This is a genomic window from Variovorax sp. PDC80 (genome assembly GCF_900115375.1).
Classification (GTDB): Bacteria; Pseudomonadota; Gammaproteobacteria; order Burkholderiales; family Burkholderiaceae_C; genus Variovorax.
Genome location: NZ_FOWG01000027.1, coordinates 1 through 46818 on the forward strand (window position 1 = coordinate 1; position 46818 = coordinate 46818).

34 protein-coding genes are annotated in these 46818 nt (G+C 71.5%); 22 read left to right on the top strand and 12 right to left on the bottom strand.

What is annotated here, in order from left to right; translation table 11 throughout:
• Positions 1-615 precede the first annotated feature (615 nt).
• Positions 616-2133, top strand: a complete 1518-nt coding sequence (locus tag BM109_RS40120) for a hypothetical protein (RefSeq protein WP_208513606.1) — start codon at positions 616-618, stop codon at positions 2131-2133.
• Positions 2134-2180: 47 nt separating this feature from the next.
• Positions 2181-2378, top strand: coding sequence for a hypothetical protein (locus BM109_RS40125; protein ID WP_057594440.1), 198 nt, complete (start codon positions 2181-2183; stop codon positions 2376-2378).
• A 46-nt stretch (positions 2379-2424) separates the two neighbouring features.
• Here BM109_RS40125 and BM109_RS40130 read toward each other — a convergent pair whose 3' ends face one another.
• A complete protein-coding gene (locus BM109_RS40130) occupies positions 2425-3117 on the bottom strand; it encodes a GntR family transcriptional regulator (protein WP_093355984.1) in 693 nt (230 codons plus the stop codon).
• 324 nt (positions 3118-3441) lie between these two features.
• On the opposite strand from BM109_RS40130, the gene BM109_RS40135 reads away from it, so the two are divergent.
• From BM109_RS40135 to BM109_RS40145, 3 genes are read left to right on the top strand one after another with little or no spacing between them, the layout of a single operon-like run.
• Positions 3442-4233, top strand: coding sequence for a LamB/YcsF family protein (locus tag BM109_RS40135; protein WP_093355986.1), 792 nt, complete (start codon positions 3442-3444; stop codon positions 4231-4233).
• Entirely contained in the window at positions 4233-5837 is a 1605-nt protein-coding gene (locus BM109_RS40140) for a 5-oxoprolinase subunit B/C family protein (RefSeq protein ID WP_093355989.1), read from the top strand. Before BM109_RS40135 ends, BM109_RS40140 begins: the two co-directional genes overlap by 1 nt.
• On the top strand, positions 5834-7561 hold the full coding sequence (locus BM109_RS40145) for an acetyl/propionyl/methylcrotonyl-CoA carboxylase subunit alpha (protein ID WP_093355991.1): 1728 nt from the start codon (positions 5834-5836) through the stop codon (positions 7559-7561). The genes BM109_RS40140 and BM109_RS40145 overlap by 4 nt, the downstream gene beginning before the upstream one ends.
• Positions 7562-7565: 4 nt before the next feature.
• On the opposite strand, the gene BM109_RS40150 is transcribed toward BM109_RS40145, so the two are convergent.
• Positions 7566-8825, bottom strand: a complete 1260-nt coding sequence (locus BM109_RS40150) for a branched-chain amino acid ABC transporter substrate-binding protein (RefSeq protein ID WP_093355993.1) — start codon at positions 8823-8825, stop codon at positions 7566-7568.
• A 23-nt stretch (positions 8826-8848) separates the two neighbouring features.
• Positions 8849-9520, bottom strand: coding sequence for a TetR/AcrR family transcriptional regulator (locus tag BM109_RS40155; protein WP_371269620.1), 672 nt, complete (start codon positions 9518-9520; stop codon positions 8849-8851).
• Positions 9521-9698: 178 nt separating this feature from the next.
• On the opposite strand from BM109_RS40155, the gene BM109_RS40160 reads away from it, so the two are divergent.
• From BM109_RS40160 to BM109_RS40175, 4 genes are all read left to right on the top strand, one after another.
• Positions 9699-11345 carry an AMP-binding protein gene (locus BM109_RS40160; RefSeq protein WP_256223117.1) on the top strand — a complete coding sequence of 549 codons (1647 nt, stop codon included), beginning with the start codon at positions 9699-9701 and terminating at the stop codon, positions 11343-11345.
• 10 nt (positions 11346-11355) lie between these two features.
• A complete protein-coding gene (locus tag BM109_RS40165; RefSeq protein ID WP_093355999.1) occupies positions 11356-14652 on the top strand; it encodes a carboxyl transferase domain-containing protein in 3297 nt (1098 codons plus the stop codon).
• A 71-nt stretch (positions 14653-14723) separates the two neighbouring features.
• The gene (locus BM109_RS40170) at positions 14724-16046 is read left to right on the top strand and encodes a GDSL-type esterase/lipase family protein (protein ID WP_256223118.1); all 1323 of its coding nucleotides are present in this window, start codon (positions 14724-14726) and stop codon (positions 16044-16046) included.
• Between the two features lie 143 nt (positions 16047-16189).
• Positions 16190-16567, top strand: a complete 378-nt coding sequence (locus tag BM109_RS40175; protein ID WP_093356007.1) for a YXWGXW repeat-containing protein — start codon at positions 16190-16192, stop codon at positions 16565-16567.
• Between the two features lie 79 nt (positions 16568-16646).
• Here the strand turns inward: BM109_RS40175 and purU are convergent, their stop codons facing one another.
• Positions 16647-17501, bottom strand: coding sequence for a formyltetrahydrofolate deformylase (gene purU, locus BM109_RS40180; RefSeq protein WP_057594448.1), 855 nt, complete (start codon positions 17499-17501; stop codon positions 16647-16649).
• 132 nt (positions 17502-17633) lie between these two features.
• Here purU and BM109_RS40185 point away from each other — a divergent pair, with 132 nt between their 5' ends.
• The 4 genes from BM109_RS40185 (at position 17634) to BM109_RS40200 (ending at position 26851) form a co-directional block, all read left to right on the top strand.
• The gene (locus BM109_RS40185) at positions 17634-18968 is read left to right on the top strand and encodes an omega-aminotransferase AptA (RefSeq protein WP_093356010.1); all 1335 of its coding nucleotides are present in this window, start codon (positions 17634-17636) and stop codon (positions 18966-18968) included.
• 257 nt (positions 18969-19225) lie between these two features.
• Positions 19226-19813: a hypothetical protein gene (locus tag BM109_RS40190; RefSeq protein ID WP_256223119.1), complete on the top strand. Its 588-nt coding sequence runs from the start codon at positions 19226-19228 to the stop codon at positions 19811-19813.
• Between the two features lie 11 nt (positions 19814-19824).
• Complete coding sequence (locus tag BM109_RS40195) at positions 19825-21420, top strand: CsgG/HfaB family protein (protein WP_093356015.1); 1596 nt, start codon at positions 19825-19827, stop codon at positions 21418-21420.
• Between the two features lie 103 nt (positions 21421-21523).
• Positions 21524-26851: a beta strand repeat-containing protein gene (locus BM109_RS40200; protein ID WP_093356019.1), complete on the top strand. Its 5328-nt coding sequence runs from the start codon at positions 21524-21526 to the stop codon at positions 26849-26851.
• A 93-nt stretch (positions 26852-26944) separates the two neighbouring features.
• Here BM109_RS40200 and BM109_RS40205 read toward each other — a convergent pair whose 3' ends face one another.
• The gene (locus BM109_RS40205) at positions 26945-27796 is read right to left on the bottom strand and encodes a ChaN family lipoprotein (RefSeq protein ID WP_093356021.1); all 852 of its coding nucleotides are present in this window, start codon (positions 27794-27796) and stop codon (positions 26945-26947) included.
• A 71-nt stretch (positions 27797-27867) separates the two neighbouring features.
• Between BM109_RS40205 and BM109_RS40210 the strand changes: the two genes are divergently transcribed.
• A complete protein-coding gene (locus BM109_RS40210; protein WP_093356025.1) occupies positions 27868-28923 on the top strand; it encodes an AbrB family transcriptional regulator in 1056 nt (351 codons plus the stop codon).
• A 54-nt stretch (positions 28924-28977) separates the two neighbouring features.
• On the opposite strand, the gene BM109_RS40215 is transcribed toward BM109_RS40210, so the two are convergent.
• Together BM109_RS40215 and BM109_RS40220 are read right to left on the bottom strand one after the other, a co-directional pair.
• On the bottom strand, positions 28978-29256 hold the full coding sequence (locus BM109_RS40215; RefSeq protein ID WP_057597632.1) for a BTH_I0359 family protein: 279 nt from the start codon (positions 29254-29256) through the stop codon (positions 28978-28980).
• Between the two features lie 117 nt (positions 29257-29373).
• Positions 29374-30567: a DUF3108 domain-containing protein gene (locus BM109_RS40220; protein ID WP_093356027.1), complete on the bottom strand. Its 1194-nt coding sequence runs from the start codon at positions 30565-30567 to the stop codon at positions 29374-29376.
• Positions 30568-30699: 132 nt separating this feature from the next.
• Between BM109_RS40220 and BM109_RS40225 the strand changes: the two genes are divergently transcribed.
• A complete protein-coding gene (locus BM109_RS40225) occupies positions 30700-31797 on the top strand; it encodes a fumarylacetoacetate hydrolase family protein (protein ID WP_256223120.1) in 1098 nt (365 codons plus the stop codon).
• 10 nt (positions 31798-31807) lie between these two features.
• Here BM109_RS40225 and BM109_RS40230 read toward each other — a convergent pair whose 3' ends face one another.
• The gene (locus tag BM109_RS40230; protein WP_093356030.1) at positions 31808-32593 is read right to left on the bottom strand and encodes a response regulator transcription factor; all 786 of its coding nucleotides are present in this window, start codon (positions 32591-32593) and stop codon (positions 31808-31810) included.
• 88 nt (positions 32594-32681) lie between these two features.
• Here BM109_RS40230 and BM109_RS40235 point away from each other — a divergent pair, with 88 nt between their 5' ends.
• The 3 genes from BM109_RS40235 to BM109_RS40245 are packed head-to-tail and all read left to right on the top strand — an operon-like array spanning position 32682 to position 35696.
• Entirely contained in the window at positions 32682-34484 is a 1803-nt protein-coding gene (locus BM109_RS40235) for an FAD-dependent monooxygenase (protein ID WP_093356032.1), read from the top strand.
• Complete coding sequence (locus BM109_RS40240; protein WP_057597424.1) at positions 34481-34702, top strand: hypothetical protein; 222 nt, start codon at positions 34481-34483, stop codon at positions 34700-34702. Before BM109_RS40235 ends, BM109_RS40240 begins: the two co-directional genes overlap by 4 nt.
• Positions 34703-34721: 19 nt before the next feature.
• Entirely contained in the window at positions 34722-35696 is a 975-nt protein-coding gene (locus BM109_RS40245; RefSeq protein WP_093356057.1) for a Bug family tripartite tricarboxylate transporter substrate binding protein, read from the top strand.
• A gap of 19 nt (positions 35697-35715) precedes the next feature.
• On the opposite strand, the gene BM109_RS40250 is transcribed toward BM109_RS40245, so the two are convergent.
• The gene (locus BM109_RS40250) at positions 35716-36924 is read right to left on the bottom strand and encodes a toxin-antitoxin system YwqK family antitoxin (RefSeq protein WP_143129348.1); all 1209 of its coding nucleotides are present in this window, start codon (positions 36922-36924) and stop codon (positions 35716-35718) included.
• A complete protein-coding gene (locus BM109_RS40255; protein WP_093356034.1) occupies positions 36921-37334 on the bottom strand; it encodes a VOC family protein in 414 nt (137 codons plus the stop codon). Before BM109_RS40255 ends, BM109_RS40250 begins: the two co-directional genes overlap by 4 nt.
• A 135-nt stretch (positions 37335-37469) precedes the next feature.
• On the opposite strand from BM109_RS40255, the gene BM109_RS40260 reads away from it, so the two are divergent.
• The 4 genes from BM109_RS40260 (at position 37470) to BM109_RS40275 (ending at position 42495) form a co-directional block, all read left to right on the top strand.
• Positions 37470-38741 (top strand): TraB/GumN family protein, encoded by a 1272-nt coding sequence (locus BM109_RS40260; RefSeq protein ID WP_093356037.1) that lies wholly within the window; start codon positions 37470-37472, stop codon positions 38739-38741.
• 11 nt (positions 38742-38752) lie between these two features.
• Positions 38753-39124, top strand: a complete 372-nt coding sequence (locus BM109_RS40265) for a DUF2946 family protein (protein WP_093356039.1) — start codon at positions 38753-38755, stop codon at positions 39122-39124.
• 117 nt (positions 39125-39241) lie between these two features.
• Positions 39242-41545, top strand: a complete 2304-nt coding sequence (locus BM109_RS40270) for a TonB-dependent receptor (protein ID WP_093356061.1) — start codon at positions 39242-39244, stop codon at positions 41543-41545.
• Between the two features lie 44 nt (positions 41546-41589).
• A complete protein-coding gene (locus BM109_RS40275) occupies positions 41590-42495 on the top strand; it encodes a copper chaperone PCu(A)C domain-containing protein (protein WP_093356042.1) in 906 nt (301 codons plus the stop codon).
• A gap of 30 nt (positions 42496-42525) precedes the next feature.
• On the opposite strand, the gene BM109_RS40280 is transcribed toward BM109_RS40275, so the two are convergent.
• Positions 42526-44301, bottom strand: a complete 1776-nt coding sequence (locus BM109_RS40280) for a phospholipase D family protein (RefSeq protein WP_093356046.1) — start codon at positions 44299-44301, stop codon at positions 42526-42528.
• Positions 44302-44394: 93 nt separating this feature from the next.
• Entirely contained in the window at positions 44395-46311 is a 1917-nt protein-coding gene (locus BM109_RS40285; protein WP_093356049.1) for an ATP-binding cassette domain-containing protein, read from the bottom strand.
• Between the last annotated feature and the right edge of the window lie 507 nt (positions 46312-46818).

The window sequence follows — 46818 nt, forward strand, 5'->3', positions numbered from 1 at the left end:
GTACATCGCGCGCGTGACGCTGCCGATGTTCTTCCTGATGGTGGCCGCGGTGCTGCTCATCTACTTCGTGCCGCAGCTCGTGACCTGGCTGCCGCTGCAGATGACGCCCTGATCGGCTGACGCACGCCATGCACCGTTCCTCGCAACCGCGCACCGGCCACAGGCGACCGCGCGTCGCGCAACTGCACGCGGCGGAGCGCGCGCCGCCCGCGTTCCCCGCGTCCTGATTCCTCGCGCTCCGCGACGAGCACCCGCCCCCGGGGCGGCGTGCGGGACGCGCTCGTCCCGTGCCCCCCAAAAAAAACAAGTGCAACGCAAAAGGGAGTCTGTTTCACGTACCGCCGCGCGGTGCGGCCAGGCCGGAGGGATTGCCATCGAGAAAGCCATCGACGACCCATCGCAGAACGACCAGGGAATGAGAAGGCGCCGCAGTGCGCCATGCCCGGACAGTTTTCAGAAGGAAATCGAATCATGTTGACACGACACAGAATGAAGCTTTCGGCCGTTTCGGTCCTCGTTGCAGCCGTGGTTGCCGCATGCGGCGGTGGTGGAGGAGGGGACAGCGTCGTCTCCATCGTTCCGCCCGGCACGGGCAATCCGCCGCCCCCCAACACCATGGCCAAATGCAGCTGGGATGCCAGTGCCAAGCTGGCCTACGAAGAGCGCCGGCTCGCGACGCCGCTGCCCTACAGCACCGCCTCGGTGGTGGGCATCGACGAGCGGCCGCTGGCCGACCGCATCGTGAAGGACACGGGGTTCGACCAGTTCGCGCCGAACTTCTCGGCCAAGCTGTGCGGCAGCGATGGCCGCACCAGCGTCGCCGGCTACGACGCCGCGGTGACGCTCGTCAAGTCGGAGGGCGCGGCCCTGTGGCGCGCGGCCGTCGACCGGGTGCAGGGCCGTCGTGCCTCGCCCGCGGGCAGCCAGTTGCCCAACAGCGACGACCGGATGCTGTACTGGGCGCGCGTGCAGATGACCAAGGTGCTGCGCCAGTGGGCGCCCGAGTTCGCGCTCTCGGATGCGCAGAAGGCCTCGCTGCAGTGGGAGTTCGAGCGCGCCTCGCGCGGCCAGTACGACATCGAACTGCCCGAAGGCAATGCACCGAGTGGCGGCAAGTACCGCCGCATGATCGTGAGCGGCTTCGATACCTTCACGCTCGGCGCGCTGGGCACGCCCAACACCGGCCTGCGCAACGGCAACCCCTCGGGCGCCACGGCGCTCGAGATGGACGGCCGCGAGATCACGCTCGACGACGGCAGCGTGCTGCACGTGGAGAGCTACGTGCTGCCGGTGAGCTACGACCCGTTCCACGCGGGCATGCAGGAGGACACGCTGGGTCCGTGGTTCAAGGCCGGGCCGAAGCGCGTCGATGCCTCGATCACCATGAGCCAGGGCAGCGCCAACGTCTTCAACCTCGAGCAATGGAACGCCCGCTACCACGGTCCCTCGGCGGGCAACGACGGCATCATCTATTGCCCGGTCGGCAACAGGCTGCCGAAGTACGTGCTGCCGATCGGCACCATCACCGTGCCGAACACCGCGCCGATCTCGATGCCGGGCTCGGGCTGCGACACCAACCCGCAGTCCCGCTGGCTGGGCTACGACGCCATCAGCGCCTGGCTCAAGGAAGCACCGCCGCAGTTCACCACCTCGTCGCTGCCGATCGCCGCGATGGTGACCGGCAAGACGGGCGCCGGCGTTGCGCGTCCGCCGGGTGCCACGAGCGAGGGCACCGACGGCTTCGACGTGACCTGGCACACCAACTACGCGTACTTCGCGGACTGCGACAACGAGGCGGGTACCTCCGTGGCTTCGAACGGCGTGATGAACGCCATGCCCGACCCCTCGCTGGTGAAGGCGCCGCCAGCCACCGCCTGCGCGCAGTCCGGCGGCGGCGGCAATTACCTGTCGAACGAGAGCGCCTATCGCAACACGCTACTGCGCGATACCTTCAAGCTCGACATCCCGGCGGGCCACATCCACGTGCCGGTGATGACGAACTTCTTCACCGCCGCCACCGGCGGGGTGCCCGACGACAACGCCATGACCGACGCCCGTTTCGAGGCCTATCGCACGGCGATCGTCGCTCAGACGAAGAAGCTGCTGGTGGTGATCGGCAACAACCTCAAGTGACGGGGCACGGCATTCGCTTATCTTCACGAACACACGAAAGCATCACCATGAAACTCAAGCTCACCCTCGCCGCCGCCTCGCTGCTGCTGGCCGGCCTCGCCATGGCGCAGCCCAGCGAGTACTACCTCTGGAAGAACAACAGCACGGGCAAGACCGTCTGCGAGCCCGACATGCCCGCCGACAAGTGGACCAAGCAGTCGGGCCCCTACGAGGACCCGAACTGCAAGATCCGTCTGCCGGGCTGAGGCCGGCACCGCCGCGCCGCGCTTTGTGGCGCGGCGCGCGTCGGACCTAGACGCTCCAGCCCGAGTCGTTGATGTGCCGCGCGTATACCGCGAGCACGATGCGTTCGGAATGCACCAGGTAGTCGTTGAGCGCCGCGGCGGCGCGGGCGAATTCGCCGGCCTCCGCGAGCTCGAGGATGCTGGTGTTCATCTCGACGTAGGGCGCATGCAGGAACTCGGCGTCGCGCAGCAGGCCGAAGGCCAGCCGCAGTTCGGCCAGCACCGAACCGAAGAGCTGGTTGAGCCGCTCGCTGTCGGCGAGTTCGACCACGGCCATGTGGAAGGCCATGTTCGCCGTGCCCACGCCGAGCCAGTCGCCGCCGTCGCGGCAGGTCTTCGCGATCTCGACCGCCTCGCGCATCTTCTTCTTCGCGGGATGGCGCGGGTAGGCCTGCGCGAGCGCCTGGCACTCGATCAGGCGGCGCACGCGGTAGATGTCGATGATCGACGCGATGCTCGGGATGACCACGAACACGCCACGGTTCGGCGCGTGCTTCACGAGGCCGTCCTTGGCGAGCATGCGGAACACCTCGCGCAGCGTGTTGCGCGAGATGCCGAGGCTCTCGCTCAGCGACTGCTCGGACAGGCGTTCGCCGGGCATGAACTCGCCCTGCGTGATCTTCTGCCGCAAGGCTTCGGCCATGCGCTCGCTCAAGGCCTGGGCAGGGGGAGTCAGCGGTTCGGAAGCGGCGGAGGTCATGCGGATGGGGGATTTCAGGGGTGAGGGGTTGTAGCAGATTCCGTTCCTCGCGCCGCGGTGCTCGGTGCATGGAATCAGGGTTTGCCCCTGTGAGTCGGCATGCATATTGCTCAACCGATTGATTGAATTGTTCAACAATCAAATAAACTTCGTTCCAACAAAACGGCCAGATTCGAGTCGATCCCATGTTCTTCATGCGCCTTCCGAAGCCCTCCCTCCCGCGCCCGGCCCGGCGTGCCCTTCTGTCGGGCACCGCAGCGTGAGCGCCGCGCCGGGCCGCCCCAAGCAAGCTCGCACCGCGGTGCGAAGCACGAAGGTATTCCAATGACCGCGCTGGATCTCAACAGCGACCTGGGCGAGAGCTTCGGCGCCTGGCGCATGGGCGACGACGCGGCGATGCTCGGCATCGTGAGCAGCGCCAACGTGGCCTGCGGCTTCCATGCCGGCGACGCGGCCGGCATCCTCGAGACGCTGCGCCATGCCAAGGCCCATGGCGTGGCGGTCGGTGCCCATGTGTCCTATCCCGATCTCGCGGGCTTCGGCCGCCGCGCGATGGCGATGGGCAGCGCCGAGCTCGTGGCCGACGTGATCTACCAGATCGGCGCGCTGCAGGGCCTGGCCCGCGCCGCGGGCACGTCGGTGCGCTACGTCAAGCCGCACGGCGCGCTCTACAACGCGATCGCGCACGACGAGCGGCAGGCGCGCGACGTGATCGCCGCCATCCGCGCGATCGACGACCGGCTGTGGCTGGTCGGCCTCGCTGGTTCGCCGCTGCTCGGCTGGGCGCGCGCGAGCGGGCTGCGCACGGTCTCCGAGGCCTATGCGGACCGTGCCTATCGCGCCGACGGCACGCTGGTGCCGCGCAGCGAGCCGGGCGCGGTGCTGCACGACGCGCAGGCGGTGGCGCAGCGCATGCTGCGGCTGGCCACGCACGGCGAGGTCGAGGCCATCGACGGCAGCACGCTGCGCCTGCAGGCCGATTCGGTCTGCGTGCATGGCGACAGCCCCGGCGCGGTGGCGATGGCGCGCGAGGTGCGCGCCGCCTTCGAGCGCGCGGGCGTCGCGGTGCGGGCCTTCGCGCGCGAGGACGACGAGCCGGCGGGAGCGCCGCGATGATGCGTTTCCTGCCGGTCAACCTCGACGCGCTGCTGGTCGAGCTCGACGACCTCGCGCAGACGCTCGCGCTGCTGGCCTCGCTGCAGGCCGAGCCGATCGAGGGCATCGAGGAACTGGTGCCGGCCGCGCGCACGATCCTGGTCCGCTTCCGCCCCGGCGCGGCCACGCACGAGGCGCTCGTGCGGCGCATCGGCGAGCGCCGCCTCGACGGCACGGTCGAGCGCGCGGGCCGGCGCATCGAGATCCCGGTCGACTACGACGGCGAGGACCTCGACGAGGTCGCGCGGCACCTGGGCCTCGCGCGCGAGGAGGTGATCCGCCGCCACACCGGCCACGATTACACCGTGGCCTTCACCGGCTTCGCGCCGGGCTTCGCCTACCTGAGCGGCGGCCACCCGAGCCTCGACGTGCCGCGCCGCGCCACGCCGCGCACCCGCATCCCGGCCGGCGCGGTCGCGCTCGCGGGGCGCTTCAGCGGCGTCTACCCGCAGGCCAGCCCCGGCGGCTGGCAGATCATCGGCGTGACCGCCACGCCGATGTGGGACCTGGGCCGCGCGCAGCCGGCGCTGCTGCAGCCGGGCTACACGGTGCGCTTCGTCGATGTCTCGGGGCAGGCCATGCCAGCCATCGCGCCACCCGTTCCGGCCCCGGCGCCATCGGCCACGCACGAAGGGCCGGCGCTCGAGGTCCATGCCACCGGCCTGCAGGCGCTGTTCCAGGACCTGGGCCGCCACGGGCTCGCGGGCCAGGGCGTCTCGGCCTCGGGCGCGATGGACCGCGGCGCGCTGCGCGCGGCCAACCGCCTCGTGGGCAATGCCAGCGACGCGGCCTGCATCGAGATCGTCGGCGCGGGCTTCCGCTTCAGCTGCCGCGGCGATGCGGTGGTGGCCTTCGCGGGTGCCGACGTGCCGCTGCAACTGCGCAGCGCCGGCGGCGCGCGCTGGACGGTGCCCACGCACGAGGCCATCGCGCTGGCCGATGGCGACAGTCTCACGGTCGGCGAACCGCGCGCGGGCCTGCGCAGCTACCTCGCGGTGCGCGGCGGCTTCGAGCTCGCGCCCGTGCTCGGCAGCGCCGCCACCGACACGCTGGCGCACATCGGCCCGCGGCCGATCGCCGCCGGCGACCGGCTGGCGCTGCGGCCGGTGGCGCGCGGTGCCATCGTCGGCCTGCCCGATGCGGCGCCGCCCGCGCTGCCCGGCCTGCACGAGGACGTGGTGCTCGACGTGGTGCTGGGCCCGCGCACCGACTGGTTCACGCCCGAGGCGGTCGCGCTGCTCGCGAGCCAGCGCTGGACCGTCACGCCGCAGTCCAACCGCGTCGGCCTGCGGCTCGCGGGCGAGACACCGCTGGCGCGCCTCGACACCGCCGAGCTGCCCAGCGAGGGCACCGCGCTCGGCGCGATCCAGGTGCCGCCGAGCGGCCAGCCCGTGCTGTTCCTCGCCGACCATCCGCTGACCGGCGGCTACCCGGTGATCGGTGCCGTCGCCACCCATCACCTCGACCGCGCCGGCCAGATCCCGGTCGGCGCGCGCCTGCGTTTCAACCCGGTGCGCGCTTTCGATGCGCACTGCCTTCCCGCTCCTTCCTCTGACACGCCATGAAGAAAGTCCTGATCGCCAACCGCGGCGAGATCGCCGTGCGCATCGCGCGCGCCTGCGCCGACTACGGCGTGCGCTCGGTGGCCGTCTATGCCGACGCCGATTTCGATGCGCTGCACACGCGCGTGGCCGACGAGGCCCATGCGCTCGAGGGCACGCGCCCGGCCGACACCTACCTGGCCATCGACAAGCTGCTGGCCGCGGCCGAGCGCAGCGGCGCGGACGCGGTGCATCCGGGCTACGGCTTCCTCTCGGAGAGCGCGGCCTTCGCGCGCGCCGTGATCGAGGCCGGCCTGTGCTGGATCGGCCCGCCGCCTTCGGCCATCGAGGCATTGGGCGACAAGGTGCAGGCGCGCCGCATCGCGCTCGAGGTCGGCGCGCCGCTGGTGGCCGGCACGCCGGCGCCGGTGCGCGACGCGCAGGAGGTGCTGGCCTTCGCCGAGGCGCACGGCCTGCCGATCGCGATCAAGGCGGCCTTCGGCGGCGGCGGCCGCGGCCTCAAGGTCGCGTGGCGGCTCGACGAGGTGGCCGAGCTCTACGAATCGGCGGTGCGCGAGGCCGTCACCGCCTTCGGCCGCGGCGAGTGCTTCGTCGAGCAGTTCCTCGACCGGCCGCGCCATGTCGAGGCGCAGGTGATCGCCGACACGCACGGCCGCGTGGTGGTGCTCGGCACGCGCGACTGCTCGCTGCAGCGGCGCAACCAGAAGCTGGTGGAGGAGGCGCCCGCGCCCTTCCTCAGCGAGGCGCAGCGCGAGCGCATCCACCGCGCCGCGCACGACATCTGCGCGCGTGCCGGCTATGTCGGCGCCGGCACGGTCGAGTTCCTGCTCGGGCCCACGGGCGCGATCTCCTTCCTCGAGGTCAACACGCGGCTGCAGGTCGAGCATCCGGTGACCGAGGAAACCACCGGCATCGACCTCGTGGTCGAGCAGCTGCGCATCGCCGACGGGCTGCCGTTGTCGGTCAGCGAGACGCCCGCGCCGCGCGGCCATGCCTTCGAGTTCCGCATCAACGCCGAGGACCCGGGCCGCGGCTTCCTGCCCACGCCCGGACCGGTGCGCCTGTTCGAGCCACCGTCGGGCCCCGGCGTGCGCGTCGACACCGGCGTGGTCTCGGGATCGAGCGTGCCGGGCAGCTTCGATTCGCTGATGGCCAAGCTGGTCGTCACCGGTGCCACGCGCGCCCAGGCAATGGCGCGCGCGCGCCGCGCGCTGCGCGAGTTCCGCATCGAGGGCGTGGCCTCGGTGCTGCCGTTCCACCGCGCCGTAGTCGAGGCGCCCGACTTCGTGGCCGAGGACGGCTTCAAGGTCCACACGCGCTGGATCGAGACCGACTTCGCGCAGCCGCTGGCCGCGGCCGTGCGCGCCGAGCCCGTGCGCGATGCTGCGCTGCTGCGCACGGCGGTGGAGATCGATGGCCGCCGCGTGACGCTGGGCCTGCCGCCGGCGCTGCTGCGCGGCATCGGCGATGCGCCCACCGCGCCGTCGTCGTCGTCGCAACCCGAGGAGGCCGCCGACCCCGCCGCCGTGGCCGCGCCCATCACGGGCACGCTTCAGGCGTGGACCGTGGACGAGGGTGCGCTGGTCGCGCAGGGCGACCCGATCGCGGTGATGGAAGCGATGAAGATGGAGGTGCAGGTCGTGGCCCACCGCGCGGGCCGGCTCGCGCGGCTGGCCGCGGGCGCGGCGCCGGTGGTGGCGGGCACGCCCATCGCGCGCATCGGCTGAACGTTCAGGGCCGGACCATCTTGCAGTCGGTGCCCTGCGCGAGCTCGTTGCCGCTGTAGACCGCGTCGGTGCGGAAGCCGTAGTTCGTGCCTTCCCAGCCCAGCTTCACGGCCTTGCCGTCGACCGGCGCGATGGTGTTGACCACCTGCGGCAGCAGCAGCTGGTGGTCCTCGCCGCGCATGCGCACGGGGCCGACCACCGAGTCGTAGCTCAGGTCCTCGAGCGCGCGCGCCACCTTCACGGTGTCGGTGCTCGCGGCCTTCTCGATCGCGGCCGCGAGCAGGCGCGGCGTCATGTCGATGCGCGGCGCGAGGAAGTCCTTGCCGGTCTTGGCCTTGTAGGCCTTGGCCAGCGCATCGACCTTCGGCGTGCCGGCCTGGCCCGGATGCCATTCGGCGACCCAGGTCAGCTGGCCCAGCTTCGCCTGCGACACCGCCGTGACCGTGCCCGGCACCGAGCCCGCGCTGTGGTTGAAGTAGCGCAGGTCGTAGCCGGCATCACCCGCGGCCTTGAGCAGCAGCGTCATGTCCTGGCCCCAGTTGCCGGTGATGACCGAGTCGGCGCCGCTCTGCTTGATGTTGGCGATGTAGGGCGAGAAGTCCTTGACCCGGCCGATCGGATGCAGCGCCTCGCCGACGAACTGGATGTCGGGCCGCGCCAGGCCCACGAGCTGGCGTCCGTAGCTGGCCCACTGCTTGCCGTGCGCATAGTCCTGGTTCAGCAGGTAGACCTTCTTCACCTCGGGCGTCTTCTTGATGTAGTTGGCCAGCGCCTTCATCTTCATCGCGGTATTGGCCTCGGTCTGGAAGTGCCAGAAGCTGCAGGCCTTGCCGGTCATCTCGGGATCGATCGACGAGTGGTTGAGCACCAGCAGCTCCTTGCCCGGGTTGCGCTGGTTCCAGCGCGCCACCGCCTGCACCAGCGCCGTCACCACCGAGGAGCCCGAGCCGCCGGTCACGATGGCCTTGGCGCCCTGGTCGATCGCGGCCTGCAGCGCGCTCTGGCTCTCCTGCGCCGAGAGCTTGCTGTCGAACTGCAGCAGCTGCAGCTTGGTGCCGCCGAGCACGCCGCCCCTGGCGTTGATCTCCTCGATCGCGTACTGCGTGTGCATCAGCATCAGCTCGCCGACGTTGGCGAAGGGGCCCGAGAGCGGGTCGATGTAGGCGAGCTTGTAGGTCTGCTGAGCCTGCGCGGTGCCGGCGGCACCGGTGGCGATCAGGCAGGCGAGCGCGATCCGCGCCAGGGGCGCCGGGTGGAACTTCATGGTGTGTCTCCTGGGATGGGTGGTCAGTGGCCGGTGCGCAGCCCGATCACGCGGCTCGCGAGCTTCGTGAGCTCGGCCACCACTTCGTCTGGCGCGAGCCGTCCGCCCGGGCGGTACCAGCTGTAGAGGAAGCCCGGCAGGCTGCAGGCCGCGAGCGCGGTGATCTTGGTCTCGTCGAAATCGAGGTCGCCGTCGCGCCGCGCCTGTTCGAGCAGCGGGCACAGCAGGTCGTAGAAGTGGTGCGCGAGCTTCTTCTGCGCGGCCAGGTACTCGGGCCGGTAGACCTGCGGTTCGCGGTAGGGGAAGAAGGCGGCCGGATGATGCGCGACGGTGGCGCGGATCAGCCGCTCGATGCCCTCGAGCACCTTCTCGCTCGCGCGGCGCGGATCGTCGGCCGCGAAGTCGAGCGCGGTGAAGCAGTCGACCGCGGGGCGCCACGAGATGGTCTCGAAGATCTCCTGCTTGTCGCGGAAGTAGTAGTAGACGAAGGGCTTCGTGACACCGAGCGCGCGCACGATCTGCGCCATGGTGGTGTTGGCGTAGCCCTGCGCCGCGAACAGCTGCGTGGCGGCCTGCAGGATGCGCTCGCGCTGCAGGTCGGTGCCCTGCGTGGCGGCGCGCTGGCGGCCGGTGCCCTGCGGCAGGTCGGGGCGCGCCGTGAGGGCAGCGGCCTCCGTCGCATGCGCCTCGTGCATGCCCTGCATGCCTGGCACGCGTGAGGGATCGTCCTGCTCCGCGCGCGCCTTGCGCCCAGAGGGTTTGTGCCGTGTCGCGGAAGTTATACCCATGGGTAGGATTGTTCGTGCACCATCCGGCGATGGCAAGCGCCCGCCAGGCGCGAGCGGCTATCGATAACCCTGAGAAAGTGACGCCATGGAGACAACCGACGAACCCTTGCTGCGCGCGCTCCCGCCGCGCGCGCAACAGCCGCTGCACGAGTACCTGCGCGCCCATGCGCGCGAGCGCGGCGAGCATCCGGCCTGCCACTGGTACGGCCATGCGATGAGCTGGCGCGAGCTCGACCGCGCGAGCGATGCCTTCGCCGCGCGGCTGCAGGCCCTGGGCGTGGTCAAGGGCGAGCCGGTGGTGCTGTTCCTCAACAACTGCCCGCAGTACCTGGTGGCGCACTTCGGCATCCAGAAGATCGGCGCCATCGTCTGCCCCAGCGGCCCGCTCAACAAGGAGCACGAGCTCGCCTACCAGGTCAACGACCTGAAGGCGCGCGTGATCGTGGCGGCCGCGCCGCTGCTGCCGGTGGTCGAGAAGGTGAAGCCCGAGAGCGCGCTCGAACACGTGTTCGTCGTGCACTACGCCGACCTCTTGCCCAAGACGCCCGAGACGCCCGCGCTCGACCTGCCGGCCGAACTCGCCGCGGAGCGCAACGCCGCACGCACGGTGCCCGCGGGCTGCGAGGACTTCCTCGCCGTCATGAGCGCCGATGCGCGGCCGCGGCCGGTGGCCATCGACATGGACGACGTCGCGCTGATGACCTACACCTCGGGCACCACCGGCCTGCCCAAGGGCGCGATGCTCAGCTACGGCAATGCGCTGTTCAAGACCCGCGCCGCGGCCGACTGCAACGGCGTCGGGCCCGACGACGTGCTGCTGTCGATCGCGCCGCTGTATCACATCGCCGGCATGCTGATGGGCGTCAACGTGCCGGTGCTCACGGGCGCGGCCTCGGTGCTGCTGCACCGCTTCGATCCGCGCGCGGCGCTGCAGGCGATCGCGCGCCACAAGGTGAGCTGGTGGTACAGCATCGCGCCGATGAACGTGGCCTGCATGCAGCTGCCCGACATCGCGGGCTTCGACCTCGCGAGCCTGCGCATGAACCCGGTCACCAGCTTCGGCATCGCCTTCACCGAGCCACTGGCCGCGCAGTGGCGTTCGCATGCGCCGAACTGCACCTCCTTCGAGGCCGCCTACGGCCTGAGCGAAACCCACACCTGCGACACCTACACGCCGCGCCATGCGCCGCGCTGGGGCACGCAGGGCGTGGCGGTGCCGGGCGTGACGATCCGCATCGTCGACACGGACACGCAGGCCGACATGCCCACCGGCGAGGTCGGCGAGATCGTGCTGACCAGCCAGGGCTCCTTCAAGGGCTACTGGAACAAGCCCGAGGCCACGGCCGCCACGCTGCGCGACGGCTGGGTGCACACGGGCGACATGGGCAAGCTCGATGCCGACGGCTACCTCACCTTCATCGGCCGCTTCAAGGAGATGATCAAGGTCTCGGGCTACAGCGTGTTCCCCGAGGAGGTCGAGACCATCCTCATCAAGCATCCGGCGGTGGCGCAGGCCGCGGTGATCGCGCAGCCCGATCCCGAGAAGGGCGAGGTGGTCAAGGCCTTCGTGGTGCGCAAGCCCGGCGCCGAGATCGCGGCCGAGGCGCTGATCGCCTGGTCGCGCGAGAACATGGCGAGCTACAAGGCGCCGCGCTCCGTGAGCTTCATCGATGCATTGCCCACCACCGGCGCCGGCAAGGTGCTGCGCCGGCTGCTCAAAGACAAGAACTGAAAGACCCCGCGTGTTTTCCAAAGTCCTGATTGCCAACCGCGGCGAGATCGCCGTGCGCCTGGTGCGCGCCCTGCGCGACCTCGGCATCGCCAGCGTGGCCGTGCATGCGCGCGACGACGCCTCGGCCCTCCACGTGCAGCTGGCCGACGTGGCGCTCGCGCTCGACGCGACCGGGCCCGCGGCCTACCTCGACATCGGCGCGCTGATCGCGGCCGCGAAGGCGCAGGGCTGCGACGCGGTGCATCCGGGCTACGGCTTCCTCAGCGAGCGCGCCGACTTCGCGCAGGCCTGCGCCGATGCGGGCCTGGTCTTCATCGGGCCCACGCCCGAGCAGCTCGCGCTGTTCGGCGACAAGGCGCGCGCGCGCGAACTGGCCACGCGCTGCGAGGTGCCCGTGATGCCCGGCAGCGCGGGCGCGGTGACGCTCGCGCAGGCGCAGGCCTTCTTCGCCGAGCAGCAGGCGCAGGGCGCGGGCGTGATGGTCAAGGCCATCGGCGGCGGCGGCGGGCGCGGCATGCGCGCGGTGCACGAGGCGGGCGAACTGGCCGAGGCGCATGCGCGCTGCATGTCGGAAGCGCGCGCGGCCTTCGGCATCGAGGGCGTGTACGTCGAGCGGCTGATGCGCGATGCGCGCCACATCGAGGTGCAGGTGCTCGGCGACGGCCAGGCCGTGGCCAGCCTCGGCGAGCGCGAGTGCACCCTGCAGCGGCGCTTCCAGAAGCTGGTGGAGATCGCGCCCAGTCCCTCGCTGCCCGAGGCGCTGCGCGTGCAGCTCACGCAGGCCGCGCTGCGCATGGCCCGCGCCGTGGGCTACCGCGGGCTCGGCACCTTCGAGTTCCTGGTCGACGCGGCCTCGGCCACGCTGCCCTTTGTCTTCATCGAGGCCAATCCGCGGCTGCAGGTCGAGCACACGGTGACCGAGGCCGTGACCGGGCTCGACCTGGTGCAGCTGCAGATCGCGGTGGCGGCCGGCGAATCGCTGGCCGCGCTCGGCATCGAGGCCGACCGCACCGCGGCGCAGCGCGGCTTCGCGCTGCAGTGGCGCATCAATGCCGAGACCCTCGATGCGCAGGGCCAGGCGCGGCCCTCGGGCGGCACGCTCGCGCGCTTCGAGCTGCCCGCCGGGCCCGGCGTGCGCGTCGACACGCATGGCTATGCGGGCCTGGCGCCCTCGCCGCACTACGACACGCTGCTGGCCAAGCTGATCGTGCATGCGCCCTCGGCGCGCTTCGCCGACGCGCTGCGCCGCTCGCTGCGTGCGCTCGACGAGTGCCGCATCGAGGGCATCGCCACCAACTTGCCGCTGCTGCGCGCGATCGCCGCGCGGCCCGAGTTCGCGACCCAGGCGGTGCACACGCGCTTCGTCGAGGCGCACCTGGGCGATCTGCTGGCGGCCGCGGCGTCGTTCGAGAAGCGCGCGAAGGAGACAACGCCAGTCGTCGCGCAAGCCGCGGCCTCCACGATCGATGAAGCCGACGATGGCCTCACGGTCAAGGCCCCGATGCCCGCGAAGCTGGTGCAGTTCGAGGTCGCGGTCGGCGACGTGCTGCCCGCGGGCGCGCAGCTCGGCGTGCTCGAGGCCATGAAGATGGAGCACCTGCTGCATGCGCCGACCGCGGGCCGCGTGGTGGCGCTGCTGGCCGCGCCCGGCGACTACCTGGTCGAGGGCCAGTCGCTGCTGCGGCTGGAGGCGGTCGACGCGCAGGCCGTGGACACCGAGGCGCGCGCCGCGCACGACCTCGACGCGATCCGGCCCGACCTGAAGAAGGTCATCGACCGCCATGCGTTCACGCTCGACGAGAACCGCCGGGCGGCCGTCGACAAGCGCCATGCGCAGGGCGGGCGCACCGCGCGCGAGAACATCGCCGACCTCTGCGACAGCGCGGACGACCCCGGCAACTTCATCGAGTACGGCGCGCTCGCCATCGCGGCCCAGACGCGCCGCCGCTCGCTCGAGGACCTGGTCGCCAACACCCCGGCCGACGGCATGGTGACCGGCATCGGCAGCATCAACGCGAGGCAGTTCGGCCCCGAGAAGTCGCGCTGCGCCGTGCTGGCCTACGACTACACGGTGCTGGCCGGCACGCAGGGCATGCGCAACCACCACAAGACCGACCGGCTGCTCGCAGTGGCGCACCAGCTGCGGCTGCCGGTGGTGCTGTTCGCCGAGGGCGGCGGGGGGCGGCCCGGCGACACGGACATGCCGATCGTCGCGGGCCTCAACAACCACACCTTCAGCCAGTTCGCCGCGCTCTCGGGCAAGGTGCCGGTGGTCGGCATCGTGCATGGCCGCTGCTTCGCGGGCAACGCGGCCTTGCTGGGCTGCGCCGACGTGATCATCGCCACGCGCGGCAGCAACATCGGCATGAGCGGCCCCGCGATGATCGAGGGCGGCGGCCTCGGCACCTTCGCGCCCGAGCAGATCGGGCCGAGCAGCGTGCAGTCGCGCAACGGCGTGATCGACATCCTGGTGGAGGACGAGGCCGCGGCGGTGGCGGCCGCGAAGCAGTACCTGTCGTACTTCCAGGGGCCGGTCGCCGACTGGCAGTGCGCCGACCCGCGCGCCTTGCGCCACGTGGTGCCCGAGAACCGGCTGCGCGTGTACGACGTGCGCGCCGCGATGCGCGGCGTGGCCGACACCGGCTCGCTGCTCGAGCTGCGCGCGGGCTTCGGCGCGGGCATCGTGACCGCGCTCGCGCGCATCGAGGGCAAGCCCGTCGGGTTGATGGCCAACAACCCGCACCACCTGGGCGGCGCGATCGACGTGGAGGCGGCCGACAAGTCGGCGCGCTTCATGCAGCTGTGCAATGCGCATGGCCTGCCGATCGTCTCGCTGTGCGACACGCCGGGCTTCATGGTCGGTCCCGAGATCGAGGCGCAGGCGCAGGTGCGCCATGTCTGCCGCATGTTCATGGTGGCTTCGCACCTGCGCGTGCCCTTCTTCGCAGTGGTGCTGCGCAAGGGCTACGGCCTGGGCGCGCAGGCGATGACGGCCGGCGGCTTCGACGCGCCGGTGTTCACCGTGGCCTGGCCCACGGGCGAGTTCGGCGCGATGGGGCTCGAGGGCGCGGTGCGGCTGGGCTTCCGCAAGGAGCTCGCGGCGGCGGCCGAAGGGGCCGAGCGCGATGCGCTGTTCAAGCAGCTGGTGGCGCAGCAGTACGAGAACGGCGAGGCGATCCACATGGCGCAGACGCTGGAGATCGACGCCGTGATCGATCCCGCGCAGACGCGCGACTGGCTGGTGCGCGGGCTGGCCTCGGCCACGCGTCCCCACGAGGCGCCGGCGCCCTACGTAGACACCTGGTAACCAGGCGGCAGACCCTGCCGCGCGAAGTGACACGGTGGCTCCGTACACTTTGGCGCTTTTGCGCGAGGGGCATGACGCTGGTTTCATATCGATTCGCCGGGATCGGCGCCAGGCTGGCGACGGGCATGCTGTGCCTGGCGCTGTTCGCCGCCGTCGCGCACGCCGCGACCCCCTCGGGTGCGCCCGCTGCCCCGATCGCCGGTGAGCACTGGGTCGGCAGCTGGGCCGCCGCGCCGCTGGATTTCCGCCAGCTCTCGCCGCTGGGCACGCCGCCGCCGGTGGCGCCCGAGGACCGCGCCTTCCCCGGCCTCACGCTGCGCCAGCAGCTGCAGCCCAGCGTGGGCGGGTCGCGTCTGCGCGTGCGCTTCTCCAACCGCTTCGGCACCGCGCCACTGGCCGTGAGCGCCGCGAGCGTGGCACGCGGCACGGGTGGCGGCGCGATCTCGCCGGCCTCGCTGCAACTCTTGCGCTTCGACGGCCGCCCGGGCATCACGATCGCGCCGGGCGCCGATGCCTGGAGCGACGGCATCGACTTCGCGGTCGAGGCCGGCCAGACGCTGGTGGTCAGCAGCTACTTCGAGCGTTCCACGCCGCTGTCGACGGTGCACCTGCAGCCGAGCAACGCGACCTGGATGTCGAACGGCAACGCGGTGTCGGCGCCGCGCCTGCCCGATGCGCAGCGGGTGCCGGTCAATGCCTTCGTGACGGGCGTGGACGTCTGGGCCGCGCGCGCGATCCGCACGGTGGTGGCCTTCGGCGATTCGATCACCGCGGGCGGGCTCGACGGCGACGGCGGCGGCAATTCGTACCCGCAGCAACTGGCCACGCTGCTGCGCAAGAGCCCGGGCCCGGGCGCCGCGCGCGAGGTGGCGGTGCTCAACGTCGGCATCGGCGGCAACCGGCTGCTCTACGGCGGCGCGGGGCAGAGCGGCCTCGCGCGCTTCGGCGCCGACGTGCTGGGCCAGAGCGGCGTCACGCACGTGATCGTGCTGATGGGCACCAACGACATCGGCCGCACCGCCTTCATCGGCGCGCCCGGGCAGGTGGTGCCGGCGAGCGAGATTCCGACGCCCGAACAGTTGCAGGCCGGGCTGCAGCAGCTGGTGCGGCAGGCGCGCGAGAAGGGCCTGAAGGTGCTGCTGGGCACGATCCCGCCGTTCGGCGGCTCGTCGTACTGGAACGAGCACACCGAGGCGCTGCGCGGCGCGGTCAACCGCTGGATCCGCGGCCGGCAGGACGTGGACGCGGTGGTCGATTTCGACGCCGCGGTGCGCAACCCGGCGCAGCCGCTGGCACTGCTGCCGGCCTACGACAGCGGCGACCACCTGCATCCCAATGCCGCGGGCCTCGCGGCAATGGCCGGCGCGGTCGATTTGCAGGAATTGCGGGAATAGGCCTACGCGCGTCGGCCGCCGCCTGCAGGCGGCGCGCCGGGCGCCGCGTCACAGCTCTACACAAGATTTCGCGTGGCGCTTACAGGCGGTTCACAAGGCACCGGCAGCATGAAGGCTCCTCCAACAACTCATGGAGCCTTGCCATGAAAAGACTCGCAGCCCTCGCTTTTTCCGTCGCCGCCACCTCGCTGTTCTCGGTGGGCGCGCTCACGCTGCCGACGGCCGCCCAGGCGCAGCCGGTGGTCATGATCCAGGTGCCGCCTCCGCCGCCGCGCTACGAGCGGGTGCCGCCGCCGCGCCGCGGCTATGTCTGGGCACCGGGCCACTACGAGTGGCGCGGCGGCCGCCATGTCTGGACCAACGGCGTCTGGGTGCGGGCCCGCCCGGGCTATGCCTACCGCGCGCCCGAATGGCGCCAGGAAGGCGGCCGCTGGGCCTACAGCGCCGGCCGCTGGGACCGCGACGGCGACGGCGTGCCCAACCGCTACGACCGCCGCCCGAACAACCCGAACCGCAACTGACGCGGCCGGCATGAAAAAGCCCCCGGGGCGACCTGCAAAGGCCGCCCCGGGGGCTTTGTTCTTTCCGGGCGACGCTCGATCAGCGGAACACGACGGTGCGGTGCCCGTTGAGCAGCACGCGGTGCTCGCTGTGCCACTTCACCGCGCGCGCCAGCACCTGGCTCTCGGTGTCGCGGCCGCGGGCCGTGAGGTCCTCGACGGTGTCGGTGTGGTCGGCGCGCGCCACGTCCTGCTCGATGATCGGGCCCTCGTCGAGGTCGGCCGTCACGTAGTGGGCGGTGGCGCCGATCAGCTTCACGCCGCGGTCGTGCGCCTGGTAGTAGGGCTTGGCGCCCTTGAAGCTGGGCAGGAACGAGTGGTGGATGTTGATCGCGCGGCCGGCCAGGCTCTGGCACAGGCCGTTGCTGAGGATCTGCATGTAGCGCGCCAGCACCACGAGCTCGGCGCCCTCGGCCTCGATGATCTCGAGCTGCTTCGCCTCGGCCTGCGCCTTGGTCGCGGCCGTCACCGGGATGTGGTGGAAGGGCACGTTGTAGCTCGCGGCCAGCTGGTAGAAGTCGCGGTGGTTCGAGACGATCGCGCGCACGTCGATGGCCAGCAGGCCGCTCTTCCAGCGGAACAGCAGGTCGTTGAGGCAGTGGCCTTCCTTGCTGACCAGGATCACCGTCTTCATCGGCTGGGCGGCGGCCTGCAATTGCAAGGTCATGCCGAAGCCCTGGGCGAAGGCGGCGAGCTGCTCGCGCAGCGCGGCCTCGCCGTGCTCGGCGCAGGCGAAGCGCACGCGCATGAAGAACAGGCCCGTGTCGTGGTCGTTGTACTGGGCGGCCTCTTCGATGTTGCCGCCGCGCTCCAGCAGGAAGCCCGAGACGGCATGCACGATGCCCGTACGGTCGGGGCAGGAGAGGGTGAGGATGTAGGCAGGGGTGGTGGTCATGGTCAGGGGCGTGATTGTCGCAGGGGTGCCAGAATGCCGTTCTCCCCGTCCGCCACGTCCCTTTTCCCGGGGGCGCCGGCCGTTCGGCGGCGGGACCTTCCACATTCCGACGAGACACACAGGAGCACGCGCATGGCCTACCAGGACTTCAACATGGACAACCAGTGGTTGCCCTTCACCCCGAACCGCCATTTCAAGAAGGACCCGCGGGTCTTCGTGGCGGCCGACGGGATGGAGTTCACCACCCACGACGGCCGCAAGGTGATCGACGGCATCTCGTCGCTGTGGTGCGTGGGCGCGGGCCACAATCGCAAGCCGATCAACGAGGCGATCAAGCAGCAGCTCGACACGCTCGACTACGCCACCGCCTTCCAGATCAGCAACGACAAGGCCTTCCGCGCGGCCGAGATGATCGCCGCGCTGGCCCCCGGCGACCTCAACAAGGTGCTGTTCTGCAACTCCGGCAGCGAGGCCGCCGACACCTCGATGAAGGTGGCGCTGGCCTACCACCGCGCGCGCGGCGAGGGCCACCGCAACGTCTTCATCGGCCGCGAGCGCGGCTACCACGGCGTGGGCTTCGGCGGCATGTCGGTGGGCGGCATCCCGGGCAACCGCAAGGTGTTCGGCTCGGCCTTCCTGCCGCGCGTGGACCACATGCGCTTCATCCACGACCCGGTCAACAACGCCTACATCCACAACCAGGAACCGGTGTGGGCCGAGGACCCGCTGGTCGAGCTCGAGACCCGCATCCTGCCGCTGCACGACCCGAGCAACGTGGCCGCGATCATCGTCGAGCCGGTGGCCGGCTCGGCCGGCTGGTACCTGCCGCCGCAGGGCTACCTCAAGCGCCTGCGCGAGATCTGCGACAAGCACGGCATCCTGCTGATCTTCGACGAGGTCATCACGGGCTTCGGCCGCATGGGGACCAACTTCGCGTCGGACTACTTCGGCGTGGTGCCCGACATGCTGAACTTCGCCAAGTGCGTGACCAACGGCGTGATCCCGCTGGGCGGCGTGATCTGCCGCGACAAGCTCTACGACGCGATGATGAAGACCGACGCGCCCGAGCACGTGGTCGAGTTCTTCCACGGCTACACCTACTCGGGCCACCCGGTGGCCTGCGCCGCGGCGATCGCCACGCTCGAGCTGTTCGAGAAGGAAAGCCTGTTCCCGCGCGCCGGCGAGATGGGCAAGCTGCTGGGCGACGCCTTCCACGGCACCTTCAAGGGCCTGCCCAACGTGATCGGCATCCGCAGCCTCGGCCTGGCCGCGGCGGTCGAGCTGGCGCCGATCGCGGGCGCGCCCGGCAAGCGCGCCTACGACATCTTCCTCGACTGCTTCCACAAGGGCGCGCTGGTGCGCCCCGCGGGCGACGTGCTGGTGATCGCGCCGCCGTACATCGTCGAGAAGTCGCACATCGACACGCTGGTGAACACGCTGGCGGACGCGATCAAGGCGCACGCCTGATCGCAGGCCCCACCGCGGCCCGCAACGGGCCGCGGACGCGCCCCCGCCACGGGGGCGCGAGCCCCGGTCGGACCGCTGTGCGGCGCACAGGATCGGGGCGGCCGCACTGTCCGGCCATCCAGTAATCACCGCTGGTTTGTACTCATAGGTACTACTGGTTTCCGGAATAGCCAGCCCACCTGCCCGATCCATAGCATCCTCTTTACAAAGAAGTAGCACTTTTCGTTTAAGTGCTCTTCCTCCTGAAAGGAGCTGCCATGCCTCGTGCATCCCGTGCCGCCGTATCCCGGTGCTCCGATCGTCGTCGTGGTGCGCCCTGGGCCGCCACGGTGCACGTGGCCCTGGTGGTGGCGCTGCTCCTGGTGGCGGCGCCGCGCGCGCAGGCCAACAACGTCGGCGAGAACGCCGCCTGGCAGTTCCAGACCAGCACCGACAAGGTCAACCAGGCCGCGGTGCAGGACATGATCCGCAAGCAGAAGAGCGGCTACTACGCGGCGCCGGTCTACAACACCACGGTCGGGCGCCAGTACAACTGCAACGTCTCGGCGACCTCGACCGGCAACGACGGCAACAACAGCACGGTCGCCAACTCGCCCGCGAATGCCGGTGCGCGCTCGGGCGCCACGGGCAACGACAGCAACAGCGCGGTCGGCACGCTCGGCGCCGCGGTGGTGGGCACCAACCAGGCCAACGCGGGCACGGTGGGCTCGGCGGTCGTGGGCGGCACCAGCACGCAGGTGCAGGGCGCGGCCTGGCAGGCGCTGAACTCGGCCCAGGGCAACACCGGCGCGCAGACGGCGGGGGTGAACGGCAGCGCCGCCTGTGCCTTCGGCGTGCTCAACTGAACGGGGGCACCATGCACCGCATCTCGCCCCACGCCCGCCGGGCGGTCTTTCTCGCGGCGCCGCTGGCCGGCGCGCTGGTGCTGGCCGGCTGCACCTCGGCGCCGCAGCAGCGCTTCGCGCCCAACGAGGCGCCGGTGGTGCTCGGGCCCTCGGTGCGCGACAACGTCACGCCGATGGAACCGGTGCTGGCCTGCTTCGCCGACCACATCGCGGCCACGCGCCGGCCCGAGGTGGTGATCGGCGTGGGCGACGTGAAGGACTACACCGGCAAGTACAGCATCAACGAGGGCAACGCGATCACGCAGGGCGGCGCGCTGATGGTCTATTCGGCGCTCGGCAAGCTCGGCGGCGCGGTGCGCATCGCCGAGCGCTTCGACCCGGTGATCGCCGAGCGCGAGCTGGCCTACGCCGACCGGCGCCAGCTCGGCGACGGCCGCACGCACCAGCTCGGCGGCGGGCCGGGCGGCGGCGCGCAGGTGGTGCCGTGGCTGCCGTACTTCGGCGGCACGATCAACAAGTCCGACTACTTCATCGTCGGCGGCATCACTGAGCTCAACTACAACATCAACTCGGGCGGCGCCGAGGTGGCGGTGAACCAGGTCGGCGTGAAGGCGCGCACCTTCACCCAGTCGGTGGGCGTGGACCTGCGCATCGTCGACACGCGCTCGCTGATGGTGGTGCGCACGGTGAGCCTCACCAAGCAGTTCAACGGCTACGAGGTCGGGCTCAACGTGTTCCGCTTCTTCGGCAGCCGGCTCTACGACGTCGACATCGGCGCCAAGGGCCAGGAGCCGGTGCAGATGGGCGTGCGCGCCGCGCTCGAGGAGGGCGTGGTGCGGCTGATGGCCGCGGTCACGCAGGTCGACCACCGGCCCTGCATGACCCTGCGCCCCGGCGGCGGCGAGCAGATCCCGCTGGTGCCGGCCGAGCAGCTGCGCAAGGTGCAGAACCCGGCCGATGCCGGCGCGGCCGGCGGTGCGGCGGCGCCGGTGGTGCAGGCGAGCCCGGGCGTGGCCGTCAACGCCGCGGGCACGGGCGGCGCGCGGCTGACCGGCGCGGCGCTGCAGGTGGCCTTCGACTTCGGCGCCACCACGCTCGGCGGCAGCGCGCTGGCGCAGATCGACCAGGTCGCGGGCGCCGCGAAGAAGGGCGCCACCGACATCGTGCTGGTGGCGCGCGACACCGAGAACTGGGATGCGCGCAAGCGCGACGAGCTGATCGACCAGCGCATCGCCGCCGTGACCTCGGCGCTGGCCAACCGCGGCATTCCGCCGGGCGCGATCACGGTGCTGTGGCGGCCCGACGCGGCCGACACCTCGATCCACCGCGACGGCCCCGGGCTGCAGGAGATCGCCAAGCTGCGCATCGGCGCGCCGGTGGTGGGCAACGGGCCGGCGCCCGCCGCGCCGCAGGGCGCCGCCACGGTCGCGCCCACGCCCAGCGCCTCCGTCGCACCCGCGCCGGCACCGGCGGGCGACAGCGCGGTCGCCCCGGCCGGCGCCGCCGACACCGCCGCCGTGCCCGAGGCGGCCGAGACCGTCAGCGCGAGCGGCCCCGCGGCCGCCGCCAGCCCCGATCCCGCCGCCGCCCCCGGCCGCGGCAGCTGACACCCCCGTTCCCGCGAACCGTGCGCGCCTGCGAGGGCGGCCCGGTTCCCCTGCGTTCGTCCGTCCCTTTCGTCCACAACGTCTTCACACCAGGAGTCACGCCATGAAAGCTCGCAAGATCCGCAATCGGGGCGCCCGCAGGCCCGCCACCAGTCTCAGCCGCATCGGTTCCGCGGTCGCGGTCGCACTGCTCGCCGCCGGCGCCGCGCAGGCGGCCGACACCACCGTGAGCAACACGCTCAACGGCTCGGTGTCGGGGGCGTCGACGGCGAACTCGCAGCCTTCCAACACCAACGGCGTGACGGCGGGGATCACGGGCGCCGTCGGCGGCACCACGGTCAGCGGCACGCCGGCCAATCCGAACCCGATCGCGGCCAGCACCACCGGCAACCTGATCGGCGCCAGCGCCGCCGGCAACGACTTCGCGAACGCGATCCAGCCCGCCTCGGGCAGCCCGGCCTCCACCCCGGTCGACAACGCGGCCTCGCTGGGCGTGGCCACCAACAGCGGATCGATCGCCGCCGGCGTCGCCAACAGCAGGCTCGCGGTCGAGCTCAACAACTTCACGAGCGGCAGCGCGGCCGCCACCGACAACACGATCTCGGCCTCGACCGTGATCAACAAGGGCAGCTCGCTGGTGACCGGCGGCGCGATGGCCGGCGCCGTCGGCATCACCGGCGGCGCGGCGCTGACCTACCCGGGCGGCACGCCGCTGTTCGACGCGCAGGGCAACATCGTCGTGACCTCGCTGCAGCTGGGCACCGGCCCGGCCTCGGGCGCGGGCCTGGCCAACAACAGGATCGACCTGGCGCTGACCTCGACGCTGCCGGGCAACATCGTGGTCGCGGGCGCCACGCTCGACCGCAACACGCTGTCGGCCACGCTGCGGGGCAACAGCGCGAGCAGCGCGGCCGAGATCCAGTCGGGCGCGGCGCCGAGCTTCGCGGGCTCGGCGGTGGTGTCGAACCTGCAGGCCAACGGCAACGGCATCCTCGCGGCGGTCACGCATGCGGCCGACAACACCAACTCGACCGTGCAGGCGCTGGTCACCGGCGCGCCGGCGGGCCAGGTCAACGAACTGCGCGGCTCGCTCTCGGTGCAGGGCAACACCATCTCCAGCGCCGCCACCGGCAACGAGGCGCTCTCGGCCACCGCCGGCAGCGCGGGCAACCGCATCGTGATGAACGGCGTGTCGGTGGTCGCCGCGACCCCGCCCGTCACGCCGGTCAACGCCAGCGTGCACGGCGGCACGGCAGTCACCACCACCCTCGATGCCGACCTGGCCGTGCTCAACAGCCAGGGCAACCTGCGCTCCAGCGTGCTGGCACAGACCATCAACGGCCAGGTGCTGGCGGGCGTGCAGTCCATCGACGGCGGCAGCGTCACGCTCAAGGACAACAGCGTGAGCGCCGCGGCCACCGGCAACATCGCCTCGAGCGCGATCCTGCCCGGCACCACCGCGGCCAGCTTCACGGGCACGGCGGGCATCTCGAACCAGCAGGCCAACACCGAGTCGACGGTGTCGGCCGTCGCCAACGGCACCGTCATCGCGGTGCAGACCGGCGATGCCACCGGCCAGACGAATGCCAGCACCGTGACCGTGGCGAACAACAGTTCGGCGGTCGCGGCGCGCGGCAACCAGATCAACCAGGGCCTGGCGCTCGACGCCAACACCGTGGCGCTCGGCAGCGATGCGGTGGCGCTCGGCGGCGGCACCAGCGCCGACGGCCGCGTGTCGGCCACCGGCGCCGTCACGCTGACCAACCTGCAGGGCAACTACAACGGCAGCACCGTCACGGCGATCAACGGCGGCTCCAAGGTCTGGCTGGTCGCGAACGGACCGGCCACGGTGGCCGACAGCGCGCTGTCGCTCACCGGCAATCGCCAGGAGGCGGTGGCGGTCGGCAGCGGCGCCACCAGCGACCTGTCGATCAAGGGCAATGCGGTCGGCACCGGCGCCGGCATCGCCAGCGTGCAGATGAACGATGCCACCTCCTCGGTCGGCGCGGTGCTCAGCGTGCCCGAGGCCCGCGTCGCCGTGTTCGGCAATCTGTCGGGCGGCTCGGCCGCGGTCAGCGACAACCTGCAGCGCGCGATCGCCTACGGCAACTCGGCCACCAGCACGCTGGGCGTGCAGGCCGGCAACGTCACGGTGAACCCGTCCACGGACGTCGCGTCGACCATCACGGCCAACCTCGGCAACAACCTGCCCTTCGACAACAGCCTGGCCACGCAGCCGGCGGTGAATGCCTCCTACGCCATCCTCGGCAGCCAGTCGATCCAGTCGACGGTGAGCACCACGGCCAGCGGCGTGAATTCGTTCGCGGCCACGGTGAGCGGCGACGTCGCGTCGGCCAGCCTCGGCAACGACCGCAACGCCTTCGTCGCCGCGAGCTACGGCAACGACGCGGCCAACGGCCTGAAGCTCGCCGCCAACCAGATCGCCTCGAGCGACTTCGCCTCGGTGGCCAACGTGACCAACGTGCAGTCGGTGGCCGGTGCCAACACCAAGGTCGAGGCCAACACGGTCGGCGGCAACGTGGTGCGCACGGTGGTCGGCGGCGGCCTGCAGGACGCCTCGGTCTCGAGCAGCGGCAACACCACCCAGGCCCTGGCCTACGGCAGCCGCGCCACCGGCAACACGGTGGACGTGACGGCCACCTCGATCGACACGGCGGGCTTCGTGCTCTCGGGTGCCACCGTCACCGGCGGGGTCGCGACCACCGATGCCTCGTTCAGCGTGCAGAACGCGCAGTCGGGCCAGGGCACGGTGGCGGCCACGCGCAGCGGCGGGCCCGAGGTGCTGACGCAGATCGCCTTCGGCGTCGGCAACTCGAAGATCGATGCCGACAACAACACCACCGCGGCCGCCGCGACCAGCAACAGCGCGGTCAACGGCGTGCGGCTCGGCGCGGCCGGCATCGCCACCACCACGGCGGTGCAGAACCTGCAGGTCACCACCGCCAAGACCACCTCCGAGCTCGGACTCGAGGGCGGCGCGCTGACCGACCAGGCCGGGGTGCAGCTCGCGGTCAGCGGCAAGGGCATCGTCGACTCGCAGCTCTCGGTGGACGGCAACGCGGTGCGCGGTGCGGCCACCGGCAACACGGCCGTCAACGGCATCGACGTGAAGGGCAACACCATCGACACGGGCGGCGTGCTGCCGGTGGCCGCGGCGGCCAACGCCGCGGTGCTGACCGGCGCGCTCGGCGACCATGCGCTGTCGAACGCGCAGCTGATGCTGAGCACCGCGACGATCTCGTCCAAGGCGGCCGGTGCCTTCGGCATCGACACCGCGCCGGGCACGGGAGTCAACGGCAGCACGCTCAGCGTGTCGAACAACGCCCAGAGCGCGAAGGCGGTGGCCAACAGCGCCGGCAACGACATCGCATTGGCGGCCGGCAGCGTCTCGGCCACCTCGGCGCTGCAGTCGGGCCAGGCCAGCCTGGCGGCGGTGGAGGCGCGTTCCTTCGTGCAGGCCTTCGCGCCGGCCTCGGTGTCGAGCTCCTCGGTGACGATCTCGGGCAACGCCAACAGCGCGCTGGCCGTGGTCAACGACGCGACCAGCCGCATCGCCGTCGCGGCCGACACCACGGCCAACGCGATCCTGCCCACCCTGGTGCTGCAGACCGCGGGGCCGGGCGACGGGGGCACGGTCGCCATCCATGCGCTGATGAACCGCCAGTCGGCCGCCACCTCGGCCAGCGCGACCGCCGACAGCGCGATCTACAACGACGACCGCGCCGTGCCGGGCGGCCCGGGCGTGGTCGACAGCGCGGTCGCGATGTCGGGCAACCAGACGCTGGCCGAGGCCGCGGGCAACCGCGCGGGCAATGCGGTGTCGCTCACGGGCGGTGCGTCGCAGGGCGCCACCACCGGCCTGCTGAATTCGCAGGCCAGCAGCGCCGCCGTGGGCGGGGTCGCCAACAACACGACCCGGCTGACCCTGAACGGCACCACCGCGCTGATCGACAGCAGCGCCACGCTCGAGGGCAACACCACCGGCGCGGCCGCCACCGGCAATGCGTCGACCAACAGCATCGAGGTGAAGGGCGGCGCCATCGCCACCGGCCTGGCGGGCTCCGCGGGGACCGCGGCCGCGGGCTCGGCGGTGCTCGCGAGTGCCGACCATGCGCTGGTCAACGTGCAGGTGGGCGCCGGCCCGGTGGGCGCGATCGCCACCGGCAGCATCGGCATCGACACCACCGGCACCGCCGCGGTGCAGGGCGCGACGCTGAGCGTGTCCGACAACCGGCAGAGCGCGCGCGCCGCCTCGAACACCACGGTCAACGGCGTGACGCTGGTGGGCGCCAACGTCGGTGCGCGCGCGGTGGTCCAGTCGACGCAGGTCGGCCAGGCGGCGGTCGCGGCCAGCTCGAGCTCCGAGCTGTTCGCGCCGGCCGCATCCTCGGGCTCGTCGGTGCGGATCTCGGGCAACACCAACACGGCGCTGGGCGTGATGAACGACGCGACCAACACGCTCGACGTGAAGGCCGCCAACCTGCAGCCGGCGGCGACGACGGGGGCCGTGGCGCTGTCGGAAACGGCGGCGGGCGGGCAGGCGGCCACGGGCGACCACCTGGTGGCGAACCGCCAAGCCGCGTCGACCTCGGTCACCAGCAGCGCCAGCACCGCGATCTACAACGACGACCGACTGGTGCCGAACACGGCGGGGCTGTTCAACGGCGCGGTGACGATCTCGAACAACAGCACGCTGGCCGAGGCCTCGGCGAACCGCGCGATCAACACCGCCACGGTGGCGGGCGACGCGACGCAAGGCGCGAGCGTGGGGGTGTCGAACGCGCAGACCAGCAGCGCGGTGGTGACCTCGTCGGCCGTCACGGCCGCGGGCGTGACGATCGCGGGCACCGATCCGCTCAACGCGGGCAGCGTGGCCCTCAACGGCAACACCACCTCGGCGCTGGCGCGCGGCAACGCGGCCACCAACCTGGTCGACTCGAGCGCGGGCGGCAGCTACGGCGGCGCGGCCCCGAGCGGCAGCGTGGGCTTCGTGGCCGCGCCGCTGGCGCTCAACCTCGGTGCCAGCGTGGGCGTGCTCAACAGCCAGACCAACAGCGGGCAGGTGAACGCGTCCAGCACGAACACCAGCTACCAGGTGGCGCTCAACGCGACCGGCCCGGGCACGCTCAACGGCAGCGTCGGTGTCTACGGCAACACGCTGAGCGCGCAGGCCTTCGGCAACAGCGCCACCAACCGCGTGACGCAGACCGCGCTGAACACCGGCACGGCGAGCGCGGCGGTCGGCAACTACCAAGTCAACAGCGGCGCGGTGTCGGCCACGGTGACGACGGTGAACTTCGGCGTCGGCGTGGTGGGACCGGTGGGCAGCAGCACGCTGCGCACCACGGGCAACCAGGTCACGGCCTCGGCCACCGGCAACTCGGCGACCTCGTCGATCCTGTCGCGCTGAGGCGGGCGCGGGCCCGCGGGTCCGTCGCATGAAGAAAGACGAAGGCCGCGGCCGGACGCCTGTCCTGCCGCGGCCTTCGCACGTCCGGGTCGCTCAGGACTTCTTGGCCGGGCCCATCGACTTGCGGAGTTCCGCGCAGTAGTCCTTCTCGGGCAGCGGCGGCGTGCGCCAGGTGCGGTCGTAGCCGGCCGAGGTGGCGTCGGCACCGGCGGGCGCGGCGAGCAGGCGCACGGCCTTGAACGAGACCTCGTTCGGCAGGTGCTGCGCCACGCCGAGCTGGCGGTCGACATGGCCCGCGCCCGCGATCAGCAGCACGGTACGGCCCGGCTGGCGCGCCTTGACGATGGCCTGGGCCATGGCGCGGTCGCGGCCGACCTGGATCCGGGTCATGGGCACGATCTGCGCTTCGGGCAGCAGCTTGCAGTGGCCCTCGCGCACGGCGTCCTGCTGTGCGGTGTAGGCCTCGCCGTTGAGCTGCACGTCGAGCGAGACGTCGGCCATCGCGTCCTTCATGCGCGCGCGCGGCAGGTTGGCGCCGACCACCGGCACGCCGGCGCGCACCGCGGCCATCACGGCCGGACCGTAGTCGGCCCAGGGCCAGGCCTTGTCGTTCCAGCTCAGCGCGGTGCGCACCTGGGCTTCGGTGGCCGCGGCCGGCAGGTGGGCGGTGCCGTTGCCTTCCTCGGCCATCTCGAGCGCCAGCGCGGCGAGCCGGCCGCGCGCGGCCAGCGCCTCGACCGTCTCGCGCTCGATCGCATGGTGCTCGGGGGCGTCGTGCTGCTCGCCGAGCAGCAGGGCGTCGGTGGGCAGCAGGGCCTCGACGCGGCGCGCGATGGGGGCGTCGGGTGCCTCGGCGCCGCCGGGCCAGCCCGCGCAGCCGGCGATGAGGGTGCTGCCGAGAAGAGCAAGCAGGAGGGAGGAGACGGGCCGGTGCGCGAAAGACATCGCGCCATACTACGCAACGGCGCCGCGCGCGCTGCCGTCCTTTGCCCCTACCGCCTGTCCGTCCGTTCCGCGTGTCCCTTTCCTTCCCGGTCCGCGTGCTGGCCACGCTGCTGCTCGCCTTCGTGGCGGCCCAGATCTGCCTCGCGCTCCACACCCCGCTGCCCTGGATGATCGGCCCGCTGCTGGCGGTGTCGCTGGCCTCGATCGCTGGCGCGCCCATGGCCAGCCACGTGCCGTTGCGCAATGCCGGGCAGTGGACCATCGGCACCGCGCTGGGCCTGTACTTCACGCCGCACGTGGTCGCGCTGGTGGCCAGCGTCTGGTGGGCGATCGTGCTCGCGATCGCCTGGGCGCTGCTGCTGGGCTGGGGCTTCGGGCGCTGGCTCTACGGCCTGCATGCGCCGCGCATGCCCCAGGTGCCGGAGCGTTCCATGAGAGCCACGACTTACTTCGCGGGGGCGATCGGCGGCGCCTCGGAGATGACCTTGCTGGCCGAGGCCCAGGGCGCGCGCACCGACCTGGTGGCCGCGGCCCACAGCCTGCGCGTGCTGATCGTCACGGTGACGATCCCGTTCGCGATGCAGTGGAGCGGGCTGCACGGCCTGGAGATCAGCCCGCCGAGCGCGCGCGAGGTGAACCCCGGCGGCCTCGCGCTGCTGGCCGTGGCCACCGGCGCGGGCGGTTTGGCGATGCGCGCGCTGGGCCGCACCAACCCGTGGTTCATGGGGGCGCTGCTGGTCGCGATGGGTTTCACCGTCGCCGGGCTGTCGCTGTCGGCGGTGCCGGGCTGGATGTCGAATGCTGCGCAGTTGGTGATCGCCGTCAGCCTGGGCGTGCGCTTCAGCCGCGAGTTCCTGCACACCGCGCCGCGCTGGCTCGGCTCGGTGACGCTCGGCACGCTGGCCATGCTCGTGGTGTGCGCCGGCGTGGCCTGGCTGCTGGCCTGGGCCACCGGGCTGCATCCGGCGACCATGATCCTCGGCACCTCGCCGGGCGGCATCGCCGAGATGTCGATCACGGCCAAGGTGCTGCAGCTCGGCGTGCCGGTGGTGACGGCGTTCCAGGTCTGCCGGCTGGTGGCGGTGCTGCTGCTGGTGGGCCCGATGTTCCGCTGGATCTACCGCTAAGGCCCAAAGAAAAAGCGCCCCGCGGGGCGCTTTGTTACTGGCACGGGGCTCGGCTCAGTGCACCAGCAGCGGCGTCTGCGCCAGCTCGGCATAGCCCTCGAGCGTGTCCTCGACCTCTTCCTGGGTCGGGGTGTTGAGCTGCCAGGCCGCGATCTGCTGGCGGAACAGCTCGGCCCAGGAACCGTCGAGATAGAGCTCCTTGCCGGAACGCTTGTCGACGATCTCGAAACCGTGGCGCTCGAGCACCGGCACGTTGGGTTCGGCCGGAACTTCGCCTTCGTTCGGCTGCACGTGCACGACGACGAAGGAATCCGAGTCGTAAAGCATGTTCATGGCGGGGCCTGTGAGGATGTCGAGGGCGTTCATGAGGGTTACATAGCAATCAACGCGCCAGTTTCAAGATGGGTTGTCGTGTTGCCATTAAAACGTTTGGATGCGTGCTTTTTCGCATCAACCGGCCGATGCGGCGGGTAGGGGTTTGCGCAATTGGGCGTCGGCGAAGTCGCCGTTCGGCTCGGTCTGGCGGATCCGCACCGGCAGGTAGCCGTAGGCCGGGGCCAGCCAGAGCTCGACTTTGCGGTCGAAAGGCTTGCGCGGATCGCGCGTGAGCTTGCGTGCCAGGTACTCGCCGGCCGGCAGGCTCAGCTTCTCCTCGTCGCCGACCACGAACACCCAGACGTCGGCGTCGCGCGCGCCCACGGTCTGGATCGCGATCCGGGTGCCGGCCGGGTAGCGCTCGGGGCTGGCCGCCAGCAGGCCGCCGAGCTGCATCATGACGCTCATGCGGTCCTGCGCGCCGGGCTTCAGCGGTACGGGCGGCGCGTTGTTGCTGAACACCACCTCGCCGCGATCGCGCGCGAAATGCGAGGCCACCTCGGCCTTGCGGCTCTCGGAATAGCGCTCGGGCTCCAGGCCCGACAGGCCGATCTGGCCGGTGCTGCGCCAGTTCAGCAGGGTGAAGAAGACGGCCTTGAGCGTGAGCCGGCCGTCGTAGCGGGTGCCGTCGTGCAGCCACACCAGCTCGCCGAACACGCCACGCTGCGGCGAGGCGCCGATCTGGCCCGTGGCCTCGAAATCCAGCGTGACCGAGCCCGGGATGCGCAGCGACTGGGTGCCGGCCATCGTGGTGGTCGCTTCGCCGGTGCCGGCGGCGGGGGCGCTGGCTGGCGTGGCCGAGGGGGCGACGGCCGCGCTGGCGGGCGGCTCGGGCGTGGGGGCTGCTCCTGAATCGGGAGCAGCCTGCGCCACCAGGTCGGGCGATTCGGGATCCTTGGGCGCCGTGGCCTCGGGCGCGGGGTCGGGTGAGGGGGAGGCCGCCGCGGGGACCGGATCGGGCTTCGGCCGCGGCGCATGCACCGCGCGCGGCCGCAGCGGCTTGGTCGCCGCGGGCGGTGCCGTCGCGGCCGGTGGCGGCGCCGCCGCGGGCGTTTCGGCCACCGGCGGCGCGATCACGATCGTGCGCGTGCTGAACTTGGTGATCGGCGACACCGGCTCGGCCCCGAGCCCGGCCGGCGCGAGGCCCAGCAGCGCCATGTGCGCGAGCGCCACCAGCAGGATCAGCAGCGCCAGCGCCCGCCACGAAGGCCGCCAGGGCACCGGGGAGGGCGCCAGGGCGGAGGACGGCGGGGCGACGGTCGTCGGCATGGAAGGTGGAGTGGGCGTCGCCGCCGAGGTTCATCGAAGCCACCTCGGTACACTGCCGCCCGTCCAACCAGTTTAGGGGAGCGGCGCGCGGCCCGGCGCGGCGCCCCGTCGCCTTTTTCCCAGCACCGCACCATGAAACTCGCCACCCTCAAGGACGGCTCCCGCGACGGCCAGCTCGTCGTCGTGTCGCGCGACCTCACGCTCGCCCACTACGCCACCGGCATCGCCCACCGCCTGCAGCAGGTGCTCGACGACTGGGGTTTCATGGCGCCGCAGCTGCAGGACCTGTACGCCGCGCTCAACGCGGGCCGCGCGCGCCACGCCTTTCCCTTCGATCCCGCCCAGTGCATGGCACCGCTGCCGCGCGCCTACCAGTGGGCCGACGGCTCGGCCTACCTCAACCACGTCGAGCTGGTGCGCAAGGCGCGCAATGCCGAGGTGCCCGAGAGCTTCTACCAGGACCCGCTGATGTACCAGGGCGGCAGCGACGACTTCATCGGCCCGACCGACGACGTGGTCGTGCCCAGCGAGGCCATGGGCATCGACTTCGAGGCCGAGATCGCGGTCATCACCGGCGACGTGAAGATGGGCGCCACGCCCGAGCAGGCGCTCGACGGCATCCGCCTCGTGATGCTGGCCAACGACGTCAGCCTGCGCAACCTGATCCCGGCCGAGCTGGCCAAGGGCTTCGGCTTCTTCCAGAGCAAGCCCGCCACCGCCTTCAGCCCCGTGGCCGTGACCCTCGACGAGCTCGGCGAGGCCTGGGCCGGCGGCCGCGTGCACCTCGCGCTGCAGAGCAACTGGAACGGCCGCAAGGTCGGCCTGTGCGAAGCCGGCCCCGAGATGACCTTCCACTTCGGCCAGCTCATCGCCCATGTCGCCAAGACGCGCAATGTGCGCGCCGGCAGCATCGTCGGCAGCGGCACCGTGAGCAACAAGGGCGTGGAGAAGAACGGCCGCATGGAATGGCCGCGCGGCTATTCGTGCATCGCCGAGAAGCGCTGCATCGAGACCATCCAGGACGGCGCGCCGTCGACCGAGTTCATGCGCTACGGCGACACCATCCGCATCGAGATGAAGGGGCTCGACGGCCGCTCGATGTTCGGCGCGATCGACCAGGAGATCGTGGCGCCGGGCGGGCGCGCGAAGGCGGCGGCGGACGAGGCCGCGAAGCCCGCGCCGGTGGCCGTGCCCGACGACGCGGCCGAGGCGCAGGCCTCCGAGGACTGAACGGCCCGCCTCACTGCGCCGCGGGCCAGCCGCGCAGCAATTCCTTCTGCGACCGTATCCCCAGCCGCCGGAACGCCCGGTACTGGTGGGTGCGCACGGTCGTGAGCTCGACGCCGATCTCGCGCGCCGCCTCCTTCGCGGTGCGCCCGGCCATCAGGTGGCCGATGACCTCGCGCTCGCGCAGGCTCAGCGTGAGCAGCCGCGAGGCCAGCGCCGGTGCCGTGGCCTCGCGCGCGGCCACGGCGCTGCGGCCATGGGCGGTGGTGGCGTCGGCCAGCAGGGTGGCGTGGCGCTCGATGACGGCGAAGTCGGCGGCGCCGAACTCGGGCTGCGCCAGGCTGCGGTAGAAGCTCACGGCCACGCGCTGGCCCGTGGGCAGCAGCAACAGCACCGAGGCACGCTCGCGGATGCCGACGTCGCCATAGCAGGCGGCGCGGTAGGCCGGGTCGGCCACCTCGTCGCCGAGCTGGTGGCCCAGCCACAGCTGCGCGCGCCGCGGCAGCTTGCGCGCGGCCAGCCACGCCATGTTGGGATCGAGCAGGTCGAAGCGCTGCGCGACGTAGCGCTCGGCCGTGCGTTCCGCCGTGCTGCCGTAGCTGCTGGCGGCCGACACGGTCTCGATACGGCCGCTGGCGCCGACCGCGAACACGGTGCAGAAGGTGACCGGCATCACGCGCTGCATCGCGGCGAGGTAACTGGCCGCGAGGTGCGGCGTGCCGACGCCGGCGAGCACGTCGCCGACCACGCTGGCGGACAGCGTGGCCTCGGGCGCGGCCGGAAGGCGCCAGCGTTTCATGGGGCGGGGAGAGGGCGGGGGATTCGGGTAAACACTTCGTACGAAGTTATGACAATGCGGCGCCGGGCGCGTCGGGACAATCCCGGGCATGAACCGCCCCGTTGCTCTCTCGAACCCCGCGCCGGTTGTGCCGGCCGCGCGCCCCGGCGACGCCGCCGGCGGACCGCTGCCGCCGGCAGCGGCCGGCCTGCCGCCCTCGGTCGGCGCCTTCGACTACACGCGCTACCCGGTGCGCCTGCCGGCGCTCGCGGCCGACGGCCTCGAGGCCGTGGCGGGCGGCAGCCATCCGGTGGTGATCGCGGGCGGCGGCCCGGTCGGCATGGCGCTCGCGCTGGGGCTCGCCAACCATGGCGTGCGCAGCGTGATCCTCGAGGCCGACGACACGGTCTGCGTGGGCAGCCGCGCGGCCTGCATCTCGCGCCGCAGCCTGGAGATCATGGCGCGGCTGGGCGTGCTGCCGGCCTTCCTGGCCAAGGGCCTGCCGTGGACCGGCGGGCGCAGCTTCTACAAGACCGAGGAGGTGTTCCGCTTCGAGATGCCGCACGACGCGCGGCAGAAGCTGCCGCCGATGATCAACCTCGAGCAGTACTACGCCGAGCACTACCTGCTCGAGGAGATCGAGCGCCGCAACGTCGCGGCGCCGGGGCTGATCGACATCCGCTGGGGCACCGAGCTCACCGGCCTTTCGCAGGACGACGCGGGCGTGCTGCTCGAGGCGCGCAACGCGCAGGGCGAGTACCAACTGCGCGGCCAGTGGCTCGCGGCCTGCGACGGCGGCCAGAGCTTCGTGCGCAAGACGCTGGGCCTGGCGCTCGAGGGCACGGGCTACGAAGGCCGCTACGTGATCATCGACATCGAACTCAGGAGCGGCCACCCGACCGAGCGCCGCGCCTGGTTCGACCCGCCGTGGAACCCGGGCTCGACCGTGCTGATGCACCGGCAGCCCGACGACATCTGGCGCATCGACTACCAGTTGCGCGCGGGCCAGAGCACCGAGGAGGCGCTGCAGCCGCCGGCCGTGGCCGAGTTCGTGCAGCGCCACCTCGACGCCATCGGCGAAGGCCACCTGCCGTGGAAGACGGTCTGGACCTCGGTCTACCGCGCCGGCGCGATGACGCTCGCGAGCTACCGCCACGGCCGCGTGCTGTTCGCTGGCAATGCGGCGCATGCGATGCCGATCTTCGGCGTGCGCGGCCTCAACTCGGGCTTCGACGATGCCGACAACCTGGCCTGGAAGCTGGCCTTCGTGGCGCGCGGGCTGTCGGATGCCGCGCTGCTCGACAGCTACTCCACCGAGCGCATCGCCGCCTTCCACGTCAATGCCGAGAACGCGATGCGCAGCACCGAGTTCATGTCGCCGCCCTCGCGCGGCTTCGACCTGCTGCGCGAGGCCGCGCTGTCGCTGTCGGGCGCGCACCGCGGCATCGCGCAGCTGATCAATCCGCGCCAGACGCAGGCGGTGCGCTACGAGGATTCGCCGCTGTCGAGCGAGGACGGCGACGCGCTGCCCGCGGGCCCGCTGCCCGGCGAGGCGATGCCCGAGCAGCAGCTCGCGCAGGGCCATCTCACCGACCGGATCGGCGCGCGCTTCACGCTGCTGGTGCTGCGGCCCGCGCAGGGCGCCGCCATCGAGTTGCCGGCCGACGACATCGCTCGGGCGCAAGAGGGACCCCTGCCGTTCGCGCTGTGCACGATCGCGGCCGACGGCCCCGCCGATGCCCATGCCGACGCGCGGGTGTTCGAGGCCCTCGGCGCGCGCGAGGGCGCCGTCTACCTGCTGCGCCCCGACGGCCACGTGGCCGCGCGCTGGCGCCGCCTGAGCGCGGGCGCGCTGCCGCGCGCGCTCGAACGCGCGGCCGCCGCCGTGCAACTGGAGCCCCTCGCCGCATGACCACCGCACTTCCCACCCTGGCCCCCGAGGCCCGCGACCGCCTCTACGCCGACTGCGCGAACGCCATCAGCGAGGCCGGCGCCGAGCGCGAATCGCTGTTTCTCGCGCGGCTCGCGCTGCTGCTGTTCGAGCAGGTCGGCGACGAGGCGCGCTGCCGCGCCGCGCTGGCCGACGCGCTGCATGCGCTGCCCGTACCATCGCTGTCCGCAACCGAATGACAACCTGGAGATGACCCTCATGGACCGCCGTACCCTCCTTGCCACGCTCGCCTCGGGCGCCGCCGTGGCTGCCGCGCCCTTCGCCCGCGCGCAGGACTATCCCTCGCAACTGATCCGCTGGGTGGTGCCCTATCCCGCGGGCGGTGGCACCGACGTGATCGCGCGCGCGCTGGCCGAGGCCATGCGCCAGACGCTGGGCCAGCAGATCGTGATCGACAACCGCCCCGGCGCCTCGACCAACATCGGCGCCGACATGGTCGCCAAGAGCAAGCCCGACGGCTACACCGTGCTGTCGGCCGACAACGCGGTGCTGGCCTTCAACGAGCACCTGTTCGGCAAGCTGCCCTTCAACCCCGAGAAGGACTTCAGCTACATCGGCGCGATCGGCAAGTTCCCGCTGGCGCTGGTGGTGCACCCGGACTTCCCGGCCAAGACCTTCAAGGAGTTCCTGGCCTACGTGAAGGCCAACCCGGGCAAGGTCAACTACGCCTCGCCGGGCAACGGCTCGCCGCACCACCTGGCGATGGAGATGTTCAAGGTGCGCACCGGCAGCTTCATCACCCACATCCCCTACCGCGGCGCGGCGCCGGCCATGGCCGACGTGATGGGCGGCCAGGTGCCGTGCATGTTCCTCGACCTGGCCTCGGGCCTGTCGATCATGAAGGCCAACAAGGTGCGCGTGCTGGCCATCGGCTCGGGCGCGCGCAGCAAGCTGCTGCCCGAGGTGCCGACGCTGGCCGAGGTGGGCGTCGCGAATTCCGAGGTGTTCGCGTTCCAGGGCGTGCTCGGCCCGGCCGGCCTGCCCGCGGCGGTGGTGAACAAGCTCAACGGCGACCTCAACCGCGCCTTCGGCAATCCGCAGGTGCAGAAGCGCTTCGAGGACTTCGGCATGGAAGCCATGCCCGGCACGCCCGCGCAGTTCGCGGCGCTGTCGCGCGCGGAATCGAACCGCTGGGGCCCGATCATCAAGCAGGCAGGCATCAAGCTCGACTGATCGCCCCGGAGGGCGGCTCTCAGCGCGCGTAGGCCTTGCGCGAGCCGTCCTCGAACACCTCGTCGTCGCGCACCAGCTCGCCGTTCTCGTCCCAGCTGCGCTCGCGCGTGACGCGGCCGCGCGCGTCGAAGCTCGATTCGGCGACCAGCGTGCCCTTCTCGTCGAAGCGCTGGTGCGTGCCCTGCGGCAGCTGCCGCGCGCCGCGCCCGCCCACGAGGTAGCGGCCCAGCGCGGCGCGCTGGCCGTTGTCGTGGAACTCGGTGACCAGCACCGTGCGCGCATTGCCCGCGCCGCTGTAGACCGACTTGGTGTGCGGCTGGCCGTTGAGGTAGTAGCTGTCGTCGCCGATCGGCTCGCCGGCGCTGTTCCAGCGCTGGTCGCGCACCAGCGTGCCGCGCTCGGAGAACTCCTGGTCGCGCAGGCGGATCGCCGAGCGTGCCGCCCCCAGCAGCGACACGGTCTCGCGGCGCTTCACGCCCTCGGACGAGAACTGGCGCTCGGTGCGCTGGTTGCCGTTGATCTCGTCGAGCTGCGAGGGCTTGCCGTTGTCGTAGAAATCCTGCGTGCGCACGCGCTTGCCGGCCAGGTAGGACTGGCGCGAGCGCAGGGTGCCGCGCGCGTCGAACAGCTCGACCTGCGAGGGCGCGCCGCCGAAGCCGCACAGCCGCGCATCGTCGGCCGCGGGCGCCAGCATCGGGGCGTTGCCGCAGCGCAGCGCCGAGAGCTGGCCGCGCTCGGTGAATTCGGCCGAGGCCCGGTCGCCGCCCTGGTCGGGATAGAAGCTGGCGCGGCGCAGCTTGCCGCCCGGATAGAAGCTGCGCACCAGGCCGCGCTCCTGGCCGTCGTCGTAGGTGGCCTCGCGCAGCACCTGGCCGCCGGGCGCGAACTCGCGCGCCAGGCCGTGCATGTTGCCCTTGGCGTTGAGCGTGTGCTCCTTCGCGAGCCGGCCGTTCTCGTAGACGCGCACCAGGCCCATGAAGACGCCGTTCTGGATCTGCTCCTCGCGCAGCAGCTGGCCGCTGCCGCGGTCCTTGCAGCGCAGCACGCCGGTCTTGCGCGCGGTCTCGCCGCCGTTGGCGGGGTTGATCGGCTGGCCGTTGAGCTCGCAGTCCTGCGCCGCGCGCGCGGCGGTGGCGCCGAACAGCAGCGGCAGGGCCAGCGTCGCGGCCAGGGCCAGCCGCGCCGCGAGCCGCGGAACATCGACCGGCCGGACCGGAGCGTGGGTCACTTGTCGTAAAGCGCGTCGAGCGAGCGGAAGCCCTTGGCCTCGATCGGGTTGCCGAAGGGGTCGCAGAAGAACATGGTCCACTGCTCGCCCGGCTGGCCTTCGAAGCGCACCTGGGGCTTGAGCACGAAGTCGGTGCCGGCGGCCTCGAGCCGCGCGGCCAGTGCCTGCCAGTCGGGCAGGGCCAGCACGATGCCGAAATGCGGCATCGGCACCATCGCATCGCCGACGCGGCCGGTGCGCGTGGTGGCGAAGGGTTCGCCCAGGTGCAGCGAGATCTGGTGGCCGAAAAAGTCGAAATCGACCCAGGTGTCGGTGCTGCGGCCTTCGGTGCAGCCGAGGGCCTCGCCATAGAAGCGGCGTGCGGTGTCGAGGTCGCGCACGTGGAAGGCGAGATGGAAGATGCTCTGCATGTTCCGGATTATGGGCAGCGGTGCTGTTGTAATGCCGGACTTTCTTTCTTCATGGAGCGAGCCTTGCGGATACTCCGGGCACTGGTTGCACCGAGGCGCGAAATCGACAAGCCGGCCGATCGGTCGGCACGGCGCATGCGCCTGGTCTCCTCATCTTTCCTCTCGTCCTTCCGTTTCCCCTTCTCCTGGGCGCGCGGCGCGTTGCCGGCCCTGGTCGGCGCCTGCTGCGCGCTGACCGGCGTGGCGGCGCAGGCGGCCTGCCCGCCCTCGGCCATCGGCAGCCTCGAGCGCTCGCGCAGTTCGAGCGACCAGCGCAGCGGCGCCGACCGTGGCCTGCTGTGGCGCATCGAGAAGGACGGCCGCACCTCGTGGCTGTACGGCACCATCCACCTCGGGCGCGCGCCCTGGCTGCGCCCCGGCCCGACCGTGCAGCGCGCGCTCGGCCAGAGCGACGCGCTGGCGCTCGAGATCGACGTGCGCGATCCCGCCGCGATGAAGCCGCTGACCCAGCCGGCCGACCCGGCGCTGGTCGCACGGCTGCTCAGCGGCGAGCGCGCGCAGCGGTTGGCGCGGCAGAACGAGATCGCCTGCGTGACGCCGGGCGCCAACGCGGCGCTGCAGCCGATCCTGCAGGTGACGGCGCTGACCGGCCTGGCCGGGCGGGCCGACGGCCTCTATCCCGACTTCGGCATCGACGAGATGCTGGCCGTGTGGGCGCGCAACGCCAACAAGCCGGTGTTCGCGCTCGAGAACCCGGCGGCCCAGCTCGAGATGTTGACCGGCGGCTCCGAGGAGGAGGAGGCGGCGCAGATCGACTCGGCGCTCGACGAACTCGAGTCGGGCCAGTTGCGCACCCAGCTCAAGGAGCTGGCCGACGCCTGGGCGCGCGGCGACCTCGCGCGGCTCGCGCGCTTCCCCGAATGGTGCGACTGCATGCGCACGCCGGCCGAGCAACGGCTGATGAAGCGGCTGCTCGATGACCGCAACCCGATTCTGGCGGCCGGCATCACGCGCATGCACGAGGGCGGCCAGCGGGTGTTCGCGGCCGTGGGCGCGCTGCACATGATCGGCGCGCAGGGCCTGCCGACCTTGCTGGCGGCGCAGGGCTTCACGGTGTCCGAGGTGCTGCCGGGCGAGCGCGGCACGCTGCCCGCAACGGCCGAGGAACCCGAGGCCGAAGCCGCGGCGGCACCGCCCGTGCGTTCGGCGCGCGGCACGCGCGGTGGCCGCACGGCCAAGGCCGCGCCGGTCCGGGGCAAGGCGGGCGCGCGTGCGGTGGCGCCGGCCAAGGGCGGCAAGGCGGCGCCGAAGGGCACCAAGCCGGCGGCCAAGGCACCGGCCAAGTCGACGGCCAAGCCGGCCGCGAAGGCGTCCTCCAAGCCCGCCGCGTCCAAAACGCGCCGATAATCGCGCCCGCCATGCACCTGATGCGCCGCCACACCCGCTTCCTCGGCCTCGCCGGCCGCTGGGTGCTGCTGTGGTTCGCGCTCTCGGTGGGCGCGGCCATCGCCTCGCCGCTGGTGCATCCGCAGGCGATCGAGCTGGTCTGCTCGAGCGCCGGCGCCGTCAAGGCGGTGGTCCACACCGAGGACGGCGTGCAGGAAATGGGCGTCTCGCACATGGACTGCCCGCTGTGCGTGCTGACCGGCGCGCCGCCGCCGGTGCCGCCGGTCGCCACCCTCGACCTTCCCCTGCCGCTGGGGCGCGTGCTCCAGCCGATTCCCGCCGCGCGCCTGGCCGCGGCCACCGCGGCGCCGCTGCCCGCGCGCGGACCGCCTTCGCGCTCCTGAAACCCTCGAGTCCATGGCTGGATGCGCCTGTTCGACGGGCGTCTCCGGTCCTTCCTGGCCAGCGTTTCGTGGAGCAGCCTCCCTGTGAACAAGCATTCCCGCGCCGTGGCGATCGCCATGGCATTCCCGCTGAGCGCCTCGCTCGGCGCGCCCGCCTGGGCGCAAACCGCGCCGGCGCCATCGGCTGACGCGGCCCCCGGCGCCGAGCGCGCGCTCGGCGCCATCACCGTCACCGGTGGCCGGCCGACCTCGCTGCCGGCGCAGATCCCGACCACCATCGAAGGCACGACGCACGCGCAGATCGTCGAGACGGTGAACGCCACCGACAGCGAGGACGCGCTCAAGTACCTGCCGAGCCTGGTCGTGCGCAAGCGCTACATCGGCGACTTCAACCACGCGGTGCTCGCCACGCGCGCCTCGGGCACCGGCAACAGCGCGCGCTCGATGGTCTATGCCGACGGCATCATGCTGTCGAACCCGCTGGGCAACGGTGCCACCTACGCGCCGCGCTGGGGCATGGTCTCGCCCGAGGAGATCGAGCGCGTCGACGTGCTGTACGGGCCGTTCTCGGCCGCCTACCCCGGCAACTCGGTGGGCGCGGTGGTCGACTACGTGACGCGCATGCCCGAGAAGTTCGAGGCCCACGTCAAGCTCAGCGGCTTCGTCTCGAACTTCGACCTCTACAACAGCCATTCCTCGCCGGCCGGCCAGCAGCTCGACCTGTCGCTGGGCAGCCGCAGCGGCGACTGGTCGTGGTGGCTCAGCGCCTCGCGCACCCAGAGCAAGGGCCAGGCGCTGGTGTTCGGCAACCGCTTGCTGAGCGCGGGCACGCTCGGCAATGCCGGCACCCCGGTCACCGGCGCGGTGCTGGGGCTCAATCCCTCGAACCAGCCCTGGTGGCTGGTCGGCGGCGCGACCATCTACGACACCACGCAGGAACAGGCCAAGCTCAAGCTGGCCTACGACTTCTCGCCCACGGTGCGCGCCACCTACACGCTGGGCGCCTGGAACAACACCACGCACGGCAGCGTCGACACCTGGCTGCGCGATCCGCTGGGCCAGCCGGTCTACGGCGGGCGGGTCAACATCGCCGGGCGCAGCTACAACCTCGACGCACCCAGCGGCGCGCTGGTGCCGACCGAGACCCGGCTCACCCATTACATGCACGGCCTCTCGGTCAAGAGCCACAGCGGCGGCGTGTTCGACTGGGAGGTGGCGGCCAGCCTGTTCGACTACGCGAGCGACACCTCGCGCACGCCGACCACGCCGCTGCCCGGCGCCTTCCTCGGCGGGCCGGGCCGCACCACCGACATGGGCGGCAGCGGCTGGCACACCTTCAAGGCCGCGGGCACCTGGCGGCCCACCGGCTCGGCCGAGGGCGTGGGCGCGCACGTGGTCGACTTCGGCTTCCAGCAGGACACGGCGAAGCTGCGCACCAGCGTCGGCAACACCCTCGACTGGATCGGCGGCCCGCCGGTCACGCCGTTCTCGGCCTTCAACGGCAACACGCGGCTGCAGTCGCTCTACCTGCAGGACACCTGGCGCTTCGCGCGCGACTGGAAGACCACCCTGGGCCTGCGCCACGAGCGCTGGGAGGCCTGGGGCGGCCAGCTCGGCAACGCGACCCGGTTGCTCGACTTCGCGCCGCGCAGGAACAGCTACGACTCGCCCAAGGCCGCGATCGCCTGGCAGGCCACGTCCGACTGGCTGTTCAAGGCCTCGACCGGCCGCGCGGTGCGCATGCCGACCGTGAGCGAGCTCTACCAGGGCTCGATCGACGGCAACCGCATCGTCAACACCGACCCCAACCTGCGGCCCGAGCGCTCGTGGACCACCGAGCTCAGCGCCGAGCGCGGCCTCGACGGCTGGGGGCTCGACGGCGTGCTGCGCACCACGCTGTTCTTCGAGCGCACGAAGGACGCGCTCTACAGCCAGGCGCTGACCAACCTCGTGAGCACGGTGCAGAACGTCGATGCCATCCGCACCCGCGGGCTCGAGGTGGCGCTGAACGCCACCGACGTCGGCATCCGCGGCCTCGACCTCGGCGGCAGCCTCACGCTCGCGAACTCGAAGATCACGGCCAACCGCGGCTTTCCGGCCAGCGTTGGCCAGCAGCAGCCGCGCGTGCCCAAGGTGCGCGCCACCCTGCTGGCCACCTACCGGCCCGACGCCAACTGGAGCTACACCCTGGGCATGCGCTACAGCGGCAAGCAGTACGGCACGCTCGACAACAGCGATCCGAACGGCTTCGCCTACATGGGCTTCTCGAAGTTCTTCGTGGCCGACCTGCGCGTGCGCTACCGCATCGACCGCCAATGGAGCGCATCCTTCGGCATCGACAACCTGAACAACAACAAGTACTGGGCCTTCCACCCCTATCCGCAGCGCACCTACGTGAGCGAACTCAAGTTCGACCTCTGACGCCTGCCCTGTCTTTCACCGTCTTTCCTCAAGGAGTACCTCTCATGAACCGTCACCTCACCCTGCGCACCGTCGCCGCCGCCGTCCTGCTGGCCGGCAGCGCCGCCGCCGTGCTGGCCCATGTCACGCTGCCGCCCGGCGGCGTCACCGTGGGCAGCGACTACGACGCCGCCTTCCGCGTCGGCCATGCCTGCGAAGGCGCCAAGGCCACCACCGGCCTGGCGGTGAAGCTGCCCGCGGGCTTCGTGCTGAGCGAGGCGCAGGCGCGCAAGGGCTGGAAGCTCGATGTGCAGAAGGGCGCCGGCGGCGAGGTGCGCTGGACCGCCGAGAACGCGCAGGCCGCGCTGCCCGGCAGCGAGAAGGCCGAGTTCGTGGTGCGCGGCAAGGCGCCGGCCACGCCGGGCACGCTGTGGTTCAAGGTGCTGCAGACCTGCGACGTGGGCAGCGCCGACTGGGCCGAGGTGCCGGCCTCGGGCAATTCCACCGCGGGCCTGAAGCGTCCGGCCGCCAAGCTGGACGTGGTGGCGCAGGGCGTGGCCACGGTCGACGTGCGCGACGGCTGGGTGCGCCAGTCGGTGCCGGGCCAGAGCGGCACCGGCGCCTTCATGAAGCTGACCTCGCCCACGGGCACCAAGCTCGTGAGCATCTCCACGCCCGCCGCCGGCGTGGCCGAGGTGCACGAGATGAAGATGGAAGGCGACACCATGAAGATGCGCGAGCTGAGCGCCGGCCTCGACCTGCCGGCCGGCCAGACGGTGGAACTGAAGCCGGGCGGCTTCCACGTCATGCTGATGGACCTGAAGGGTGCGGTCGCCAAGGGCACGAACGTGCCGCTGACCCTGAAGTTCGAGGACGCGAAGGGCGTGAAGACCGCGCTCGACGTCACGCTGCCCGTGGGCGCGCCGGCCGGCGCCGACGCGGGCGGGGCCGCGCATCAGCACAAGCACTGACGCGGTTGAAGCGGTCGAAGTGGCGTCGGACTAGAGCAACTGGTCCGGCGCCAGCGGCCCGAAGAGCTTGAGCAGCAGGCGCAGGCTCAGGCTGGCATCGGGCTCGGTCCGGCTGTCGGGCAGGCCGCTGCCCTCGGGCGCGTGCCAGACCAGCGAACCGTCGACGAGCTCGACGTGCCACGCGCGCTCGCGCAGCCCGCGCTCGATCTGCTCGGCCGCCAGGCGCGACAGCTCGGTGCTGCGGATCAAGAGCGCGATCTCGGTGTTCTGCAGCTGCGAGCGCAGGTCGAGGTTCATCGAGCCGACCACCAGCAGCCGGCCGTCCATCACCAGCACCTTCGAATGCAGCATCGCGCGCGACTCGCCGGTCACGCTGCTGCCACCGGTCGAGCCGGTGGAGCCACCGAAGGCGCTGCCCAGGCCGGCCTGCTCGCTGCGCAGCTCGTACAGGCCGATGCCCATCTTCAGCAGCTCCTCGCGATGGCGCGCGTAGCCCACGTGGGCCACCGGCGCGTCGTTCGAGGCCAGCGAATTGGTCAGCACCCGGATGCGCACGCCGCGCGCGCGGGCGGCGGCGAAGGCCTGCTTCATGTCGGCGCCGGGCACGAAGTAGGGCGAGATGATCAGCAGATCGGAGCGCGCCTGGCCGATGAGCTGCAGCAGCCCCTCGACCACCGTCTCGCTGCCGGCCGCGAGGTCGGAGTCGGCCGTGAGCGCGGCCGCGCTGCGCGACACGCCGGCCTTGTCCTCGGGCTGGCTCACCACCAGGCCGGGCGCGCGCGCGCCGTCCGGGCCGCCGGGCACGTCGGCCGGGATCTTGCCGGGCTGGTCGGCCAGCATCGCGGCCGGCGCCCAGACGAAGCGGGCGCTGCGCAGGTCGAGCGGCTTCTCGTCCCAGGCGCGCGCGCGCTGCTCGGCGGTGGGCGGCCCGTCGGGACGGGGCTCGCCGTCGGGCGGCTTGGGCTGGTCGCCGGAGGTCGCGGTGGCGGGGTCGCGCGCACGGGCCGATTCCTCGGCCAGCTCCTGGTCGGTCTGGCGCGCGCGATCGCGGATCGCCTGCAGCTCCTCGCGCGAGACCAGCGACTGCGCCGGGTAGGCGCGCTCGTTGTTCCAGTAGCTGTCGAAGCTGCGCGAGAGGTCCTGCACGATCGGGCCGGCCGCGAGCACGTCGACGTCGATGAAGTTGCCGTTGAGTGAATTGCCGAAGTAGGCGTCGCCGAGGTTGCGCCCGCCGGTCACGCCCAGCACGTTGTCGGCCAGGAACAGCTTGTTGTGCATGCGCTGCTGGATGCGCGAGGCGTCGCCGGCCGAGTTCAGCAGCCGGCTGAAGGTCGAGCCGCGCGCGCCCGCGAGCGGGTTGAACAGCCGCAGCTCGATGTTCGGCACGAAGGCCAGGCCCAGCACCAGCGCGTCGCGGCCGGTGCTGTGGAAGTCGTCGAGCAGGATGCGCACCCGCACGCCGCGCTCGGCTGCGGCGCGCAGGCCGCGCACCAGGCGCCCGGTGCTGGCATCGACGTGGATGGCGTAGTACTGGAGGTCCAGCGTCTTCTGGGCGCCGTCGATCAGCGCCAGCCGGCTGCCGTAGGCCGCCTGCGGACCCGCGAGCAGCAGGAAGCCCGATTCGTAGCGCGCCGCATCGGCCCGGCGGCGCTCCTGGACCAGCGTGGCCAGGGCCGTGCCGGCCGGGGCGGCCAGCGCGGTGGACACCGGGCGGTCCACGTTCTGGGGCAATTGGGCGCAGGCGCCGAGGACGAGCAGCAGGGCCGCCGCCGTCGAACGACCGAGGTACGCTGGAATGAACGGCATGCGGTGGACTCCCCCGGCGCTTTCTGTTGTCTGGACTGGGTGCCGCATGTATAGCCGAGGTCGCGGCCGTCCGGCGTCGGACGGCACGCGGACTCAGCGGCTGGCGCCCAGTTCTTCCTGCCGCTCCATCGCAGTCAGCAGTTCGTCGTCGATCTGGGCATGGCGGGCCGCCAGCTCGGTGGCGCGCGAGGCGTCGGTGGCGTAGATCGCACCGCCGTCGAGCGCCAGGATTTCCGCGACGCGCTTCTGCTCGCTTTCCAGCGCTTCAATCAGTGCGGGGAGGGCGTCGAACTCGCGCTGTTCCTTGTAGCTGAGCTTCTTGCGCGGCGCTCCGGCGGGGGGCGCGGCCGGGCGCGCGGGGCTGGCAGCGCTGGCGGCAGGCGGGGGCGGCGCCACGGCGGGCGTGGCGGCCGCGGCCAGGCGCTGCTCGGCGATCTCGCGCGCACGGCGGGACTGGATCAGCCAGTCCTGCACGCTGCCCTCGTACTCGCGCCAGCGGCCGTCGCCCTCGTAGGCGATGGTGCTGGTCACCACGTTGTCGAGGAAGGTGCGGTCGTGGCTCACGAGGAACACCGTGCCGTCGTAGTCCTGCAGCAGGCCCTCGAGCAGTTCCAGCGTGTCGATGTCCAGGTCGTTGGTCGGCTCGTCGAGCACCAGCACGTTGGCCGGGCGGGCGAACAGGCGCGCCAGCAGCAGCCGGTTGCGCTCGCCGCCGCTCAGGGAGCGCACCGGGGAGTTGGCGCGCGCCGGAGAGAACAGGAAGTCCGACAGGTAGCTCTTGACGTGCTTGCGCTGGCTGCCGATCTCGATCCATTCGCTGCCGGGGCTGATGAAGTCCTCGAGCGTGGCGTCGAGGTCGAGCTTGTCGCGCATCTGGTCGAAGTAGGCGACCTCGAGGTTGGTGCCGCGGCGGATCTTGCCGCTGTCGGGTTCGAGCTCGCCGAGGATCAGCTTGAGCAGCGTGGTCTTGCCCGCGCCGTTGGGGCCGAGCAGGCCGATCTTGTCGCCGCGCAGGATGGTGCCGCTGAAGTTGCGGATCACGGTCTTCTCGCCGAAGGACTTGGAGGCTTCGGTCAGCTCGGCCACGATCTTGCCGCTGGCCTGGCCGGTGGCCACGTCCATGTTGACGCTGCCCTGCACCTCGCGGCGGGCGGTGCGGTTGGCGCGCAGGGCCTCGAGGCGGCCGATGCGGCTCTGGCTGCGGGTGCGGCGGGCTTCGACGCCCTTGCGGATCCAGACCTCTTCCTGCGCCAGCAGCTTGTCGGCCTTGGCGTTGATCACCGCCTCCTGGGCCAACTGTTCTTCCTTCTGCAGCAGGTACTGCTCGAAGTTGCCTGGGTAGGAGCCGAGCTTGCCGCGGTCGAGCTCCACGATGCGGGTGGCGACGCGGTTCAGGAAGCTGCGGTCGTGGGTCACGGTGACCACGCTGCCCTTGAAGTCGATCAGCAGCTGTTCGAGCCACTCGATGGAGTCGAGGTCCAGGTGGTTGGTGGGCTCGTCGAGCAGGAGCACGTCGGGTGCCGCGACCAGGGCCTGGGCCAGGGCCACCCGCTTGCGGGTACCGCCCGACAGGTTGCCGACGCGGGCATTGCGGTCCAGATGGAGGCGATGCAGCGTCTCTTCGACACGCTGCTCCCAGTTCCAGGCATCGAAGGCCTCGATCTGGGACTGGAGGGCGTCCAGGTCCAGGCCGTCTGCGCCCGATAGATAGAGGTCCCGCACGGCGATCACCTCGGACAGGCCGGCACTGGCGGCGGTGAACACGTCGGCCTCCATGTCCAGGGCGGGTTCCTGCGCCACATAGGAGACGCGCAGGTGCTGCTGGTATTGGAGGGCGCCGTCGTCCGGCTTCTCCAGTCCCCCCAGTATCTTGAGCAGGGAGGATTTCCCCGCGCCATTGCGGCCGATCAGGCCGATGCGCTCCGATTCGAGAAGGGAGAAGTCCGTGTGATCGAGCAGCGGGACGTGACCGAACGCCAGTTGGGCGTCGAGGAGTGTGATGAGTGCCATGTGGGGCGGATTATCCGAGGAGCCTGTTCTGCCTGCGGCAGCGCGTAGCGCTGCCGCAGGCAGGAAAGCCGGGCGGTCGATTTGTTTGCAGCGCTCTTGCAGGGCTGGATAAATGGCATATACTCGCTGGCTCGGCTGACGATGCGGCAACGCAAATCAGGTCGACAGGCCCGAAGGCGAAAGCCGAGGGCAGGTTGATGAAGCAGTCGAAAAAACTTCTCTCGAAGTTGACGCAAGTTGAAAAATCTGTGCATAATCGAGGGCTTCGCTGGACGGCTTCAGCGGCGGATGACGGAAGTTGTTCTGCTGGGGTTTGAGGGTGAAGAGGTTGAAAAAAGTTTGACGGTTCTTTAAAAATCGTGTTAGACTACAAGGCTTCGCTGATCGCAGCGAGCAAGACGAAGTAAACGATAAGTTGCTTCGGTGATCGTTAAAAAATTACAGCCGATAAGCGTGGGCGTTTGAAGGTAATTGCGTAAGTTCTTCGGAACAAGTCGCAAGACTTAA

Coding starts and splice junctions, on each gene's coding strand:
- BM109_RS40245 (WP_093356057.1), top strand. CDS start 34,722: ATGGACCGCCGTACCCTCCTTGCCACGCTCGCCTCGGGCGCCGCCGTG.
- BM109_RS40120 (WP_208513606.1), top strand. CDS start 616: ATGGCCAAATGCAGCTGGGATGCCAGTGCCAAGCTGGCCTACGAAGAG.
- BM109_RS40155 (WP_371269620.1), bottom strand. CDS start 9,520: ATGCACGAGGCGCATGCGACGGAGGCCGCTGCCCTCACGGCGCGCCCC.
- BM109_RS40195 (WP_093356015.1), top strand. CDS start 19,825: ATGCACCGCATCTCGCCCCACGCCCGCCGGGCGGTCTTTCTCGCGGCG.
- BM109_RS40285 (WP_093356049.1), bottom strand. CDS start 46,311: ATGGCACTCATCACACTCCTCGACGCCCAACTGGCGTTCGGTCACGTC.
- purU (WP_057594448.1), bottom strand. CDS start 17,501: ATGACCACCACCCCTGCCTACATCCTCACCCTCTCCTGCCCCGACCGT.
- BM109_RS40270 (WP_093356061.1), top strand. CDS start 39,242: ATGGCATTCCCGCTGAGCGCCTCGCTCGGCGCGCCCGCCTGGGCGCAA.
- BM109_RS40125 (WP_057594440.1), top strand. CDS start 2,181: ATGAAACTCAAGCTCACCCTCGCCGCCGCCTCGCTGCTGCTGGCCGGC.
- BM109_RS40275 (WP_093356042.1), top strand. CDS start 41,590: ATGAACCGTCACCTCACCCTGCGCACCGTCGCCGCCGCCGTCCTGCTG.
- BM109_RS40230 (WP_093356030.1), bottom strand. CDS start 32,593: ATGAAACGCTGGCGCCTTCCGGCCGCGCCCGAGGCCACGCTGTCCGCC.
- BM109_RS40200 (WP_093356019.1), top strand. CDS start 21,524: ATGAAAGCTCGCAAGATCCGCAATCGGGGCGCCCGCAGGCCCGCCACC.
- BM109_RS40215 (WP_057597632.1), bottom strand. CDS start 29,256: ATGAACATGCTTTACGACTCGGATTCCTTCGTCGTCGTGCACGTGCAG.
- BM109_RS40255 (WP_093356034.1), bottom strand. CDS start 37,334: ATGCAGAGCATCTTCCATCTCGCCTTCCACGTGCGCGACCTCGACACC.
- BM109_RS40160 (WP_256223117.1), top strand. CDS start 9,699: ATGGAGACAACCGACGAACCCTTGCTGCGCGCGCTCCCGCCGCGCGCG.
- BM109_RS40220 (WP_093356027.1), bottom strand. CDS start 30,567: ATGCCGACGACCGTCGCCCCGCCGTCCTCCGCCCTGGCGCCCTCCCCG.
- BM109_RS40130 (WP_093355984.1), bottom strand. CDS start 3,117: ATGACCTCCGCCGCTTCCGAACCGCTGACTCCCCCTGCCCAGGCCTTG.
- BM109_RS40225 (WP_256223120.1), top strand. CDS start 30,700: ATGAAACTCGCCACCCTCAAGGACGGCTCCCGCGACGGCCAGCTCGTC.
- BM109_RS40135 (WP_093355986.1), top strand. CDS start 3,442: ATGACCGCGCTGGATCTCAACAGCGACCTGGGCGAGAGCTTCGGCGCC.
- BM109_RS40265 (WP_093356039.1), top strand. CDS start 38,753: ATGCACCTGATGCGCCGCCACACCCGCTTCCTCGGCCTCGCCGGCCGC.
- BM109_RS40240 (WP_057597424.1), top strand. CDS start 34,481: ATGACCACCGCACTTCCCACCCTGGCCCCCGAGGCCCGCGACCGCCTC.
- BM109_RS40205 (WP_093356021.1), bottom strand. CDS start 27,796: ATGTCTTTCGCGCACCGGCCCGTCTCCTCCCTCCTGCTTGCTCTTCTC.
- BM109_RS40185 (WP_093356010.1), top strand. CDS start 17,634: ATGGCCTACCAGGACTTCAACATGGACAACCAGTGGTTGCCCTTCACC.
- BM109_RS40140 (WP_093355989.1), top strand. CDS start 4,233: ATGCGTTTCCTGCCGGTCAACCTCGACGCGCTGCTGGTCGAGCTCGAC.
- BM109_RS40175 (WP_093356007.1), top strand. CDS start 16,190: ATGAAAAGACTCGCAGCCCTCGCTTTTTCCGTCGCCGCCACCTCGCTG.
- BM109_RS40235 (WP_093356032.1), top strand. CDS start 32,682: ATGAACCGCCCCGTTGCTCTCTCGAACCCCGCGCCGGTTGTGCCGGCC.
- BM109_RS40150 (WP_093355993.1), bottom strand. CDS start 8,825: ATGAAGTTCCACCCGGCGCCCCTGGCGCGGATCGCGCTCGCCTGCCTG.
- BM109_RS40190 (WP_256223119.1), top strand. CDS start 19,226: ATGCCTCGTGCATCCCGTGCCGCCGTATCCCGGTGCTCCGATCGTCGT.
- BM109_RS40260 (WP_093356037.1), top strand. CDS start 37,470: ATGCGCCTGGTCTCCTCATCTTTCCTCTCGTCCTTCCGTTTCCCCTTC.
- BM109_RS40280 (WP_093356046.1), bottom strand. CDS start 44,301: ATGCCGTTCATTCCAGCGTACCTCGGTCGTTCGACGGCGGCGGCCCTG.
- BM109_RS40145 (WP_093355991.1), top strand. CDS start 5,834: ATGAAGAAAGTCCTGATCGCCAACCGCGGCGAGATCGCCGTGCGCATC.
- BM109_RS40170 (WP_256223118.1), top strand. CDS start 14,724: ATGACGCTGGTTTCATATCGATTCGCCGGGATCGGCGCCAGGCTGGCG.